Below are 40,721 nucleotides of genomic sequence, written 5' to 3'. Positions count from 1 at the left end.
GGTCCGGGGCCCCGCAGGTCGGCGCGGTCAGACCAGGCCGAGCTTGCGCACGGCGTCCCGCTCCTCCGCCAGCTCGTTGACCGAGGCGTCGATGCGGGCCCGCGAGAAGTCGTCGATCTCCAGCCCCTGGACGATCTCCCAGCGGCCGTCCTTGCAGGTCACCGGGAACGAGGAGATCAGGCCCTCGGGCACCCCGTAGGAGCCGTCCGACGGCACGGCCATGGACGTCCAGTCGCCCTCCGGCGTTCCGTTCACCCACGTGTACACGTGGTCGATGGCCGCACCGGCGGCGGACGCGGCGCTGGACGCCCCGCGCGCCTCGATGATCGCCGCGCCGCGCTTGGCGACCGTCGGGATGAAGTCGTTCTCCAGCCACTCGCGGTCGTTGACCGTCTCGGCCGCGTTCTTGCCGCCGATCTCGGCGTGGAAGATGTCCGGGTACTGGGTGGCCGAGTGGTTGCCCCAGATCGTCATCTTCTTGATGTCGGCGACGGACACGCCCGCCTTCTTCGACAGCTGCGCCAGGGCGCGGTTGTGGTCCAGGCGGGTCATCGCGGTGAACCGCTCGGCGGGCACGTCCGGGGCGTTCCGCTGGGCGATCAGCGCGTTGGTGTTGGCCGGGTTGCCGACGACCAGCACCTTGATGTCGTCGGCGGCGCCGGCGTTGATGGCCTGCCCCTGCGGCTTGAAGATCCCGCCGTTGGCCTCCAGCAGGTCGCCGCGCTCCATGCCCTTGGTCCGCGGCCGCGCCCCGACCAGCAGCGCGACGTTGGCGCCCTCGAACGCGGGCGTCGGGTCGTCGAAGATGTCGATCCCGGCCAGCAGCGGGAAGGCGCAGTCGTCCAGCTCCATGGCGGTGCCCTCGGCCGCCTTGACCGCCTGCGGGATCTCCAGCAGCCGCAGGCGTACCGGGACGTCCGCGCCGAGCAGCTGCCCCGACGCGATGCGGAACAGCAGCGCGTAGCCGATCTGGCCCGCGGCGCCGGTGACGGTGACGTTGACTGGGGTGCGAGTCATGCGCTCATCTCCTGCTGTGACCTGACGGGGCCGGTCGGCCGCCGGTGGATCTCCGGCGCGGACGCCCGGGGGCGGGCCGCCGCGCGGTTTGTCTCGTTGTCGAGATACCGCCCGCCAGGCTATCGCGCGCCGACGCGACGGCTTCCGCCAGGTGTCGCTGCTCGCGTACCCCGAAGAAGCACACATACGCCCGAACACGCCGAAGGCCGCCCCGGGATCACCGAGACGGCCTTCAGATGCCCATCCCCGCGTGCGCGGGGAGCACGTTGTGTCGCCCCCGACGAGCAGGGCCAGGTCGGGACCATCCCCGCATCCGCAGGGCAGATGCGGAGAATCTATGTCACCTCACGTAGCGTTGCCCGCGAAGGCGGACCACGAATCAGGAGGGGTTACCTCACCTGGCGACCTTCTTCTGGAGGTTGACGTCGAGCGCCTCCAGGAACTCCTGCGTGGTCAGCCAGCTCTCGTTGCCGACCAGCAGGGCGAGGTCCTTGGTCATCTGGCCGTTCTCGACGGTCTCGATGCAGACCTGCTCCAGCGTGTGGGCGAACTGCGCGACCTCTGGCGTGTTGTCCAGCTTGCCGCGGTGGGCCAGACCGCGCGTCCAGGCGAAGATGGACGCGATCGGGTTGGTGGAGGTCGGCTTGCCCTGCTGGTGCTGCCGGTAGTGCCGGGTGACGGTGCCGTGCGCGGCCTCGGCCTCGACGGTGCGGCCGTCGGGGGTCATCAGCACGGAGGTCATCAGGCCGAGCGAGCCGAAGCCCTGCGCCACCACGTCGGACTGGACGTCGCCGTCGTAGTTCTTGCAGGCCCAGACGAAGCCGCCGTCCCACTTGAGGGCCTGGGCGACCATGTCGTCGATCAGCCGGTGCTCGTAGGTGAGGCCCGCGGCCTCGAAGTCGGCCTTGAACTCGGTCTCGTAGACCTCGGCGAACAGGTCCTTGAACCGGCCGTCGTAGGCCTTGAGGATCGTGTTCTTGGTCGACATGTACAGCGGGAAGCCGCGGTCGAGCGCGTAGCGCATGGTCGCGCGGGCGAAGTCCCGGATCGAGTCGTCGAAGTTGTACATGCCCAGCGCGACGCCGCCGCCGGTGAACTTGGCGATCTCCATCTCGATGGGCTCGCCGCCGTCCTCGGGGACGTAGGAGATCGTCACCGTGCCGGGGCCGGGGACGACGAAGTCGGAGGCGCGGTACTGGTCGCCGTGGGCGTGACGGCCGATGATGATCGGCTTGGTCCAGCCGGGCACCAGGCGCGGGATGTTCGACACCACGATCGGCTCACGGAAGACCACGCCGCCCAGGATGTTGCGGATCGTTCCATTGGGCGACCGCCACATCTTCTTGAGGCCGAACTCCTCGACGCGGGCCTCGTCCGGGGTGATCGTCGCACACTTGACGCCGACGCCGTGCTCCTTGATGGCGTTGGCGGCGTCGATCGTCACCTGGTCGTCGGTGGCGTCCCGGTGCTCGATACCCAGGTCGTAGTACTTCAGGTCCACGTCCAGGTAGGGCAGGATCAGCTGGTCCTTGATGAATTGCCAGATGATCCTCGTCATCTCGTCGCCGTCGAGTTCGACGACCGGGCCCGCTACTTTGATCTTGGGCATGCTGTTGCTGTCCCTCTTCCTACACCGGCCGGCAGTCCTTGTAAGGCTCAACTGTGTAGGCTAGCCGACCGCCCGTACCGGTCTAGACCTGCCCCTTACCTCACAATTCCCATCACAAGGGGTGAACCGGCACACCCCCGGCATCGTCGGCCCCGCGCCGGTGCGCGCCGCGCCGTTCGAAGAGCACGTACCGCAGGACGCGCAGCAGCCCGGCCAGCCCGACCAGCACGCCGAAGGCGGCGGCCACGGCCAGGCCCGCCTTGTTCATCGGGGGGATGCTGAGGGCGGCGAAGGCGGTCAGCTCGCCGAGGACGACCAGCGTCCAGCAGTCCAGCGAACGGCTGCGCACCGCCAGCAGCCCGAGCTGGGACTCCGGCAGCAGCGCCCGGGCCAGCGCGCCGAACAGCAGCGCGGCGGCGATCAGCATCGAACCCTTGCGGAAGTAGGCCATCGAGCACAGCACCAGCCCGCCGGCCACGCCGCACAGCACCAGCAGATAGGGCAGCCGGCTCAGCCGGTTGGCCCGCGCGCCGCCCGCTCCCGGGGCCCGCCTCCGCCGCCGACCCAGCTCCGCGCTCATGTGTGTTTCCCTCACCGACCTCACCGAAAGGTCTGACACACCAACCGTAGCGGTTGGAATTTCCGCCCGGGGCCCGCAGCGGACCCTCCGGACGCCTTCCGGATGTAACGTCGACTACGAAGGCATTTTCCACCGCTTTGCAGGACCGAGGTTGAAAATTGACGGCCGTCTGGGCGGGACACCTGGGGTTTCGCGAACGCACTGGGACGCCGGACGCCTTGTGTCACGGGTCCTACTCACCAGTAGGAGGGTGTGGCGCTACCGGGTCCGGGTAACCCGGCAGACAGGGGTCGCTAACTAGCTGGGAGGACTGCCGTGGAGGGGCCGTTCATGCGGATCGAGGACAGCGGCCTGGTGATGCCGCTGCGCCCCGACGTCACGACGGTCGGGCGAGGGCGCGGAGTCGACATCCGCCTCGACGACCCGAGTGTGTCCCGATTGCACGCAGAGATCGTTCGGCGCGGCCCGTACGTCTATGTCGTCGACATGGGCCTGTCCCGTAACGGGACCCGGGTCAACGGCCGCCCGATCGCCCGCCGCGTACTGGAGGACGGCGACGTCGTGAGCTTCGGCACGGCGCGCTGCCGGATGGGGGGCATCCCCCGGGAGGAGGTCGATCCGGACGTCGAGCTGCGGCGCGCCGTGGCCCCCGAGCTCACCCGCCGGGAGGTCGACGTGCTGACCTCGCTGTGCCGGCCCGCCCTGTCGGACGAGGCGTTCGTCGCGCCCGCCACCGCCCGTGAGATCGCCGCCGACCTGGTCGTCACCGAGGCCGCGGTCAAGCAGCACCTGCTGCGGCTCTACCAGAAGTTCCGGATCCCCGAGGGCGCCAACCGGCGCACCCGTCTCGCCAACGAGGTCATCGCGATGGGGCTCGTCCGCCCTCTGCCGCCGGTGCACGTGCCGCAGCAGCAGAACCGGACGCCGATGGACGCCCGCACCACGGAGGTCCGCCGTCCCGGTCACGCCCCGAGCCATCCACCGGGCCGCATCGGCGCGCCCGGCCGTCCCCCGGCGGGCACGGCGGGACGGAGGGCGAGCTGACCTGACGCACTGAGCTTGCGGCCGCTCCCACGGCAGCGCAAACGGGGAGCGGTGCGCAAGGTTCGCCCGTACGGGGCCATGCGCCGAGGGCCACGGTCCCGTACGGGTGAACCCCCTGTCGGCTCAGCCGCATCGACCGAGGGTCACGCGGTCACGACCACGCTCAGGCGCCGGCCGCGGCCTCGGCGGCCTCGACGACGTTGGCCAGCAGCATGGCGCGCGTCATGGGGCCGACACCGCCGGGGTTGGGGGCGACCCAGCCCGCCACCTCGCGGACGTCCGGGGCGACGTCGCCGGTGAGCTTGCCGTCCACCCGGGACACGCCCACGTCCAGCACGGCGGCGCCGGGCTTCACCATGTCCGCGGTGATCAGGCCGGGGACGCCGGCGGCGGCCACGACGATGTCGGCCTGGCGGGTGTGCGCGGCCAGGTCGCGGGTGGCGGTGTGGCAGGACGTCACGGTGGCGTTCTCGGAGCGGCGGGTGAGCAGCAGGCCGAGCGAGCGGCCGACGGTGAGGCCGCGGCCGACGACGGTGACCTCGGCGCCGCGCAGCGGCACGTCGTAGCGGCGCAGCAGCTCCAGGATGCCCTTGGGGGTGCACGGCAGCGGGGCGGGCTGCATGAGGACCAGCCGTCCCAGGTTGACCGGGTGCAGCCCGTCGGCGTCCTTGGCCGGGTCGATCAGCTCCAGCACGCGGTGCTCGTCGAGGCCCTTGGGCAGGGGGAGCTGGACGATGTAGCCGGTGCAGGCGGGGTCGGCGTTCAGCTCGGCGACGGCGCGTTCGACGTCCTCCTGGGAGGCGTCGGCGGGCAGGTCGCGGCGGATGCTCTCGATGCCCACCTCGGCGCAGTCGCGGTGCTTCATGTTGACGTAGGCGTGGCTGCCGGGGTCGTCGCCGACCAGCACGGTGCCGAGGCCCACGCCGACACCGCGTTCGCGCAGCGCGTCGACCCGCTTCTTCAGGTCGGCCCTGATCTCCGCGGCCGTGGCCTTGCCGTCCAGGATCCGTGCAGTCATACGCACCTCCGCGCTGTCGTGGCCGGGGTCCTGTGTGGACGGGCTCGTCGCGGGTTCCCCGGCTGCCGTCCCGTACACCCAGGCGCGCGGTGTCCGGATGTCCTTCGCTCCCCGGTGGTGAATCCACCTTGTCCGCGCCAGTCGCGTCCCCGCCATGCTATCGGCCGGGGCCGGGCGGCGGCGCGGCCGGCCGGATCACTCCTCGTCGGGGCGTCCGCGCCAGGCGATCAGGCGGTCGGTGCCGTGCCAGCCGAGCTGGGCGGCCAGGATCGCGGCCAGGACGGCGGCGGCCAGGCCGATCAGCTGCCGCGACTCCAGGAGCAGGGAGGTGGTCTGCATGACCATTCCCACCAGCAGGGACACAACGAAGTCCATCGCGCCTCCAAAGGCTCAACGGTGGTCGCCTGCCGCGAGCACGGGCCAGGCTTCGGGCGCGCCGGACGTCACGGGGGGTGTGCGGACGCGACCGACGGCGAGGCTACCAAGCCCACGGGAATGAAATCGCCCAAACGACCACAGGCGGCGCGAACGCCACCGGCCCGGTGCGACGCACCGGGCCGGTGGAACGTCGGCGGCCGAACGTCGGCGGCGTCAGTGGAAGAAGTGGCGCACGCCGGTGAAGTAGAGCGTGATGCCCGCGTCCTTGGCGGCGGCGATCACTTCCTCGTCGCGGATGGACCCGCCCGGCTCGACGATCGCCCGCACGCCCGCCTCGGTGAGCACCTGCAGGCCGTCGGGGAACGGGAAGTAGGCGTCGGACGCGCCGACCGCCGAGGCGGCCCGGTCGCCCGCCCGCGACACCGCCAGCCGCGCCGAGTCGACCCGGTTGACCTGGCCCATGCCGACGCCGACGGTGGCGCCGTCGGCGGCCAGCAGGATCGCGTTGGACTTGACCGAGCGGCACGCCTTCCACGCGAACGCCAGGTCGCGCAGCGTGGCCTCGTCGGCGGGGGCGCCGGTCTTCAGCTCCCAGTTCGCCGGGTCGTCGCCGGGGGCGTCCACCTTGTCGACGCTCTGCAGCAGCACGCCGCCGTCGATGCGCCGGTACTCCTCGGCGCTCGCCGGCCCCTCGGGGCAGCGCAGCAGCCGGATGTTCTTCTTGCGGGTGAGGATCTCCAGGGCGTCGTCGTCGAAGCCGGGCGCCACGATGACCTCGGTGAACACGTCGGCGACCTGCTCGGCCATCGCCGCGGTCACCGGACGGTTGACCGCGATGACGCCGCCGTAGGCCGACACCGGGTCGCAGGCGTGCGCCTTGCGGTGCGCCTCGGCCACGTCCGCGCCGACCGCGATGCCGCACGGGTTGGCGTGCTTGATGATCGCCACGGCGGCCTCGGCGAAGTCGTAGGCGGCGCGGCGGGCGGCGTCGGCGTCGACGTAGTTGTTGTACGACATCTCCTTGCCGTGCAGCTGCTCGGCGCCCGCCAGCCCCGCCGGGCCGTCCTGCGCGGTGTAGAGCGCGGCGCGCTGGTGCGGGTTCTCGCCGTACCGCAGGACGGCCTTGCGCTCCCAGGCGGCGCCGAGGAAGTCCGGCCAGCCCGACTCCTCGGCGTCGGCGTCGGCCGCGTACGGACCGGCGAACCACGACGCGACCGCCACGTCGTAGGCGGCGGTGTGCGCGAACGCGCGCGCGGCCAGGCGGCGCCGCTCCTCCAGCGTGAAGCCGCCCGCCGCCACGGCCTCCAGCACCTGGCCGTAGGCCGACGGGTCGACGACGACGGCGAGGCTGGCGTGGTTCTTGGCGGCGGCGCGCACCATCGTGGGGCCGCCGATGTCGATCTGCTCGACGCACTCGTCCGGCTTGGCGCCCGACGCGACGGTGGCGGCGAACGGGTACAGGTTCACCACGGCCAGGTCGAACGGCTCGACGCCCAGGTCCTCGAGCTGCTGGACGTGGTCGTCCTTGCGGCGGTCGGCCAGCAGCCCGGCGTGCACCTTGGGGTGCAGGGTCTTGACCCGCCCGTCCAGGCACTCGGGGAACCCGGTGAGCTTCTCGACCTTCATGACGGGCACCCCGGCGGCGGCGATCCGCGCCGCCGTGGAGCCGGTGGAGACGATCTCCACCCCGGCCTCGTGCAGGCCGCGGGCCAGTTCCTCCAGCCCCGTCTTGTCGTACACGCTGATCAGCGCGCGCTTAATCGTCACCCGACTCACCGGCCGAGCTCCCCTCATCGTCTCCGTCTACGGACGTGTTGCAGGTCCCGCACTTCATGGAGACCCGTCTGCCCTTCTGGGTCCAGCCGTCGCGGGCCAGGCGGCCCACGACCTCGACCAGCAGCCGGCGCTCCACCTGCTTGATGCGCTCGTGCAGGGAGTCCTCGTCGTCATGCCAGCCGACCCGGACGGTCTCCTGGGCGATGACGGGTCCGGTGTCCACGCCTTCGTCGACGAAGTGAACGGTACAGCCCGTCACCTTCACCCCGTAGGCCAGGGCTTGGCGGACGGCGTGCGCCCCGGGGAAGGAGGGCAGCAGCGCGGGATGGGTGTTGATGGTGCGGCCGCCGAACCGCTCCAGGAACCGCGGGCCGAAGATCTTCATGAACCCGGCGGAGACGACGAGGTCCGGCTTGTGCTCGGCGACGGCGTCGGCGAGGGCGGCGTCCCATCGCGCGCGGTCGGGGAAGTCGGGCACGCGGACGGTGAACGTCGGCAGTCCGGCGCGTTCGGCGCGCTCCACGCCGCCGGTGCCGTCGCGGTCGGCGCCCACGGCCACCACCTGCGCACCGTAGGCTGGATCCGCGCACGCGTCGAGCAGCGCCTGTAGGTTGGTCCCCGCGCCGGAGACGAGGACGACGAGCCGGGCGGACACCATGACTCCCTGGTGGACGTTGGGGTTAACGGACCTGCGCGGCAGTGTCCGGGGCACTGACCGCCCAGCACGAAGCCTATCGGCCGTGCTCGGCGCGCCCCAAAGCGCATCCGACCCCAGCGGCCAGGAGGAATGAACGTGAGTGAGCAGCCGGGCCAGGGCGACGGCGGCACCGCCCCTCGCCAGGACACCGGCCGGACCCCCGGCGACGACACCGCCCCCGGCGGTCCAGCGGGGCCGCCGCCCGCGGGGCGCCCCCCGACGAACGGCCCCGAGGACCGCACCGGCTGGCGGGCCCTGTGGCTGGGCGTCGGCGCGCTGGCGCTGGCGTGGCCCCTTTTCCCGCTGGCGCTGGTGCTGGGCGTGGCCTCGCTCGTCGTGGGCGTCAAGGCCCAGCGGCGCGCGCGCCGGCACAACGTGCTCGCGCCCGGCGCCGGCCCCGGCATGGTGCTCGGCGCGGTGGGGCTGGCCATGGCCGTGGCGGCGGCCGCGGTGTCGGTGCTGATCGGGCCGGAGATGAACGGCTACACCAAGTGCATGGACACGGCCAACACCAAGATCGACGAGGACGCGTGCCGTGACAAGTACATCCCGAGGATCGAGGAGAAGCTGAACCTGCCCAAGGGCAGCATGTCCGGCACCGTTCTCCCCTAGCGGTCCCCTTCGTCCTTCAGGACGTAGATGGCGCCACCGCGGTTCTCGGTGCGTTCGCGCGGTTCGGGTCCGGCCGCGTCGTCGTGGGACGGCCGCCGCTCGGCCTCCTCGGGCTCCGGGGCTCTCGGCTCGGGCGCGTAGGGCTCGGCGGCGTGCCCGTCCTTGTGCCCGTCTACCAGCCCGTCGTCGTGCCCGTCGTCGTGCCGGGCGCGGGCGGCGGACGGCGGCGCGCCGGCGCCGGGCCGGTCGGGCCCGTCGGCCAGGTCGGGCAGCGGATCGGTGGTGCGCGGCCTGTTCCGCGCGGTGCGGCGCGGCGCGAGGACGGGTTCGGCCTCCTCGAATTCGAGGGGGTCGGCGGCGTACGGCGACTGCGGAGGCTCAGGCGCGGCGACGGGCCGCGGCGCCTCCGCGGACGGCACCGGCACGGGGTGCGCCTCCGGTGTCTCCGGCGTCGCGGGGCCGGCGGCGGGCTCGGGCTGGTGCCGCTTCGCCCGCTTGGGCCGCCGGGGCCGCTTGGTGCCGCGGATCTTGCGGCGCCGCTCGGCGCGTTCGGACGACGCCTCGCCGGGACGGCGCAGGATCAGCCAGTTCGCCGTCCACGCCGCGATGGCCGCCGAGATGCCGATCTCCAGGGCCGCCAGCAGGCCGACCTGCCAGGGCGACGGCCCGACGGTGGCCATCCGGCCGCCGCCGATCGGGCCGCCCGACAGCGCCGCCAGCAGCGCCGCGACCAGGCCCGCCAGCGCCCCGGTCAGGAACCCCCACAGCGGCGCCGCCTCGTAGGACCGGCTCGGCATGGACCGCACCGTGAGCACCCCGCCGACGGCGCCCGCGGCGAACGGGGCGGCCAGCGCCACCAGGGACACCAGCGGCGCCGGCCCGGGCTCGGGCAGCGCGGCCAGCGGCGGGAAGGCGGGCATGACGTCCAGGAACACCCCGGTCGGCGACACGCTGGTGCCCGCCCCGACGGAGAAGCCCGGGCCGACGGCGTAGGACATGCCCCAGATCACCGCGTTCGGCAGGAACGCCAGCTCGATCAGCAGCAGCAGGGCCCCGCCGACGATGCCCGGGGCGAGCATGTCATACAGCTGGGTCGCCTCGTTCAGGTGCACGGCGAGGGACGCGCCGACCAGCACGGCCCCGGCGGCCAGCAGGACGGCGAGGGCGCCGGCGATGCCGACCACCAGCGAGCGGGGCCGTTCCGGCAGCAGCCGCAGCAACGCGCCGAGCCCGGAGCGCACCCGGCGGCCGGCGGCGACGTGGGCGACGACGGCCCGCGCCGCGCCCAGCCCGCCCGCGATCACGGCGACGACGAAGCAGGCGACCAGCGCCTGCCAGGCGGACGGGCGGGTCACCGGCGAGCTGGCGGCCAGGGCGAGCAGTCCCGCCAGCAGGGCGTAGGGAACGGCCAGCGCCACCGCGACGTGCGCCACGGCGACGCGCGGTCGGCGGCGCACGCCGCCGACCCGGATCATCCAGCCGCCGCTGCGGTACAGCAGCGCGCCCGGGATGACGAGCAGGCCGAGCGGCAGCAGCCCGACGCGGCCGTGCTCGACGGTGAATCCGGCGTGGTGGGACACCAGCCAGAACGTGACCGCCGTCCGGAACACCCCGGGCATGCCCGCGCCCAGCGCCGTGCGCGGTGCGGCGATCCAGCCGACGAGGGTGATGGTGGTGAGCACGGCGAGCCCGATGCCGATGCACCACAGCGCCCCGACCAGCCCCGTCACGTACAGGGGACGCGACACCGCGGCGGCGGCCTGCGGGGCCGCCCTGCCGGACGCCGACGCCGCCCTCGGCTGCTCGGGGGGCGGTGAGGTCACGCTGGTCTCCGGGCTCACATCGCTCACGGCGTCCATGCTGGCACCCGGGGCCCGCGCAGCCGGGGCCTCTCACCCGCCCGGCGTGTCGCCTTGCTGCGGATTGGTGACGGGCGGACGTCAGGCGTAGTGGTGTTCGTACAGGGCCCAGACGCGGGGCAGGCGGCGCCGGGTCTCGGCCTTGTCCTCCTCGAAGTCCCACATGGGTTCGAAGATGAGCCGCCAGAAGTCGTCTCGGTTCACGGCACGCACCCTGCCAGCCGCCACCGACAGAACCGCCGCGAGGCCGCCGGAGAGTGGACCGGAGAACGAAAGACGCCCGGGCCGCCGGGACGGGCGGCTCGGGCGTCTTTCCGGAACTGCGACGCGCCTCGTCAGAGGTTCCTCGTCAGACGTTCCCCGTCACAGGGTCCGCGTCAGAGGTTCTGCATGATCTCGCGCATGAGGCGGGCGGTCTCGCTGGGGGTCTTGCCGACGCGGACGCCGACCTTCTCCAGCGCCTCCTTCTTGGCCTGCGCGGTGCCCGCCGAGCCGGACACGATCGCACCGGCGTGGCCCATCGTCTTGCCCTCGGGCGCGGTGAACCCGGCGACGTAGCCGACGACCGGCTTGGTGATGTGCTGCTCGATGTAGGCGGCGGCGCGCTCCTCGGCGTCCCCGCCGATCTCGCCGATCATCACGATGGCGGCGGTGTCGGGGTCGTCCTGGAACGCCTGCAGCGCGTCGATGTGGGTGGTGCCGATGACCGGGTCACCGCCGATGCCGACGCAGGTGGAGAAGCCGATGTCGCGCAGCTCGTACATCATCTGGTACGTCAGCGTGCCCGACTTGGACACCAGCCCGATCCGGCCGGGCGAGGTGATGTCGGCGGGGATGATGCCCGCGTTGGACTTGCCGGGGGAGGCGATGCCCGGGCAGTTGGGGCCGATGATCCGGGTCTTGTTGCCCTTGGCCTCGGCGTGGCCCCAGAAGTAGGCGGTGTCGTGCACCGGGATGCCCTCGGTGATCACCACGCACAGCGGGATCTCGGCGTCGATCGCCTCGACCACGGCGTCCTTGGTGAACTTCGGCGGGACGAACACCACCGACACATCGGCGCCGGTCTCGGCCATGGCCTCGCGCACGGTGCCGAACACCGGCAGCGTGGTGCCGTCGAAGTCGACGCTCTGCCCGGCCTTGCGGGCGTTGACGCCGCCGACGACCTGGGCGCCCGCGGCGAGCATGCGGCGGGAGTGCTTCATGCCCTCCGAGCCGGTCATGCCCTGCACGATGATCTTGCTGTTCTCGGTCAACCAGATGGCCATGCTCATGCACCTGCCGCAGCGAGTTCCGCGGCGCGCCGGGCCGCGTCGTCCATGGTCTCGACCTGCTCGACGCCGGGCAGCGCCGCGTCGCTCAGGATCTTGCGGCCGAGCTCGGCGTTGTTGCCGTCGAGCCGGACCACCAGCGGCCGGTCGACGTTCTCGCCCCGCTCGGACAGCAGCTTGTAGGCGGACACGATGCCGTTGGCGACGGCGTCGCACGCGGTGATGCCGCCGAACACGTTCACGAAGACGGCCTTGACGTCGGCGTCCGACAGCACGATCTCCAGGCCGTTGGCCATGACCTCGGCGGAGGCGCCGCCGCCGATGTCCAGGAAGTTGGCCGGCTTCTGCCCGCCGAACTCCTCGCCCGCGTAGGCGACGACGTCCAGCGTGGACATGACCAGGCCGGCGCCGTTGCCGATGATGCCGACGGTGCCGTCCAGCTTGACGTAGTTGAGGTCCTTGGCCTTGGCGCGCGCCTCCAGCGGGTCGGCGGCGGCCTTGTCCTCCAGGGCCTCGTGCTCGGCCTGCCGGAACCCGGCGTTGTCGTCCAGGGTGACCTTGCCGTCGAGCGCCTTCACCTGGCCGTCGGTGGTGAGGATCATCGGGTTGACCTCGACCAGGGTGGCGTCCTCGTCGGTGAACACCGCCCACAGCCGCTCGATGAGGGTGGCGGCGCCCTCCTGGGCCTCGGCCGGCAGCTTGCCCGCCTGGGCGATCTCCAGCGCCTTGGCGCGGTCGACGCCGTCCAGCGCCGACACCGGCACCTTGGCCACGGCGTCGGGGTTGGTCGCGGCGACCTCCTCGATCTCCATGCCGCCCTCGGCGGAGCAGATCGACAGGAAGGTGCGGTTGGCCCGGTCGAGCAGGAAGGAGAAGTAGTACTCCTGCGCGATCGCGCTGCCCTCCTCGACCAGGACCTTGTGGACCGTGTGGCCCTTGATGTCCATGCCGAGGATCTGGCCGGCCAGGGCTTCGGCCTCGTCGGCGTTGTCGGCGAGCTTCACGCCGCCGGCCTTGCCGCGGCCGCCGGTCTTGACCTGGGCCTTGACGACGACCTTCGAGCTTCCCGCGGCGAACAGCTCCTCCGCGGCGGCCCGGGCTTCCTGGGGAGTATGGGCGACCTTGCCGGTAGGCACCGGTACCCCGTACTCGGCGAAGAGTTCCTTCGCCTGATGTTCGAACAGGTCCACGAGGCGTCCCTTGTAACGGATCGACAGCTGATGACCGCGCGAGTGGGGGGTGTGCAACACGGGGGTCCGTGGGGCCGCCACACCCTGCGGTCCGCTCCGTCGATGCAGCCTAGCCCCTTACCAGGAGTGACCGGACGCCAGGGGGAAGGCTCGGCGCGGGGTTCTCGGCCCCGGTGTGACGTCAGGGAAGGATGTCCGGTCTCACCGGCCCCGGGATGTGACCGGCGTCGCCGACGGTACCGATATGGCACCTGAGAAGGATGTCGTGTTTGACCTGCAGGAGGAGAAACCGCGGCACACCCTTTGATGTACTTGTCTTCGCCTTGCGGTAATGCGGGGTGAAGAAGGGGAGAAGGGCCGGTGGCCGAGGACCGGGTGGGGGCCGCGCGCGACGGCGGTCCGCGCAGGGTGCGGCGCGCTGTGGCGTTGCTGCTCGTCGCCGGTCTGGCGGCCACGTGCGGGGCGCGCATGCCCAGCGGAGGCGGGCCCGGGTGGGACAGCCCGGGGCTGGTGGGCGGCGGTGGCTGGCCGTTCGCCGGGGTGCCGCTGGACGCCGAGGAGGAGGACGGCGCCGCGTATCTGCCGGGCAGCTCGGTGGTGCGGCTGCGCGACGGGCGGGTGCGGCTGGTGCCGTTCGGCGCCGAGACGGCGATCACAGTTCCGGCGTCCGATCCGCGGGTGCGGCAGGCGGTGCGGTCCGACAGCCTGTGGCTGACGCGGGGCACGGTTCCGGGACAGACCGCGACCGAACGGGAGATGGCCGAAAGGGCCCTGCTCGACCTGCGTCTGCTGACCCGTCCCAACGGGGCGTCGCTGGCGTCGTGGTACGGGGCCTGGCGGTACGCCTGGCCTCGGGACGCGGCGTTCGCGGCGGCGGCGTTCGCCGTCACCGGGCACACGCCGGAGGCACGGCGGGTGCTGCGGTTCCTGGAGCGGGTGCAGACGGACGAGGGCCGGTGGGCGGCCCGGTACCACCCCGACGGCAGCGCGGTGATCGACGGCCGCGACCCGCAGCTCGACTCGCTGGGCTGGGTGGTGTGGGCGAGCTGGCTCGTCCACACGCACGATCCGGCGGGAGCGGGACGGCTGCCGGAGCTGTGGCCGATGGTGGTGCGCGCCGCGGACCAGCTGGCCTCCTCGCTCGACTCCGAGGGGCTGCCGCCGCCGTCGTCGGACTACTTCGAGCGTTCACCCGGCACCGAGCAGGACCCGGACCGTCCCACCCTGGGCGTCGTGGGGCCGGTGCTGGCGGGCCTGCGCGCGGCGGCCGCCCTGGCGCGCGACCGCGGCGACCTGGCGCGGTCGTCGCACTGGCAGAACGCCTCGCTGCGGCTGTCGAACGCGGTGGCGCGGCATTTCGCCCCTTACGGCTACCCGCGTTCTCCGGTACGGGGCGGCCGCATGGACACCTCTGTGACGTTCGTCGCTCCCCCGTTCGCCCCGCAGGACTGGGGGGTGAGCGCGGCGGTGCTGAACGCGGCCGAACGGCTCACGCTGCCGAACGGCGGGGTGCTGCCCGGCGAGAAGTGGGCGGGCAACCGGACCGTGGCGTGGACCCCGGAGATGGCGATGTTCGCGTTGACCGCCGCCTCGTCGGGCCGAGTTCAGGAGGCGCGGGCACGCCTGGACTGGCTGGCCCGGCACCGCACGTCCCTGGGCGCCCTGCCGGAGAAGGTGGACGCCAAGGGCCGCCCCGCCGGTGTGGCGCCCCTGGGCTGGACGGCGTCCCTGGTGCTACTGACCCTCACGGCCCTGGAGCACCCCCTGCCCGTGCCGCCCGTTCCCTGACGAAGCCTCGCGGTCAGCGCCACTCGTCGGCCAGCAGCGACCAGATCTGCTCGTCCCGGCGCTCGCCGTGGAACACGTAGGACTGCCGCAGCGTCCCGTCGAGCCGCATGCCGAGCCGCTTGGCGACGGCCTGGCTGCGCAGGTTGTCCGGCGCGCACCGCCACTCCACGCGCACCATGCCGCGTTCGCCGACCGCCCAGTCGATCATGTGGCGGACCGCACGGGTGACCAGCCCGCGCCCCTCCGCCTCAGCCTCCAGCCAGACTCCGACCTCGCAGACGCCCACCGCGGTGTCGAACGTCCGGAACACGGTGCCGCCCCGGAGCACACCGTCCACCCAGATCCCGTAGATGCGGCCGGTGTCGGCGGCCTGCCGGTCGGCGTAGTCGCGCAGGAGCGTCCGGGCCTTTTCTACGTCCGTCACCGTCGTGGCCCAAGGGATCCAGTTGGCGATGTGCGGGCGCGCACGCTCGCCGTGGGCCAGGAACTCCTCCGCCTGCCACGGCTCCAGCGGACGCAGCCGCGCCCCGTCCCCCAGGTCGACACCGAACACGCTGACCTCCAGAGTGCGTACCCAACGTTTGTTACGTACTCTATGGCGCATGCCCGCACGAGGTGACCATGACGCCCGGCGACGTGACGTGTCCGAGGCGGTGTGGCGCGTCCTGTCCGAACGCGGCTTCGCGGGGCTGACGCTGCGCGCGGTGGCGGCGGAGATGGGCGCCTCGACGGGCCTGCTCACCCACTACTTCCCGAACAAGAAGGCGCTGATCGCGCACGCCCTGGACGTGGCCGACGAGCGCACCGAAGGCCGCGCCCGCCGCGTCCCGTCCGACGAGGGCCTGGCCGCCCTGCGCGCCGCCCTGCTGGACGTCCTCCCCCTCACGCCCGGCGCCGCCGTGATGAACCGCGTGTGGGTGGGGTCCTGGGACGGCTCCCTCGGCGACCCCGACCTGGCCGACCGCGAACGCCGCCGCTACGACCGCTGGCGCGCCCGCCTGTGCGTCCACGTGGCCGCCGCCCGCGACCGCGGCGAACTGCCGGCCTCGGCCGACGTGGACGACACCGTCGCCACGGTCGCCGCCTTCACCCACGGCCTGGTCGTCCAGGCCCTCTTCGACCCGGACCGCTTCCCACCCGATCGTCAGCGCACCCTCCTGGACGACTTCCTGAACGCCCTGCGCACGCGCTGACGCCGTCAGGCCGGCTTGACGTCAAGCTGCCTTGACGGCAGGCTCGGATCATGTCCACACCCGAGGCGCTCGAACGAGAATTCACCCTCCGCACCGCCGTCGCCCGCTACGACGAACTCGCCACTCGGCACGCACTGGCCGTCACCGGCCCGGAGGCCGCCGAGGCCGCGACGCCCGCCCTCACCCGCGAGGAGTCCCTGGAACTCCTCGCCCTGGGAGAAGTGATCGCCCGCAAGGCCGCCTACGGCCGCCAGCTGGTGGTCCGGTCGGCGCGCGCGGCCGGTGCGTCCTGGTCGCAGATCGGCGCTGCCCTTGGCTCCAGCAAGCAGGCCGCCTGGGAGGCGCACCACCGCTGGATCGACGAGCAGGCCCGCCGCGACCCCGACGGCGGCCACTGGGGCCTCACCCCCGAGGAGGAGTCCGCCGCCCGCACCCTGGCCGGCCCCTCCGACGACGCCTAGCGCCGCCGACCATCGGGGGTTCACGACGCCGCGCGCACGTCAAGCCGCAGATGCGCGATCACGGGGAAATGGTCCGACGGGTAGACGCCGCCGACCTGCCATGGATCGATCTCGCTCCACAGCGTCTCCACGGCCCCACGTGACAGGATCCAGTCGACCCTTCTCCCGCCCGGCACCGGCGCCTGCCAGCGAGCGTCGGTCTTGTACTGGGCGCCACGCCGCCGAGCCGTCACCCAGGTGTCCTGGAACGCGTCCGTCCCGGTCAGCATCGAGTACGGCCGCGAATTCCCCGCAGCGGCATTGAAATCGCCGGCGGCGAGCACCGGAACGCCGGCCTCGAATTCACGCACCTTCTTGAGCACAAGCTCGGCACTCTTCACCCGCGAATTCTCCGACTCGTGATCGAAGTGGGTATTGAGCTGGTAGAAGACGACACCGGTCCGCCGGTCGCGCAGTTTCACCCACGTCACCATCCGGACGTACCTGTTTCCCCAGGTCGCCGAGCCGATGACGTCAGGCGTGCCCGACAGCCAGAAGTGGCCGGAATCCAGAACATCGAACCGCTCGGCACGGTAGAAAATGGCCAGAAACTGATCCCGAGTGTCACCCCGTAACCCCATGCCGACCCACCGGTGACCGGGCAGCGCTCGTTCCAGATCCCGCATCTGCGGCCACTTGGCCTCCTGCACGCCGAGCAGATCCGGATCGTGCTTGCGCAGCAACCGCTTCACCAGCGGCAACCGCGTCCGCCAGTCCCGAGGCGGCGGATCGGCCACACCCCGCACGTTGTAGGTCATCACCCGCAACGTCGGATCGCGCCCCGCCCCAGGCCACGCCGCCATGAATCCCGACAGTCCGAGCACCGCCAAGCCCGCCGCCAGCACCCCGGCCCACCGCCGCCCCACCGACCACCCGGAACGGCCCATCAAGCCCCCTCCCACAGAGGCACCCCACCCACCCAACCGTAACCCGGCCGCCTTCGGCTCCCAGGAGAGGCGTGCGTCACCTCCCGTGGAAATGCCTTTCGTTCGAGCCCTTCCCTTCCGCAGGCCCGCACTCCGCGACAACTAACCTTCAGGTAACCACGCACTTCAAAGTGCGTTCTTGTGGCACGAACCGCTGCCGGTGAAAAGTGTTCCGCATGAGCGAGCAGCATGAACGAATCAGCATCCTCGGTCTGGGCGCCATGGGGCGCGCGCTCGCGGGCGCGCTCCTCGCAGCCGGTCGCGAGGTGACGGTCTGGAACCGCACTCCCGGAAAGGCGGGCGACCTTGTCGCACGCGGCGCGCGGGAGGTGTCGAGTGTGGAAGGGGCGATCGATGCGAGCGACCTGACGGTCGCGTGCCTGCTGGATGACGCCAGCGTCCGCGAGACGCTCGCCCCGGTGGTGCAGAAGCTGGCCGACAGGACGCTCGTCAACCTCACCAGCGGCTCCGTGCGGCAGGCGCGGGAGCTCGACCGGTGGCTCAAGGAGTACGGGGTGCGTTTCCTCGCGGGCGGGATCATGGCCGTACCGCCGACGGTGGGGACGGAGGGAGCGTTCATCCTCTACAGCGGTGCGCGTGACCTGTTCGACCGTGTCGCTCCCGCGCTCAGCCCTCTGGGCCGTCCTCACTGGGTGGGCGAGGACCCGGGGTTCGCGGCGCTGTACGACATGGCAGCACTGAGCGGTATGTACGGCATAGGGGCCGGGGTGGACCACGCCGTGAGGATGCTCCACGCGGAAGGCGGCGACGTGGAGACGTTCAAGCGCGAGGTGCTGCGGCCCTGGCTGGAGCAGATGCTCCCGATCTTCGTCGCCGGCGCCGACGTGAGTGACACCGTTCCGGACGAGTACAACCCCGAGATGCAGGCGGTCGGCCTGGAGAACATCCTCGCCGCGTCCGGGGAAGCGGGCGTGCCCGCGGACCTGGCCGGACACCTGCGCGCCTCACTGTGGCGGATGCGACGGGCCGTCGCCACCGCCGGCTGAGTCCGTCCGCGAGTAGGGCGGGCCGTCCCGGCTACCATGAGGCAGGTGCGCAACCCGCCCTACATCTGCGCCCTCGACGCCGCGATGGATGTCGTCGGGGGCAAGTGGAAAGCGCTGATCCTGTGGGCGCTGGACGAGCGGATCCATCGATTCGGCGAGTTGCGCCGGAGCCTCCCAGGCATCAGCGAGAAGGTGCTCACCCAGCAACTCCGCGAACTTGAGGCGGACGGCATCGTCAGGCGAACCGTGTTCAACGAGACGCCGCCCCGGGTCCAGTACGAACTGACCGACGAAGGCGTCGCCCTCTACGCGGCGCTCAGCGCCCTGGGCGAATGGGGCACCCGCCGAATGCGCGAACTCGACATCGTCCCCACCCACGGCCAGCAGTAGGCCGCGGCGCCGGGGCGTGCGCCAGGCGCCTCCTATCCAAGGGAACCTTGTGCATAGCGACGGTAGTGCTCGCTGAGGGCGCCCGTGGGGAGGTCGGGCCACTGAGTGAGTGCACCGGTACGGCGATCGACGACCACCACCGTCTCCCCAGGTGCGGATCGGACGATGAATCCCGCGTCGAACTCTTCGACTGCCACCGCCACCGCACGTCCCGCCTGATGGGCGAACCAGCCTTCGGCCCGGCGCCACGCCTCGGCACGGTCGACACCACTGAATCGCACCCTGTACGCGGACAGCGCCTCGGCCACGCCGCGCACCGTGCGGCATTTCGCCGTGCCGCACGACATGCACACGTCCCGGTCGTGGGGGTCCCGACCGTGACGGTGGATGCCGAGGACGGTGTTGAGCGCCGCCGCCAGGCCCAGCGCCAGTGACCGCGCCTCGCGGAGGAAGGCCGCGGTGAAGTCGTCCAGCCCGGCCGACTCCACGAGCGAGGCGATGGCGTCCGGGTCGGCGCGCATGGCCGTTCCCAGCGCGGAGCACACCTGGTCGACGGTCTGCTCGCGCACCACCCGCCCGTTCATGCGGCCGCCACCCAGGACACGCCGGACGACGCGAACACGGCCGTGACCGTCCGGGCCTGCTCGTTGCCGAACCAGCCCCATCCCGCCGCCATCGCCGAGATCGTCCGCAGCCCGCGCCCGCACTCCGCGAGCTCACCGGCGTCCACGACGGCCGGCTCGTTCGGCCCGCCCTGGTCGCTGACCGCGACGGCGACGAGCGCGTCCCAGCGGCCGACGTCGACCGCGAACGTCCCGCCGGGCCCGCCCGACCTGGTGTGCCTCAGCGCGTTCACCACCAGTTCGTCGGCGGCCAGCGTCACCTCGTCAAGGAAGGGACAGTCGTCCAGCAGCGCCGCCACGAACCGCCGCGCGGCCGCCGCGTACCGCGCCTGCCCCGGAAAGGACCGCCGCCAGCGCATCCCGCCCGCCGGCTCGCTCGCGAAGAAGATCGAAACGCACATCGCACACCTCGGGAATGGACGAAGTCGGATCAAGCGGCCCCCCGGCCCGCTCACCACCACATCGTCACCCCCCGTGGCCACCCGCACACGATGAACCCACCAGCAAAGTCATCGAGCTACATGATCAGCACTGATCACGGTCTGCACGTCCAACTGTCGAACGTGCAACTCCCGAACGTGCACGACTCGCATGTGCGGAACTCGCACAGACCAGATTCCGCTGCCCCACCTCTCCTACCTTCGGGATCGCCACCTACCTCCACCGAAAACAGGCAACCCGATTGCGCGCGACCGGATGATTGCGCATCGTTAGTGCTCCGTACTCTGTGTGACCAAGCTGAGGGAGGAAGGCCATGCCGAGTCCCTACGTTCGCCGCCTACTTCTCGCCGCAGAGATCCGCAAACTGCGCGAGAGTCGTGACCTGACGACTGACGAGTTCGCCCGACTCGTCTACCAGTCCCGCTCCAAGATCATCCGGTTGGAGAACGGGACACTCCGCGTCGACCTCTACGACCTGATGAACATGCTCGACCGGCTGGAGGTCACCGGAACCCAGCAAGAAAAGATCATCCGACTTGCCCGCGACGCTGGCGAGAAGCACTGGTGGGACCGCTATGGCAATGCCATGGGGCCCCGGCAACGCCTCTACGCAGACCTCGAATCCGGTGCCGACACGATCCGCGAGTACAACCAGACGGCGATACCTGCCGTTCTCCAGACCCCCGAGTTCGTCGACGCACTGGTGGAACTCGATCGCTGCCAAGGCTCGCTCGACTACCGCCCCGAACGGATGGCCGAGGCCCGCAAGCAGCGCCAGAACCACCTACTGAAGGAGGACGGCCCCACCTACGAGGCCATCGTGGACGAGTACGTCATGCACCGCTTGGCCGTCCCGCGCCCGGTCATGGCCGCCCAACTGCGCCACATGGTGGACGTGGTCACAGCCGAGGAACGCATCATCGTCCGCATACTCCCCAACAACGTTCTGATCCCCGGCGGTCTCCTGCCCCTAGCCTCGTTCTCGCTCTACACGTTCCCTGACCCAGGGGACCCGCCGATGGCGGTGGTCGAAACCGTCACCACAGATCTCGTTCTCACCCAACGTCGGGAGGTAGCACGGTATACCGGGATGTACAACCGACTTCGAGATGCCGCACTATCCAGGGAGCGCAGCCTCGCGCATCTAAACGAGGTGGCCGACCGGCTAACCGACGAGAGGAAACTCACAGCATGAGCAGGCACTACACCAACTGGCGCAAGTCACGCCACAGCCAGCCCAACGGCAACTGCGTTGAGATCGGACGGGCCGACGACGGCACCATCGGCATCCGCGACACCAAACAACACGGCACCGGCCCCATCCTGGAGTTCACCCAGGCCGAGTGGGCCACCCTCGTCCACAGGATCCGCACTCACCAACTCAACACATGACCAGGCAATACACCCACTGGCGCAAGTCACGTCACAGCGAGCCCAACGGCGAATGTGTCGAGCTGGGACGAGCCGACGACGGCACCATCGGCATCCGCGACACCAAGCAGCACGGCACCGGCCCCACCCTCGAACTCACCCCCACTGAGTGGGCCGCCTTCGTCCGCAAAATCCGAAAGCACGACATCAACGCCTGACCAGGCACTGCATCCGGTGACGCAAGCCAGCCTCAACGAGCCCCTCTCAGCGCGTGCGTCCAGGTCGGACGAGCCGATGACGGAACCATCGGTGAACGCGACACCTGGCAGCACGTCCCGGACTCGTGCAGAGGCCCACCCAGCCGGTGCGGGGCACTTCCGCCCAGAGACGAACACATGGCAGGTCAGAGCATGGCCGAGAGATATACCAACTGGCGTAAGTCTCCCCACAGCGATCCGGACAGCCACTGCGTGGAGGTTGGACGAGCCGACGACGGCACCATCGGCATCCGCGACACCAAGCAGCACGGCACCGGTCCCGTACTTGAGTTCAACCCCGCCGAGTGGGCCGCCTTCGTCCGCAAGATCCGAAAGGCGGGAATCAACGGCTGACCAGGCATTACCGGTGATGCAAGCCAGTGTCACCAATCCCGACGGTGCGTGCATAAAGGTTGGGCGGGTGACGGACCACACCATCGGCATCTGCGAGCCGCAGAGTACGGCATGGGGCCGCGAGGTTGAAGGGCTTGGCCAGGAAGGAAAAGAGCACCTTCCCGGCCTTAAAGCTTCGGGCGCGCGAGCCTACGCTAAAGCCCATGGCGAGTGACGGGCGCGTGCTGTGGGTGAAGCCCTTCGATCCTGGCCATCACCAGGCGGACACGGCCGGGCGCCGTGGCGAGTGTGGTTGGCATGGTCAAACACAGCAGCGCGGGACATGCCCCAACCCCCCATTCGCCAGCGTCAAGCTTCAGTACGCCGACTACGCGCCGGTTCAGTCCGCGTGCGAGCGCGCGTTGGTGGAGATCTCAGAACGTTACGGGTTCCCGATCCCGCGTTCGGCAATCCCGCCCCGTGGCTGACGGTCCTGCGCTCACAAGCTGCCCTCACCCCAACGGTTCACAACGGCGGTACGTATGACCAGGCGATATATCGGCTGGCGCAAGTCACGCCACAGCGCCCCAGACGCGGGCTGTGTCGAGGTCGGACGAGCCGACAACGGCACCATCGGCGTCCGCGACACCAAACAACACGGCACCGGCCACACCCTCGAACTCACCCCCACCCAGTGGGCCACCCTCGTCCACAAGATCCGCACCCAACAACTCGACACATGACCAGGCAATACACCCACTGGCGCAAGTCACGCCACAGCGAGCCCAACGGCCACTGCGTCGAGGTCGGACGGGCCGACGACGGCACCATCGGCATCCGCGACACCAAGCAGCACGGCACCGGCCCCACCCTCGAATTCACCCCCGCTGAGTGGGCCGCCTTCGTCCGCAGGATCCGTCAGCACGAAATCGACGCGTGACCAGGGACAACTTGTAGGTGGCGCACAGCGCCTCACGGAGGCCCTTTAGGGGTCCTAACAGATTCAGCGGACGAGGCGTCGCCGGCAGATGATGGCTGCGGCGAGGGTCATGAACGCCTCGTGGATGTCGTCGCGGATCTCCCAGCGGATGCGTAGGCGGCGGAACCAGTGCAGCAGGCCGATGGTGCGTTCGACGACGTAGCGGTGACCGCCGAGGCCTATCCGTGCGGGGCGCCACGGCGGGCTATGACCGGTCTGATGCCCTTGGCCCGTACCAGCCGCCGGTATTTGTCGTGGTCGTAGGCGCGGTCGGCCAGCAGGCGCCTGGGCCGGCGGCGGAGGCGTCCGACCCGGCCTCGGACGGGCGGCACCGCTTCCAGCAGCGGCATCAACCGGGTGGGCGATGTTGCGTTTGAGGCAGCGCATGGCCTCGCGTTTGGTCTTGCCTTCGAAATGCGTCGGTCGAGGTATTCGCGGGTGCGTGTAGCGCACCTTAGGCGTGTGACGACGACGCGGTAGAGGGCTGCGTTGGCTTGGCGGTCGCCGCCACGGTCCGGTCTTCGGATCGGTGCCGTACGCCTCCACCAGCAGCCGGGAGGTCACGTACCCGGCACCGGTGGTCAGCTCGTACTCCAGCCGCTAGGGCAGCGGATCACCGCAATGGCGGCCCCCGAGTCCGTCAGGCTGCCTTACTCCGCGTCTGCGATCTCGGCGCCTTCCGGCTGCACCAACACGACCGATCTCGTCATGCGTCCTGCATATCCCGGAACAGGCCAGGGTGAGCTCTGGCCCGATCTTCAGGCACGGGCCAGCGTGGTGACGACCACGTCCCAGTCCCGGGGTGGCAGTTCATGGCCCGTGCCCGGGAGCCGGATCAGTTCGGCCCCGCGGATCTCGCGGGCCAGCGCCTCGCCGTTGCCGATCGGGAAGAACGGGTCGTCCTCCCCGTGGACGACCACCGTCGGCACGCCGATCTCGCCCAGCCGCTCGCGCCACCGGGGGCGGGAGTCCAGCGCCGCGAACACGGACCCGGTCTGGTTCGATCGGTGCACCTTCGCGGCGTCCGCGTTCTCCGGCACCACCGCGCGGTCGAAGATCCGGCCCGCCAGATCGCGTGCCGCGGCCTCGTCGAACCCCGCCGAGCCGGCCTTGTGCCGCGCGAGTTCCACCATGGCCGCCTGCACCGACGCACGGTCGGACCAGTCGGGCTTCGGGGCCGACATGAGGAACTTCATCAGCTCCGCGTCGTGCTCGGGCAGGTCGGAGTCCACCGGCCCCGGAGCGTTAGGCCTGGTCGCGATCAGGGTGAGCGCGGCCACCCGGTCGGCGTGGTCGAGGGCCAGGAGCTGCGCGATCCAGCCGCCGACGCCGAAACCCGCCACGTGTGCGGGCGGCAGGCCGAACGCGTCCAGCAGACCGGCCGCGTCGGCGACCAGGTCGCGAAGGGTGTACTCGGGGGCATCCGGGTCGACCGTGGTGGACCGGCCCGTATCACGCAGGTCGTACCGGATCACATGTCGCGGCGTCCCGGCCAGTTGCTCGCACAGCGCGTCCGGCCAGGAGAGCATCGAGTTGCCGATCAGCAGCACGGGTGGCGCGTCCGGCTCCCCGAACGTCTCCGTGCACAGCTCCACTCCGTTCACCGTCACCAGGCGCTCGTCACCCACGCTCGCTGCCCCCTCGTTCAGTCCGCCCCATGGCTTGCTCCATGGGGGTGTGATCTCTTGACCCTGGGGACGAGGAAAACTCATCGGGCCCGGGACCGCGGGCGGGGGCGTGGATGTCCTGGGACGGGCACCGACCCGCCGCCGTGGCAGGCCGGATTCGTATCCAAGCCGCCCAGCGCCGGCATGTCGAGCGGACCACCGCCTGACACAACGCCTTCGCCCGGCTCGCCCGCTGTTACGAACGCCGCGAGATCGTCGTCGAAGCCTTCTTCGATCTCGCCGACACCATCATCACCGTCCGTAGCCTGATCCGCTGTGCCTGGACCACCCACCGCTGGGACGCTCGCCCCCCACGCCGCCGATGATGACCACCCATCTGCGTGGGCCCTGAGAGGTTCTAACAGAATCAGCGGACGAGGCGCCGCCAGCAGATAATCGCTGCAGCGAGGGTCATGAACGCCTCGTGGATGTCGTCGCTGATCTTCCAGCGGATACACAGGCGGCTGAACCAGTCCCTACGTCGTCGAGCGCACCATCGGCCTGCTGCAGTCACGTCACAACGAACCCAACGGCGAATGTGTCGAGGTCGGACGGGCCGACGACGGCATCGTCGGCGTCCGGGACACCAAGCAGCACGGCACCGGTCCTGTGCTTGAGTTCAGCCGCGGCGAGTGGGCCGTCTTCGTTCGGAAGGTTCGCAAGCACGAAATCGACGCGTGGCCAGGGACAACTAGTCCCTCAGCGCGTGCGTCGATATTGGACGAGCCGAGGACAGCACCCTGGGGCGTTGAACCGGCGGGTTGTCATTGGGGCTTGGTTCGGAAGGCTCGGCGGTAGGCGCCTGGGGTTGTGCCGAGGGTGTTGAGGAAGCGCCTGCGGAGGTTGGTGGCCGAGGAGAGACCGACGCGGCGGGCGATGGCGTCCAAGGGGAGGTCGGTGGACTCCAGCAGGTCCTGGGCGGCGGCGATCCGCTGGGCGAGCAGCCACTGCCCGGGGCTGGTGCCGAGCTGGTCGGCGAACCGGCGGGCGAGGGTACGCGCCGACACGCCCGCCTGCGCGGCCATGCTCTCGATGGTGATCGGTTCGCTGAGTCTCCGGGTGATCCACTCCAGCAAAGGCGCGAGGGTGCCGTCGATCTGGGCGGGGTGTGGCGGCGCCGAGTACTGGAGCTGACCGCCCTCGCGGTGGGGCGGCATGACCATCGTCCGGGCGATATGCGCGGCGTACCGGGCGCCCTGGTCGCTGCGGACCAGGTGCATGCACAGGTCGATGCCGGCCCCGGCTCCGGCGCTGGTGGCCACGTCACCGTGGTCCACGTACAACACGTCCGGGTCGACCTGGATGTGCGGGAAGCACGTGGCAAGCTCGTCCGCCAGTGCCCAGTGGGTGGTCGCCCGCCGTCCGTCCAGCAGACCGGCGTGCGCCAGCGCGAAGGCGCCGGAGCAGATGCTGACCAACCGCGCTCCGCGAGCGTGCGCGCGGCGCAGGGCCTGCATGACCGCAGGTGAGGGGGGCTCCTCGGGCGGCAGCCAACCCGGGATGACCACGGTGTCCGCCCGGTCGAGTGCGTCCAGCCCGTCGGTCACGAGCATGTCGTACCCGGCGCGCGTCGCGACCGGGCCAGGGCGCTCCGTGCACACGTTGAAGGCGTACCGCACGGGAAGTCCTGGCCGCTCGATGCCGAACACCTGGGCCGCGCAGGCGAGTTCGAAGGTCGATTGCGAGGGGCGGACGAGCGCCGTCACCCGATGCATGGCAGAAAAGTACCGGATGATGTCTTTCCTGACACTCGGCGGCGCGACGGCCGGCCGCCAGGCTGGCCCCATGGCGACAGAACAGAACACGTCTGGCTATGTGTGGTCCACCGTCGAGGACGCGCCGGTCCGCGAACTGTTCCCAGGCATCCGTCTGCGGCCGCTGTGGCAGGGGGACAACGGCGCGAAGGCCTTCGTGCTCCAGATGGACGCGAATACGTGCTGGCAGGGAGTCGACGTCCATGAGCCGGGTCCCGAGGAGGTCTTCGTGGTCTCCGGCGTCTTCAACGACGGGGAGCGGGACTACCCGGCCGGGTCCTTCATCCACGCCCCCGCGGGTTCTTCACATGTCCCGCAGACGACGACGGGCTGCACGCTGTTCCTCTTCTTCCCGGAAGGCTAGACACCCATCGTCACTCCGCGACACTCGTCAGATCGGTCACCGGTTGAGACGGCCACCGCGGTGTCGCTGAGAGCATGATCGGCGGCAGGGCGCGACGAACGTCGGCTTCGCGGCCTGCCGCCGAACCGGTCGCCTCGGCGGTCACGTCGTCGGGCCGCGGCTCCAGCAGGATGGGACCCGGCACAGGCTTCCCGAGGGCGGCGGTGTTGCTCCCGAGCGAAGATCTGCGGCGGCCGCCGTGCCGCCATGCGCAGGCAGGCGGGTTTGTACAGCCGAGGGCGGAGGCCGGTCGGTGAACCGCGCGTCGGCCTCGGGCCGTCGGGGTTTCTCATGCGGGGTTGAGGACGGATTCAGGGCCTTCCCCCCTCGGCCAGCAGTTCCAGGAACCGGCCGCGCGCCCTCCGGCGGAGCCGAAATCCGATCATCGGGCGCCGCACGCGGTGGCATCGATGTCTGTCGGGCCAGCCCTTCAGCGGTGGCTCCCGCTGGCATCACGGCATGGGCTCGTCCTCGAACTGACCCCGCGGAGTGGGCCGCCTGCATCCACGGGAACAACAGGCGTCTGGCAGGTCACGGATCTTCGATGGGCCTGTCGCCGGGCCACCGAACTCGGCGAAAGGGGGCGGCGTGCCAGATCCGGATGACGGCCGGAGCGGGGATCGCGACGGGGGGCCCGCTGAAGAGTTCGCGGCACCAGACGGTGCCGTTCGTCATTCGCCGGGGGGCAGCCGGGCAGGGACGGTCTTTGTTCGTTCTGGAGTTCAGAGCCGGCTCTACGCTCGGGTGCATGGTGTTCGACTCCGTTCATTTCGACTTCCAGCCGTATGCCGGTATCGACATGGATCGCTATGTGCGGCGGACGCGTTGCAGCTGGGACGTCGGCTGGCGGTCGTTGCTCGTTCAGCGGTTCGACCACGCTCCCGTGGTCGAGGACTTGGAATTGCCGGGCACGGCGGACCTGCACCTGGTATTGGCCGAAGCAGGCCACGCGGAGATGGAGACGCGGACCGGCGGCCGTTGGAGTCGTCACACCTGGTCCCCGGGGCGGCTTGAGCTGAGCGTTCCCGGCCGGCCCGCGCTTCGCCGCTATCGGGCGGACGGGCCGATGCGAAGTGTGCAGGTCCATATCCCGTGGGGCACCGTCGAACGGACCGCGGCGCAACTGGGCGGGCATGCGGTGGACTACGAGAGCATGGCCGCGTCCGTGGCGGCGGGTGACCCGCTCATCGACGAGATCATGCGCGCTCTGGGCACGGCGGACGAGGTCGGGGATCTCTACGCGGAGTCCGCGGCTGCCTTTCTGGCCGTCCGCCTTCTCACGCATCATCGCGGGCGGTCCGATCCGCGCGTGCCGGTACGGGACGACACGCGGGTCCGGGCGGTCATCGCGCTCATGCGCGACCGGCTGGCCGAGCCGCTCACCCTGGCCGACCTCGCCGGCGAGGTCTACCTCAGCGTTTACCACCTCGTGCGTGTCTTCAAAGCGGCGACGGGCGAGACACCGCACCGATATCTGACCCGGCTGCGCATCGAGGAGGCGCAGCGCCTGCTGCGGAACAGCGACCTGCCGATCGCCGAGATCGCGCCACGCTGCGGCTTCGCCAGTCCCGGGGCCCTCTCGGCGGCGTTCCTGCGTGAAACCGGCATGCGGCCGTCGGCGTACCGCAATTCCTGACCGCTGTCTCCGCAATCTCGCACATGGGCTTCGCGGTCACGACGTCCCTAGGCTCGGGGCCGTGCCGTACACGCGAATCATTTCCGCCGATCGGGCGGTGTTCCACATCGCACATCTCCATTCCGCACGTGACGGGAGGAGGTCATCGCGATGACTGAAATCGAGCCGTTCACGATCCACGTTCCCGACGAGGATTTGGCCGACCTGCGTGCTCGCCTGGAGCGCATCCGGCTCCCGGAGCCGGAGACGGTGCCGGACCCGTCGCAAGGCATCGAACTGCACCGGATGAGCGCGTTGCTGGACGCCTGGCGTCATTACGACTGGCGGAAAAGAGAAGAACAGTGGAACGCGATTCCGCAGTACCGTGCCCACATCGACGGGCTGCGCATCGCGTTCTGGCACGTGCGTTCACCGGAGCCCACAGCGCTCCCCCTGCTGCTGACGCACGGCTGGCCGGGGTCGGTATTCGAGTTCGAGGATGTGCTCGGGCCGCTCAGTGACCCCGTCGCTCACGGCGGTTCCGCGGACGACGCCTTCCACGTGGTGGTGCCGGCGCTGCCGGGCTTCGGGTTCAGCGACCGTCCACGTGAACAGGGCTGGAATCCCGGCCGTACCGCACGGGCGTGGGCCGAACTGATGAGCGCCCTCGGCTACGAACGGTTCGCCGCCCACGGCGGAGACTGGGGCGCGTATGTGAGCACCGAACTGGCGCGCCTGGTTCCTGAGCGCATCGCGGGCCTGCACCTGACGATGCCGCTGGCCTCTCCCCTGCCGGAGGACCGGACTTCGCCGACCGAGGCGGAACAACGCGTCCTGGACCGGCGCGACCTGCACCTGGCGGACGGATACGGCTTCGGGATGCTGATGAGCACCCGCCCGCAGACCCTGGGCTACTCCCTGCTCGACTCGCCCTCCGGCCTGGCCGCGTGGCTCGGTGAGAAGTTCGCCGCTTACGCGGACACCCGGCCCGAGGCCGGAGGCGGGCTGAGCTTGCGGCAACAGGTGGACGGCATCGCCCTGTACTGGCTGACCGGGACCGGTGCCTCCAGCGCTCGCTGGTACTGGGAGGCGATGCGGTGGGTACCGCTCAGCGCGGAGGAAGAGAACGCGCAGCCGGTGACCGTACCGACGGCGTGCTCGCTGTTCCCGGCCGAGCCGTGGCCGACGACGCGCCGGTGGGCCGAACGCCGGTACCGCGATCTCCGATCGTGGAACGAGCTGGACCGCGGCGGGCACTTCCCGGGTCTGGAGCAGCCGGACCTCCTGGTCTCCGAGCTCAGAGAAGCCTTCCGTGAGTTGCGGGGCACCGGCGGGAGCAACCGGCCGTAACCGGCGGCCCAGGCCCCCGTGACCCGAGCGAGGGCAGCGCCACGGGGACCACCAGGGCACGATCTGGCGTTCGTGGTCACGTCGGCGACGGCCCGTGTGTGGCGGGGCCACACCTTTCCGCCGTCAGGGGTGCGGGCGGAGGCCATCGAGGGCGATCTCGATGAAGCGGCGCCAGTCGCCCACCGTGTTGCGGCTGATCGCCGCCACCGCACCCGCGATCATGTAAAGGTCGGCGACCGTGGCGTCGGCGCGGATCGTGCCGTCCGAGCGGCCGCGTTCCAGCAGGTCCGCGCCGATGGCGAGGAGATCGGCGCCGACCTGGCCGCGCGGCTCGGTGTCGCCGAGGGCGGCCTCGATGGCGCTGGACACCCCCTGCCCCTCCTCGTGCACCCTCCCGATGCGCGCCAGGAAGCACGACAGTGCCCGGCGCGCGTCGGGCTGGGTCAGGCACTCCTCCCTCGCGTACCGCAGGATCTCGGCGAAGCGCTGCTCGGCCACCGCCTCCACCAACGCCCGACGGTTGGGGAAATGCCGGTAGACGGTGCCCACGCCGACGCCCGCCGCCCTGGCGACATCCGCCATCTGCACCTGGTCGCCGTGCTCGGCGAAAAGCTCACCGGCCACCTGGAGCACCCGGCCGCGGTTGCGTTCGGCGTCGACACGGGGCCTGCGGGCCGCGTTCTTTGACATGTGGGACGTTCCCCTGCCTAGACTCTGAGCGGAATCGGATTCCGCTTCCGATTCGTGGAAGGATACGCATGTCCGAAGACCGCTTCATCCTGCTCGACGCCGGCGCGTCCCGTTCCACCCACGCCCCCCTGCCGCCGTGGACGACGCTCAAAGTGGACGCCGCCGACACCGAAGGCCGCTTCACCCTGATGGAGAACCGCGGCCACATCGACATCCCGCCGCACGTCCACGACGCCTCCGACGAGATCGTGTACGTGCTCGACGGCGAACTGGGCGTCGACTTCGACGGCACGACGCACCGGCTCACCGAGGGCATGTGCGTGTTCCTGCCTCGCGGCGTCGCCCATGCCATGCGCGGCCTGTCCGACACACCTGTGCACGCGCTGCAGCTCTTCACACCGGGCGGCTGGGACCACTTCGAGGAGGTGACCGAGGCCGGGAACGGTCTGGTGACCGCCGACGGCGCCCGCGACCGGGCGATCAACGCGCTTGGCGTCCCCCACGGCACGCGCCATCTCATGGACGGCGAGATCACGGAGGCCGGCGACAAGAGCCGCTTCTACGTCCTGGAGAAAGGCGAGGTACGGCCTGGGCGCCTGCGCGTGCCACCCGCCTTCGCGTGCAAGGCCCGCGGCGCCGACACCGAGAACCGGCTGTCGCTGATGGAGATGGTGGTCGCCCAGGAGATCCCGCGCCACGTCCACCACAAGGCCGACGAGAGCGTCTACGTGCTCGCCGGTGAACTCGTCGTGGAGTTCCTGGACCGCGTCCATCGGGCCACCGCCGGGCAGTTCGTGCTGCTGCCCCATGGAGTGCCGCACGCGTTGCGCCCTGGGTCCACCCCGCCCCCACGGGTGATCCAGATCTCCTCCCCCGGCGGCTGGGATCGCTTCATCGAGGACCTCATCGAGGCCAGGCCGCACATCACCACCGGCGGGAAGCTCGACGCGCGCAAACTCAACCCCATCGCCGCCAAACACGACATCACCTACGAAGAGCCGTCCTGATCCCGGACGGTCCACCGGCCATGCCGAGGACGCCATCGGCACGGATGGGCAGCCTCCGCCCGTACCGCCATGACGCGGCGGGTCACGGTGGCACGACCGGGCCGCCGCCGCGTGAGGCCGTCAGGCGGGGCCGAGCAGGTCCCAGAGGTTGCCGGCGACGTCGCGGAAGACGGCGACCCGGCCGTAGGGCTCGGTGCGGGGCGGGCTGACGAACTCGACGCCGGCGGCCGTCATGCGTGCGTAGGCGGCGTCGAAGTCGTCCACACGGAGGAAGAAACCGACGCGGCCGCCGGTCTGGTTACCGACGGCGGCCGCCTGGCGGTCGCCGTCGGCTCGGGCGAGCAGGACGGCGGTCTCAGCACCCGGCGGCCGGACGACGACCCACCGTTTGGGACGGCCGTCATTGGTCAGGGACGGCGAGTCCTCGACCAGGTCGAATCCCAGTGCGCGGGTGAAGAACTCGATGGCCCGGTCGTAGTCGTCCACCACGATCGTGATGAGGTCGAGTCGCATCTCCACGAGCGTAGGGGCGGCCGATCATCGGTCAGGTTCGGCGTCCAGGAGCCGGGCCATCGCGGCGCTCGCCTTGAGTCCCGAGCCGGTCAGGACGACGACGATGTCGTCGTCGCGGGTGAGGTGGCCGTCGCGCGCGAACTGCTCGACGCCGGGCACCACCTGGGCGCTGGTGGGTTCGGCGTAGAGGCCGGTCCTGGCCAGGGCGAGCGTCGCCGGGCGCAGGCGTTCCTCGGCCACCGCCGTCATCGCGCCCGCCGTGTCGCGGATCGCGCGCAGTACCTCCCGGTCCCGGACGGGGCGGGCGATCGCGGTCCCTTCGGCGAGCGTCGGGGCCCACTCGGCCGGTTCGACGCCGTCCGCACCGGAGGCGAACGCCCGGACCAGCGGGCTGCACCGTTCCGGCTGCGTGACGAGCAGACGCGGCATCCGCGCGATCTCACCGGACCGGTAGAGCTCGCCGAAGCCCGCCGCGCACCCCAGCACGAGGCTCCCGGCACCGGCCGGGACGACCACGGCGGACGGGGCGGTGAACCCCATGTCCTCCCAGATCTCGTAGGCGATGAGCTTGATGCCCTCGATGAAGTGGGGATGCCAGTTGTGGCTGGCGTAGAAGCGTTCGGCGGACCGGCGCAGCGCCTCGTCCGCGGTGTCCTGCCGGCTGCCCGGCACGAGCTCGACCGACGCGCCGTGGATCCTGCTCTGCAGGATCTTGGCCGGCGACGTCGCCTCCGGGGCGAGGATCCGCGCGTCGATCCCGGCCGCCGCGCAGTAGGCGGCGACGGAGGAGCCGCCGTTGCCGCTGGAGTCCTCCAGGACGGCGCGGACGCCCTGGCTGCGCAGGGTGCTGATCATCACCGAGGTGCCTCGGTCCTTGAAGCTGGCGGTGGGGTTGGCGGTCTCCACCTTGACGGCGACGTCGAGTCCCCCCAGGCGGCGGGGCAGCAGCGGGGTCCGCCCCTCGCCCAGGCTCACGGCGGGAGTGTCGGGCAGCGCGAGTGCGGCGGCGTAGCGCCACTGCGAGGGGATCCCGGGATCGATCCGCTCGCGGGTGATGCCGGGCAGGGGTTCCACCAGCAGCGGCGATCCGTCGTCACCGCACCAGCGCGGCTCGTCGATCGGGTAGCGGCGGCCGACGCGATCGATCAGGGCGGGCCTGTCGGTGGTCATGATGCTCCTGACGTGTCGTTTCGGGACGGCTCGGGGCTCACCGGCCTTCGGGGACGGCTCGGGCTCACCAGCCTCCGACGCGCTCCCAGACCGCCCGCACCGCCGGTGCGGACCGGCCGGCGTCCGGTTCGCCGCTGTCGACGACGTGGTATCCGCGGTGCTGGGCGGCGGTGGCGCACGCGTGGTTGGGCAGGACGCGCAGCCTGGTCCCGATGGGCAGGTCCGGCAGGGCGTGCCCGTCGCGGGCGCTGAGGATGCCGTGTTCCTGGCTCGCGCCGGACATGACCAGGCCGGGCAGCAGGTTCCCCCGCACGTCGGTGACGAGGCCGTACCCCTGGTCCTGGGCCTGGTCGGCGGTCCCGCGGTCCCGCGACATGGCCATCCAGCCGCCGTCGGTGAGGATCCAGCCGTGCTCGGGCCGGTGCCCGATGACGGTGACGACCACCGACAGCGCGAGGTCGTCGAGTCGGCAGACGCCGAGACCGGCCATGACGAGGTCGAAGAAGACGTAGTTGCCCGCGCGGACCTCGGTGACGCCGGTGAGATCCTCGGCGGCGTGCGCCGTGGGGGTGGAGCCCACGCTCACCGTGTCGACGTGGAACCCTTCGGCGCGCAGACGTTCCGCGGCGGCCACCGCCGCGTCGCGTTCGTTCGCCGCGGCCTTCCGCCGGTCGGACGGGGTCGTGGCGAAGTAGGACTCTCCGGCGTGGACCAGCACCCCCGACAGGCAACCGGCGTCGTGCAACGTCCGCCCGATGCCGACCAGGGACGGGTCGTCGACAGTGACGCCCCCTCGGTGCCCGTCGCAGTCCACCTCGATCAGGGCCGGGATCGGCGTCCCGGCCTCGTGCGCGGTTCGGGCGATGGCGGCGGCCTGTTCGGGGCTGTCCAGCAGCACCCGCAGCGTGACACCCCGGCGCAGGAGCGCCAGAACGCGCGGCAGCTTGTGCGGGTCGATGCCGACGGCGTAGGTGATGTCGGTGTAACCGCCGTCGGCGAACGCCTCGGCCTCGGCGAGGGTGGAGACGGTGATCGGGCCGGGGCCGCCGGGCTGCATCAGGGCGGCCACGGGAAGGGACTTCGCGGTCTTCACGTGGGGCCGCAGCCGGACTCCGAGCCGGTCGAGCCTGGATTCGAGCCGCCGCGCGTTCCGGCGTGCCCGGTGGACGTCGACCACCGCGAACGGGGTGTCGGGGTCGTTCAGCGTGAGGAGGGCGGCGGAGGTGGTCACAGTGTGATGCCCGTTCGTTCCAGGAGGGCTCGTTCCAGGAGGGCCGGGCCCCGGGTGAAAGCGCTGTGAGAGGTCATACGGCACATGGCTCCCGACCTCACTTCGCGTAGTTGTAGACGGTGGCTCGTGATATCCCGAGCAGGTCGGCGATGGTCTGCGCGGCGTCGCGGGACTCGAAGTAGCCGTCCTCCCGCAGCTTCCTGACCACTTCTTTCTTCGCTTCCCTGGACAGGGCCCTGGGGGTGGCGGCGCGCTCCGCGGAGAGGCTCTCGACGGCGCGGCGGAGCTCTCGCGCGTTGCGGTCGCGCAGCGTTTCCAGCGGCTCGTCACGATGGCCGGTCTCCGTCGCGACGAGGTTGGACAGGGTCAGCGTCAGCGGCGAGAGCACGGAGATGTCGAGGTTGAGGCACAACGCCGCGATGTACCGCCCGGAGGAGTTCTTGATGCCGATCGACGTGCTCTTCGCGGGACGTCCGTCCGGAAACCGGTTGGCGTAGTTCTGGACGACGCTCGGGTACCCGGGGTCGCTGATACGCCGCAGCCCCAGTTCGGTGGCCGAGTCGCCGACCTGACGACCGGACAGGTTGTTCTCGATCACCCTGATGGCGTTCGCGGGATCACGCAGGTCGTGCAGGACGACCTCGCACAGGCCGGGGAACATCCTGCCCAACGCGACAGCGATCTTCTCCGCCTCGCGGATCAGGTGCTCGTCGGCGTCCCGCTCATCGGTGACGTCCTCGCCGGACTCTTGGCGGCGCTCATCGTCTTCCGTTGCCTCGCTCACAAGTCCCTCCCCGGGACGGCCGACGCCGGGCCGCATCCCCGTGGAGGGGTGCGGCGAGTGCCGCCGCCTGGGTCGTCGGTGTCCCGCGGACTCGCGATCCGAGCGCGAACGTGCGGGCACCTCAGCGGCGATCAGCATATTTAGACTATCACGTCTATATCTGGATCAAGAGTCTAGGAATAGAGCAACGCCCCGCCAGGATGACGTGGTGGGAACGGCCGAGCCGTTCCCACCACCGCTGCGGGTCAAGGGAAGGCGATGACGTGGCGGCCCCGGGCGGTGCCGTCGGCCATCGCGGCGAGGGTGGCGGGGGCCTCTTCCAAGGGGATCGGTGTGCTCTCCGGGACGATGCCGTGGGCGGCGGCGAAGGCGAGGGTGTCGCGCAGGTCGTGCGGGGAGCCTGACGGCATGCCCATGACCCGGATCCGGTTCACCACCAGCACCACCGGCGGGATGCTCAGCGGCGCCTGGCCGTAGCCCAGCATGAGGAGGGTGCCGTCGGGGGCGATGCCGCCGAGGGCGGCCTCGGCCGCGGCGTTGGCGGGTGTGGTGTTGAGGACGAGGTCGGCGCCGCCGTCCCAGGCGCGCAGGGCTTCGGCCGGGTCCTGCTCGTCGGTGGCCACGAACAGTTCGGCGCCGAGGCGCTTGGCCTCGTCCTCGCTGTGCCGGCCACGGGAGACGACCGCGACGCGGGCGCCCATCGCCGTGGCGAAGCGGATCGCCATGGTGCCGACGCCGCCGGTGCCCAGCACGGCCACCTTCGAGCCGGGCCGGACGCCGCCCTGGCGCAGGCCGTTGAAGCCGGTGATGCCCGCGCACATCAGCGGGGCGGCGGCGACCGGGTCCAGCCCGTCGGGGATCGGGGTCGCGTACCCCGCCTTGACGATCACGTATTCGGCGTAGCCGCCGTCCACGCTCAGCCCGGTGGCCCGCTTGTCGCGGCACAGAATCTGGTCACCGCGCACGCACATGTCGCAGTGGCCGCACGAGTCGTACAGGAACGGCACGCCCACCCGCGTACCGACGGCCGGGAAGTCGACGTCCCGGCCGAGGGCCTCCACGACGCCGCTGATCTCGTGGCCCGGCACCACCGGGAAGCGGCCGAACACGTGGTGGCCGTGCCACTGGACGACCTCCGAGTGGCACATCCCGCAGGCGACCACCCTGATCAGCAGTTCGCCGGGGCCCGGCTCGGGGACTGGCCGGTCCTCGATCGTCAGCGGCGTGTCCGGCGCGGTCATGACGGCTGCACGCATCAGTGACTCCTTCGAATGAACACGTTGTTCTGAAACGACGATACACCCGCTCGTGTAGTAGCGCTACATGAGGAACGGTAGAGCGCTGCTCTAGACTGGCGTCCGTGAAGGACGGCAAGGACGGCGATACCCGGGAGCGGATCCTGCACGCGGCCGCCGCGCTGCTGGCCGAGTCGGGAAGCGAACCGGTCTCTACCAGGGCGATCTGCCAGGCCGCGGGGGTCGGCGCGCCCACGCTCTACCACCACTTCGGCGACAAGCGCGGGCTGCTGGAGGCGGTCGCGGCCCACGGCTTCGAGACGTACGTGGCCGAGAAGCGGGCCATGCTCATTCCCGCCGACCCCCTCAAGCGGCTGCGCGACGGCTGGGACCTGCACGTGGAGTTCGGCCTGAAGAACCCCGCCCTCTACGTGGTGATGTACGGGTCCGCCCCGTCCGGTCACCGTTCCGCCGCCGCGCGGGAGAGCGAGCGGCTTCTGCTGGAGATCGTCACCGGCATCGCCAGGGCCGGACGCCTGACCGTCCCGCCCGAGGTCGCGGCCCGGATGGTGCACGCGGCGGGCGTCGGCGTCGTGCTCACGCTGATCAACGATCCGGACGCGGCGGGCGGCGACCTGTCCAGCCGCACCCGCGAGGCGATGATCGCCGCCATCACGACCGCCGAGGAGAGCACCGGGTCCAGGCCCCTGGCCGCGCAGGCGATGGCGTTGCGCGCCGAACTCGCCGCCGCGTCGGCGGACGACCCGCTCAGCCCGGCCGAACGGGCACTGCTGGCCGAGTGGCTGGAGCGCCTCGCCGCGCCCGGCCGGTGAACGGCATTCTTGTGCCCATGACAAAGCCGCTGAACGGGGACTTCTCCACTCCGATCGACGACCGCTACTTCGAGGACTACGTGCCGGGCGCGGTGTACGAGTACGGCACCGTGACGGTCGGCGAGGCGGAGATCCTGGAGTTCGCCGAACGCTTCGACCCGCAGCCGATCCACGTGGACCCCGCGTACGCGGCCGGCGGGCCGTTCGGCGGGCTGATCGCCAGCGGCTGGCACACCGGCGGCATCTTCATGCGGATCTTCGCCGACCACTACCTGTCCCGGGTGGCGAGCCTCGCCTCTCCCGGCCTGGACGAGCTGCGCTGGCCCGCGCCGCTGCGTCCCGGTGACACGGTGCGGCTGCGCGCCACCGTCCTGGACACCCGGCCGTCGCGGTCCAAGCCCGACCGCGGGATCGTCCGCACCCGAGGCGAACTCCTCACCGAGGACGACCGGACCGTGCTCGACCTGGTCGCCGTGAACCTGCTGCTCCGCCGCCCCACCACCACCTGACCAGCCCCAGCCACCCGTCCCGGCGTTCAACGGCCGGCACGTGGCTGTGTTCGATCACCACGACCCGATCCGCCCCCGATCCACCCCACCGCGCCCCTCATAAATCTGCCGGTCTGGAAAGATTGCCGATGCGGCAAAGTTTTGGTTAGGGTCGGGGTGTGAGTCATGAGCGATTCGTGGGCGAGGACGCGGCCTTGGGGTTGCGGGAGCGCAAGCGGCGTGAGACGCGGAGCGCGCTGAGCATGGCGGCCATCCGGCTGTGCGTGGAACGCGGCTGGGACAAGGTCACGGTGGACGACATCGCCGCCGCCGCGAACGTCTCGCCGCGCACCTTCCGCAACTACTTCTCCGGCAAGGCCGAGGCGGTGGCGTCCCGCCATGTCGACCGGGTGCTGCGGATCGCCGACGAGCTGCGTGCGCGTCCGGCCGGTGAGCCGCTGTGGGACTCGATCACGGGCGCGGTGCTCGCCGAGTTCGCGCCCGCCGACTCCGCCCCGCGCGGCGGCCTGGCCCACGACCGCCGCTGGCAGGACGCGGTGCGGCTCATGCTGGCCGACCCGGCGCTGCACGGCGAGATCGTCAAGGCAAACGCCGCCGCCCAGGACGAACTGGCCGCGGCGATCGCCGAGCGCACCGGCCTGGACCCCGACCGCGACCTGTACCCCAAGCTCGCCGCCGCCGCGGTCTGCGCGGCCATCGGCGTGGCGACCGAGCACTGCCTGCGCGCCGACGAGCCGACACCGCTCGGCCCCGTGCTGCGCGAGGCGTTCGACCGGCTGACCGCGGGCCTGCCCGCCCCAGGAGGAGACCGATGAACACCGATGTCGTCATCGTCGGAGGCGGCCCGACCGGGCTGATGCTGGCCTGCGAGCTGCGCCTGGCCGGGGTGCGGCCGCTGGTGCTGGAGCGCCTGCCCGAGCCGAGCGGCGTGCCCAAGGCCAACGGGCTGCTCGGGCAGGTCGTACGGATGGTCGACCGGCGGGGCCTGTACGAGCGGCTCGCCGGAGCACCCGGGCCGCCGCAGCCGAACTCGGCGTACTTCATGTTCGCCGCGATGCCGCTGAACCTGAGCCTGCTGGACGAGAGCCCGCTCTACGCGCTGCCCGCCACGCAGCGGCACATCGAGCAGGTGCTGCAGGAACGCGCCGCCGACCTCGGCGCCGAGATACGGCGCGGGCACCGGCTCGTCGCGTTCACTCAGGACGACGACGCGGTCACCGCCGAGGTCGAGGGCCCCGACGGCCCGTACCGCGTCCGCGCCCGCTACCTGGTCGGCGCGGACGGGGCGCACAGCGTCACCCGCAAGCGGTCCGGCATCGGCTTCCCCGGGATCACCTATGACCGGACGACCAGCCGGACGGCGCACGTCACCGTCCCCGCGGACTGGATCGACCCGGCGACGGGCGCGCTGGACGTGCCCGGATACGGGCCCGTCCCGCCGTTCCTGCCGCGCCGCACCGAGCGCGGCACCTTCTCCTACGCGCCGTTCCCCGGGCGCCCGCCGCTGGTCAGCACCACCGAATGGGACCAGCCCGAGCCCGAGGGCCCGATGACCCTGGACGAGCTGCGCGCCAGCGTCCGCCGCGTCCTCGGCGCCGACGTGCCGTTCGGCCCGCCCGCCGGGGACGGGCCGCACGTGCTGCGCCGGCTGAGCGGCGGCAACACCCGGCTGGCCGAACGCTTCCGCGCCGGCCGGGTCTTCCTCGTCGGCGACGCCGCGCACGTGAGCGCGTCGGGCGGCTCCGGACTGAACCTGGCCCTGCAGGACGCGGTCAACCTGGGCTGGAAGCTCGCCGCGGCGGTCCGTGACGCCGCCCCGCCCGGGCTGCTGGACAGCTACGACGCCGAACGCCGCCCCGCCGCGCGCCGCATGGCCATGCTGGCGCAGGCGCAGGCCGCGCTGACCGCGCCGGGAAGCGACGTCACCGAGCTGCGCGAGCTGTTCGCCGAGCTGCTGGCCGACCCCGGCACCGTGGCGCGCCTGGCCGCCCTCACCGCGGGCTCCGACGTCCGCTACGACATGGGCGCGGCCGACGCGCATCCGCTGACCGGCCGTTTCGCCCCCGACCTCGATCTACGCACGCCGGCCGGTGCCGTCCGGCTCGCGGAGCTGACCGCGACCGCGCGGCCCCTGCTCATCGACCTGACCGAGGACGCGTCGGTGGCGCGGGAGACCTCCGGCTGGGACGGCCGCGTACAAGTGGTCGCCGCGCGCCCCGAAGATCCCGACGCCGTGTCCGTCACGGCGCTGCTGCTGCGGCCCGACTGCCATGTGGCGTGGGCGTCGTCGTCCCCCCGGCCGGACGCCGCGGAACTGGACGCCCTGCACGCCGCGGCGGCACGCTGGCTCGGGCTGCCCGAGCCGGCCCGCCACGCCGAACGCTAGAGCTTCTCGACGGGGGCGTAGCGCAGGACGAGGCGCTTGACCCCGTACTCGCCGCCGAAGTCGATGCTGGCCGCGGCCCGCTCGCCCGCGCCGTCCACCGAGACGACCGTGCCGAGCCCGAACGAGTCGTGGGTGACCTTGTCGCCCGGGGACAGCGACGGGACGGCGCGGTTGCCCGGCGACCGCGTGCCAGGACGGGCCGCCAGCGACGCCATGGCCGGTGACGAGGTGGACGACGCCGCACGCTCCCACCGCAGCAGGTTGCCGGGCACCTCGGCCAGGAACCGGGACGCCGGGTTGACCTGCGGCGCGCCCCACGAGCTGCGCATCGCCGCACGCGTCAGGTAGAGCCGCTGGCGGGCGCGCGTGATGCCGACGTAGGCGAGGCGGCGCTCCTCCTCGAGCTCCTTGGGGTTGCTCATGGCGCGCAGGTGCGGGAAGACGCCGTCCTCCATGCCGGTGAGGAACACCACCGGGAACTCCAGGCCCTTGGCGGTGTGCAGGGTCATCAGGGTGACGACGCCGTGGTCGGTCTCCTCGGGCTGCTCACCGGGCGGCAGCGGGGCGCTCTTGGCGCCGCCGGGGATGGAGTCGGCGTCGGCGACGAGGGCCACCTGCTCCAGGAAGTCGACCAGGCGGCCCTGGGCGGGTTCCTCGTCCAAACGGTCCTCGAACTCGCGGGCGACGGCCTCCATCTCGTGCAGGTTCTCCACCCGGG

General features: G+C 71.2%; 47 protein-coding genes, 1 pseudogene and 1 riboswitch (1 of these 49 running past the window's edge). Of the genes and pseudogenes, 24 read left to right on the top strand and 24 right to left on the bottom strand.

Going from position 1 to position 40,721, the window contains the following annotated elements; genetic code table 11:
- Nucleotides 1-27: 27 nt before the first annotated feature.
- The 3 genes from ABD811_RS16910 to ABD811_RS16900 all read right to left on the bottom strand — a co-directional run bounded on the left by ABD811_RS16910 (nucleotide 28) and on the right by ABD811_RS16900 (nucleotide 3,206).
- Entirely contained in the window at nucleotides 28-1,017 is a 990-nt protein-coding gene (locus ABD811_RS16910; protein WP_344947995.1) for a malate dehydrogenase, read from the bottom strand.
- Between the two features lie 394 nt (nucleotides 1,018-1,411).
- Nucleotides 1,412-2,626 carry an NADP-dependent isocitrate dehydrogenase gene (locus tag ABD811_RS16905; protein ID WP_344947992.1) on the bottom strand — a complete coding sequence of 405 codons (1,215 nt, stop codon included), beginning with the start codon at nucleotides 2,624-2,626 and terminating at the stop codon, nucleotides 1,412-1,414.
- 112 nt (nucleotides 2,627-2,738) lie between these two features.
- Complete coding sequence (locus ABD811_RS16900; RefSeq protein ID WP_344947989.1) at nucleotides 2,739-3,206, bottom strand: DUF3017 domain-containing protein; 468 nt, start codon at nucleotides 3,204-3,206, stop codon at nucleotides 2,739-2,741.
- A gap of 315 nt (nucleotides 3,207-3,521) precedes the next feature.
- On the opposite strand from ABD811_RS16900, the gene ABD811_RS16895 reads away from it, so the two are divergent.
- Nucleotides 3,522-4,250 carry an FHA domain-containing protein gene (locus ABD811_RS16895; protein ID WP_344947986.1) on the top strand — a complete coding sequence of 243 codons (729 nt, stop codon included), beginning with the start codon at nucleotides 3,522-3,524 and terminating at the stop codon, nucleotides 4,248-4,250.
- A 163-nt stretch (nucleotides 4,251-4,413) separates the two neighbouring features.
- Here ABD811_RS16895 and ABD811_RS16890 read toward each other — a convergent pair whose 3' ends face one another.
- The 4 genes from ABD811_RS16890 to purN all read right to left on the bottom strand — a co-directional run bounded on the left by ABD811_RS16890 (nucleotide 4,414) and on the right by purN (nucleotide 8,080).
- Nucleotides 4,414-5,268 (bottom strand): bifunctional methylenetetrahydrofolate dehydrogenase/methenyltetrahydrofolate cyclohydrolase, encoded by an 855-nt coding sequence (locus tag ABD811_RS16890; RefSeq protein WP_344947983.1) that lies wholly within the window; start codon nucleotides 5,266-5,268, stop codon nucleotides 4,414-4,416.
- A gap of 69 nt (nucleotides 5,269-5,337) precedes the next feature.
- Nucleotides 5,338-5,423, bottom strand: a riboswitch (ZMP/ZTP riboswitch).
- Nucleotides 5,424-5,463: 40 nt separating this feature from the next.
- Nucleotides 5,464-5,643 (bottom strand): hypothetical protein, encoded by a 180-nt coding sequence (locus ABD811_RS16885; protein WP_344947980.1) that lies wholly within the window; start codon nucleotides 5,641-5,643, stop codon nucleotides 5,464-5,466.
- Nucleotides 5,644-5,859: 216 nt separating this feature from the next.
- A complete protein-coding gene (gene purH, locus ABD811_RS16880) occupies nucleotides 5,860-7,440 on the bottom strand; it encodes a bifunctional phosphoribosylaminoimidazolecarboxamide formyltransferase/IMP cyclohydrolase (protein ID WP_425549417.1) in 1,581 nt (526 codons plus the stop codon).
- Entirely contained in the window at nucleotides 7,403-8,080 is a 678-nt protein-coding gene (gene purN, locus ABD811_RS16875; RefSeq protein ID WP_344947974.1) for a phosphoribosylglycinamide formyltransferase, read from the bottom strand. Before purN ends, purH begins: the two co-directional genes overlap by 38 nt.
- A gap of 135 nt (nucleotides 8,081-8,215) precedes the next feature.
- On the opposite strand from purN, the gene ABD811_RS16870 reads away from it, so the two are divergent.
- Nucleotides 8,216-8,731, top strand: a complete 516-nt coding sequence (locus ABD811_RS16870) for a hypothetical protein (protein WP_344947971.1) — start codon at nucleotides 8,216-8,218, stop codon at nucleotides 8,729-8,731.
- Here ABD811_RS16870 and ABD811_RS16865 read toward each other — a convergent pair.
- The 4 genes from ABD811_RS16865 to sucC form a co-directional block, all read right to left on the bottom strand.
- Nucleotides 8,728-10,581 carry a cell division protein PerM gene (locus tag ABD811_RS16865; RefSeq protein WP_344947968.1) on the bottom strand — a complete coding sequence of 618 codons (1,854 nt, stop codon included), beginning with the start codon at nucleotides 10,579-10,581 and terminating at the stop codon, nucleotides 8,728-8,730. The genes ABD811_RS16870 and ABD811_RS16865 overlap by 4 nt on opposite strands.
- A gap of 90 nt (nucleotides 10,582-10,671) precedes the next feature.
- Nucleotides 10,672-10,794, bottom strand: coding sequence for a hypothetical protein (locus tag ABD811_RS16860; RefSeq protein ID WP_344947965.1), 123 nt, complete (start codon nucleotides 10,792-10,794; stop codon nucleotides 10,672-10,674).
- 173 nt (nucleotides 10,795-10,967) lie between these two features.
- The gene (gene sucD, locus ABD811_RS16855) at nucleotides 10,968-11,855 is read right to left on the bottom strand and encodes a succinate--CoA ligase subunit alpha (protein WP_344947962.1); all 888 of its coding nucleotides are present in this window, start codon (nucleotides 11,853-11,855) and stop codon (nucleotides 10,968-10,970) included.
- Nucleotides 11,856-11,857: 2 nt separating this feature from the next.
- Entirely contained in the window at nucleotides 11,858-13,048 is a 1,191-nt protein-coding gene (gene sucC, locus ABD811_RS16850) for an ADP-forming succinate--CoA ligase subunit beta (protein ID WP_344947959.1), read from the bottom strand.
- A 360-nt stretch (nucleotides 13,049-13,408) separates the two neighbouring features.
- On the opposite strand from sucC, the gene ABD811_RS16845 reads away from it, so the two are divergent.
- The gene (locus ABD811_RS16845; RefSeq protein ID WP_344947956.1) at nucleotides 13,409-14,836 is read left to right on the top strand and encodes a glycoside hydrolase family 15 protein; all 1,428 of its coding nucleotides are present in this window, start codon (nucleotides 13,409-13,411) and stop codon (nucleotides 14,834-14,836) included.
- A 13-nt stretch (nucleotides 14,837-14,849) separates the two neighbouring features.
- Here ABD811_RS16845 and ABD811_RS16840 read toward each other — a convergent pair whose 3' ends face one another.
- Nucleotides 14,850-15,389, bottom strand: coding sequence for a GNAT family N-acetyltransferase (locus ABD811_RS16840; RefSeq protein WP_344947953.1), 540 nt, complete (start codon nucleotides 15,387-15,389; stop codon nucleotides 14,850-14,852).
- A 49-nt stretch (nucleotides 15,390-15,438) separates the two neighbouring features.
- Between ABD811_RS16840 and ABD811_RS16835 the strand changes: the two genes are divergently transcribed.
- Together ABD811_RS16835 and ABD811_RS16830 are read left to right on the top strand one after the other, a co-directional pair.
- Nucleotides 15,439-16,029, top strand: a complete 591-nt coding sequence (locus ABD811_RS16835; RefSeq protein ID WP_344947950.1) for a TetR/AcrR family transcriptional regulator — start codon at nucleotides 15,439-15,441, stop codon at nucleotides 16,027-16,029.
- Between the two features lie 50 nt (nucleotides 16,030-16,079).
- The gene (locus ABD811_RS16830) at nucleotides 16,080-16,490 is read left to right on the top strand and encodes a hypothetical protein (RefSeq protein WP_344947948.1); all 411 of its coding nucleotides are present in this window, start codon (nucleotides 16,080-16,082) and stop codon (nucleotides 16,488-16,490) included.
- Nucleotides 16,491-16,510: 20 nt separating this feature from the next.
- Here the strand turns inward: ABD811_RS16830 and ABD811_RS16825 are convergent, their stop codons facing one another.
- On the bottom strand, nucleotides 16,511-17,287 hold the full coding sequence (locus ABD811_RS16825) for an endonuclease/exonuclease/phosphatase family protein (RefSeq protein WP_344947945.1): 777 nt from the start codon (nucleotides 17,285-17,287) through the stop codon (nucleotides 16,511-16,513).
- Between the two features lie 344 nt (nucleotides 17,288-17,631).
- Between ABD811_RS16825 and ABD811_RS16820 the strand changes: the two genes are divergently transcribed.
- On the top strand, nucleotides 17,632-18,462 hold the full coding sequence (locus tag ABD811_RS16820) for an NAD(P)-dependent oxidoreductase (protein ID WP_344947943.1): 831 nt from the start codon (nucleotides 17,632-17,634) through the stop codon (nucleotides 18,460-18,462).
- A gap of 36 nt (nucleotides 18,463-18,498) precedes the next feature.
- Nucleotides 18,499-18,852, top strand: coding sequence for a winged helix-turn-helix transcriptional regulator (locus tag ABD811_RS16815; protein WP_344947941.1), 354 nt, complete (start codon nucleotides 18,499-18,501; stop codon nucleotides 18,850-18,852).
- 32 nt (nucleotides 18,853-18,884) lie between these two features.
- Here the strand turns inward: ABD811_RS16815 and ABD811_RS16810 are convergent, their stop codons facing one another.
- Nucleotides 18,885-19,424: a hypothetical protein gene (locus tag ABD811_RS16810; protein ID WP_344947939.1), complete on the bottom strand. Its 540-nt coding sequence runs from the start codon at nucleotides 19,422-19,424 to the stop codon at nucleotides 18,885-18,887.
- An 8-nt stretch (nucleotides 19,425-19,432) separates the two neighbouring features.
- Complete coding sequence (locus ABD811_RS16805; protein WP_344947936.1) at nucleotides 19,433-19,876, bottom strand: ATP-binding protein; 444 nt, start codon at nucleotides 19,874-19,876, stop codon at nucleotides 19,433-19,435.
- Nucleotides 19,877-20,229: 353 nt separating this feature from the next.
- Here ABD811_RS16805 and ABD811_RS16800 point away from each other — a divergent pair, with 353 nt between their 5' ends.
- The 7 genes from ABD811_RS16800 to ABD811_RS16770 all read left to right on the top strand — a co-directional run bounded on the left by ABD811_RS16800 (nucleotide 20,230) and on the right by ABD811_RS16770 (nucleotide 22,817).
- Entirely contained in the window at nucleotides 20,230-21,111 is an 882-nt protein-coding gene (locus tag ABD811_RS16800) for a helix-turn-helix domain-containing protein (RefSeq protein WP_344947934.1), read from the top strand.
- The gene (locus ABD811_RS16795) at nucleotides 21,108-21,308 is read left to right on the top strand and encodes a DUF397 domain-containing protein (RefSeq protein ID WP_344947931.1); all 201 of its coding nucleotides are present in this window, start codon (nucleotides 21,108-21,110) and stop codon (nucleotides 21,306-21,308) included. Before ABD811_RS16800 ends, ABD811_RS16795 begins: the two co-directional genes overlap by 4 nt.
- The gene (locus ABD811_RS16790; RefSeq protein WP_344947928.1) at nucleotides 21,305-21,505 is read left to right on the top strand and encodes a DUF397 domain-containing protein; all 201 of its coding nucleotides are present in this window, start codon (nucleotides 21,305-21,307) and stop codon (nucleotides 21,503-21,505) included. The genes ABD811_RS16795 and ABD811_RS16790 overlap by 4 nt, the downstream gene beginning before the upstream one ends.
- Nucleotides 21,506-21,757: 252 nt before the next feature.
- Complete coding sequence (locus tag ABD811_RS16785) at nucleotides 21,758-21,898, top strand: DUF397 domain-containing protein (RefSeq protein WP_425549416.1); 141 nt, start codon at nucleotides 21,758-21,760, stop codon at nucleotides 21,896-21,898.
- Between the two features lie 67 nt (nucleotides 21,899-21,965).
- Nucleotides 21,966-22,112, top strand: a complete 147-nt coding sequence (locus tag ABD811_RS16780; RefSeq protein WP_344947923.1) for a hypothetical protein — start codon at nucleotides 21,966-21,968, stop codon at nucleotides 22,110-22,112.
- A gap of 307 nt (nucleotides 22,113-22,419) precedes the next feature.
- Nucleotides 22,420-22,620 carry a DUF397 domain-containing protein gene (locus ABD811_RS16775; RefSeq protein ID WP_344947920.1) on the top strand — a complete coding sequence of 67 codons (201 nt, stop codon included), beginning with the start codon at nucleotides 22,420-22,422 and terminating at the stop codon, nucleotides 22,618-22,620.
- Nucleotides 22,617-22,817, top strand: a complete 201-nt coding sequence (locus ABD811_RS16770) for a DUF397 domain-containing protein (RefSeq protein ID WP_344947916.1) — start codon at nucleotides 22,617-22,619, stop codon at nucleotides 22,815-22,817. Before ABD811_RS16775 ends, ABD811_RS16770 begins: the two co-directional genes overlap by 4 nt.
- Nucleotides 22,818-23,614: 797 nt before the next feature.
- Here ABD811_RS16770 and ABD811_RS16760 read toward each other — a convergent pair.
- Nucleotides 23,615-24,484, bottom strand: a complete 870-nt coding sequence (locus ABD811_RS16760; protein WP_344947914.1) for an alpha/beta fold hydrolase — start codon at nucleotides 24,482-24,484, stop codon at nucleotides 23,615-23,617.
- 161 nt (nucleotides 24,485-24,645) lie between these two features.
- Between ABD811_RS16760 and ABD811_RS16755 the strand changes: the two are divergent.
- Together ABD811_RS16755 and ABD811_RS16750 are read left to right on the top strand one after the other, a co-directional pair.
- A pseudogene (locus tag ABD811_RS16755) lies at nucleotides 24,646-24,849 on the top strand (IS5/IS1182 family transposase); the annotation flags it as partial.
- 169 nt (nucleotides 24,850-25,018) lie between these two features.
- A complete protein-coding gene (locus ABD811_RS16750; protein WP_344948047.1) occupies nucleotides 25,019-25,321 on the top strand; it encodes a DUF397 domain-containing protein in 303 nt (100 codons plus the stop codon).
- Here the strand turns inward: ABD811_RS16750 and ABD811_RS16745 are convergent.
- The gene (locus tag ABD811_RS16745) at nucleotides 25,288-26,238 is read right to left on the bottom strand and encodes a helix-turn-helix domain-containing protein (protein ID WP_344947911.1); all 951 of its coding nucleotides are present in this window, start codon (nucleotides 26,236-26,238) and stop codon (nucleotides 25,288-25,290) included. The two genes, ABD811_RS16750 and ABD811_RS16745, sit on opposite strands and share 34 nt — an antisense overlap.
- Between ABD811_RS16745 and ABD811_RS16740 the strand changes: the two genes are divergently transcribed.
- The 3 genes from ABD811_RS16740 to ABD811_RS16730 all read left to right on the top strand — a co-directional run bounded on the left by ABD811_RS16740 (nucleotide 26,237) and on the right by ABD811_RS16730 (nucleotide 29,645).
- The gene (locus ABD811_RS16740; protein ID WP_344947908.1) at nucleotides 26,237-26,641 is read left to right on the top strand and encodes a cupin domain-containing protein; all 405 of its coding nucleotides are present in this window, start codon (nucleotides 26,237-26,239) and stop codon (nucleotides 26,639-26,641) included. The two genes, ABD811_RS16745 and ABD811_RS16740, sit on opposite strands and share 2 nt — an antisense overlap.
- A gap of 787 nt (nucleotides 26,642-27,428) precedes the next feature.
- A complete protein-coding gene (locus ABD811_RS16735; protein ID WP_344947906.1) occupies nucleotides 27,429-28,316 on the top strand; it encodes an AraC family transcriptional regulator in 888 nt (295 codons plus the stop codon).
- A 150-nt stretch (nucleotides 28,317-28,466) separates the two neighbouring features.
- Entirely contained in the window at nucleotides 28,467-29,645 is a 1,179-nt protein-coding gene (locus ABD811_RS16730; protein ID WP_344947904.1) for an epoxide hydrolase family protein, read from the top strand.
- Nucleotides 29,646-29,768: 123 nt separating this feature from the next.
- Here ABD811_RS16730 and ABD811_RS16725 read toward each other — a convergent pair whose 3' ends face one another.
- Nucleotides 29,769-30,335, bottom strand: a complete 567-nt coding sequence (locus tag ABD811_RS16725) for a TetR/AcrR family transcriptional regulator (protein ID WP_344947901.1) — start codon at nucleotides 30,333-30,335, stop codon at nucleotides 29,769-29,771.
- A gap of 68 nt (nucleotides 30,336-30,403) precedes the next feature.
- Between ABD811_RS16725 and ABD811_RS16720 the strand changes: the two genes are divergently transcribed.
- A complete protein-coding gene (locus ABD811_RS16720; RefSeq protein ID WP_344947898.1) occupies nucleotides 30,404-31,342 on the top strand; it encodes a cupin domain-containing protein in 939 nt (312 codons plus the stop codon).
- Between the two features lie 120 nt (nucleotides 31,343-31,462).
- Here the strand turns inward: ABD811_RS16720 and ABD811_RS16715 are convergent, their stop codons facing one another.
- From ABD811_RS16715 to ABD811_RS16695, 5 genes are all read right to left on the bottom strand, one after another.
- Nucleotides 31,463-31,855: a VOC family protein gene (locus ABD811_RS16715; RefSeq protein ID WP_344947895.1), complete on the bottom strand. Its 393-nt coding sequence runs from the start codon at nucleotides 31,853-31,855 to the stop codon at nucleotides 31,463-31,465.
- 24 nt (nucleotides 31,856-31,879) lie between these two features.
- Nucleotides 31,880-33,025, bottom strand: a complete 1,146-nt coding sequence (locus ABD811_RS16710) for a threonine synthase (protein ID WP_344947892.1) — start codon at nucleotides 33,023-33,025, stop codon at nucleotides 31,880-31,882.
- 64 nt (nucleotides 33,026-33,089) lie between these two features.
- Entirely contained in the window at nucleotides 33,090-34,256 is a 1,167-nt protein-coding gene (locus tag ABD811_RS16705) for a DSD1 family PLP-dependent enzyme (RefSeq protein WP_344947889.1), read from the bottom strand.
- Between the two features lie 97 nt (nucleotides 34,257-34,353).
- Nucleotides 34,354-35,040 carry a helix-turn-helix transcriptional regulator gene (locus ABD811_RS16700; protein ID WP_344947887.1) on the bottom strand — a complete coding sequence of 229 codons (687 nt, stop codon included), beginning with the start codon at nucleotides 35,038-35,040 and terminating at the stop codon, nucleotides 34,354-34,356.
- Between the two features lie 245 nt (nucleotides 35,041-35,285).
- Nucleotides 35,286-36,296, bottom strand: coding sequence for an alcohol dehydrogenase catalytic domain-containing protein (locus tag ABD811_RS16695; protein WP_344947885.1), 1,011 nt, complete (start codon nucleotides 36,294-36,296; stop codon nucleotides 35,286-35,288).
- 104 nt (nucleotides 36,297-36,400) lie between these two features.
- On the opposite strand from ABD811_RS16695, the gene ABD811_RS16690 reads away from it, so the two are divergent.
- The 4 genes from ABD811_RS16690 to ABD811_RS16675 all read left to right on the top strand — a co-directional run bounded on the left by ABD811_RS16690 (nucleotide 36,401) and on the right by ABD811_RS16675 (nucleotide 40,003).
- Nucleotides 36,401-37,108 carry a TetR/AcrR family transcriptional regulator gene (locus ABD811_RS16690; protein ID WP_344947882.1) on the top strand — a complete coding sequence of 236 codons (708 nt, stop codon included), beginning with the start codon at nucleotides 36,401-36,403 and terminating at the stop codon, nucleotides 37,106-37,108.
- 17 nt (nucleotides 37,109-37,125) lie between these two features.
- Nucleotides 37,126-37,617 carry a MaoC family dehydratase gene (locus tag ABD811_RS16685; RefSeq protein ID WP_344947879.1) on the top strand — a complete coding sequence of 164 codons (492 nt, stop codon included), beginning with the start codon at nucleotides 37,126-37,128 and terminating at the stop codon, nucleotides 37,615-37,617.
- Between the two features lie 158 nt (nucleotides 37,618-37,775).
- The gene (locus ABD811_RS16680) at nucleotides 37,776-38,432 is read left to right on the top strand and encodes a TetR/AcrR family transcriptional regulator (RefSeq protein ID WP_344947876.1); all 657 of its coding nucleotides are present in this window, start codon (nucleotides 37,776-37,778) and stop codon (nucleotides 38,430-38,432) included.
- The gene (locus ABD811_RS16675) at nucleotides 38,429-40,003 is read left to right on the top strand and encodes an FAD-dependent monooxygenase (RefSeq protein WP_344947873.1); all 1,575 of its coding nucleotides are present in this window, start codon (nucleotides 38,429-38,431) and stop codon (nucleotides 40,001-40,003) included. Before ABD811_RS16680 ends, ABD811_RS16675 begins: the two co-directional genes overlap by 4 nt.
- On the opposite strand, the gene pcrA is transcribed toward ABD811_RS16675, so the two are convergent.
- A protein-coding gene (pcrA, locus tag ABD811_RS16670) for a DNA helicase PcrA (RefSeq protein ID WP_344947870.1) crosses the window boundary here: on the bottom strand, nucleotides 40,000-40,721 show its end. 1,540 nt of this gene lie beyond the right edge of the window; 722 of the gene's 2,262 nt are visible here — the last part of the coding sequence; its start codon lies beyond the right edge, outside the window; it ends in the stop codon at nucleotides 40,000-40,002. The genes ABD811_RS16675 and pcrA overlap by 4 nt on opposite strands.

Origin of the sequence: Actinomadura miaoliensis (genome assembly GCF_039536785.1) — a bacterium.
In the GTDB taxonomy this organism is placed as follows: Bacteria; Actinomycetota; Actinomycetes; order Streptosporangiales; family Streptosporangiaceae; genus Spirillospora; species Spirillospora miaoliensis.
Note: the sequence above shows the minus strand (reverse complement) of the source record. Positions and strands in the feature narration are given on the sequence as shown.

Excerpts from the sequence above, each read along its gene's own strand:
- ABD811_RS16820 (WP_344947943.1), top strand. The coding sequence starts at position 17,632 with ATGAGCGAGCAGCATGAACGAATCAGCATCCTCGGTCTGGGCGCCATG.
- ABD811_RS16715 (WP_344947895.1), bottom strand. The coding sequence starts at position 31,855 with ATGCGACTCGACCTCATCACGATCGTGGTGGACGACTACGACCGGGCC.
- ABD811_RS16720 (WP_344947898.1), top strand. The coding sequence starts at position 30,404 with ATGTCCGAAGACCGCTTCATCCTGCTCGACGCCGGCGCGTCCCGTTCC.
- ABD811_RS16790 (WP_344947928.1), top strand. The coding sequence starts at position 21,305 with ATGACCAGGCAATACACCCACTGGCGCAAGTCACGTCACAGCGAGCCC.
- ABD811_RS16795 (WP_344947931.1), top strand. The coding sequence starts at position 21,108 with ATGAGCAGGCACTACACCAACTGGCGCAAGTCACGCCACAGCCAGCCC.
- ABD811_RS16805 (WP_344947936.1), bottom strand. The coding sequence starts at position 19,876 with ATGTGCGTTTCGATCTTCTTCGCGAGCGAGCCGGCGGGCGGGATGCGC.
- ABD811_RS16775 (WP_344947920.1), top strand. The coding sequence starts at position 22,420 with ATGACCAGGCGATATATCGGCTGGCGCAAGTCACGCCACAGCGCCCCA.
- ABD811_RS16710 (WP_344947892.1), bottom strand. The coding sequence starts at position 33,025 with ATGACCACCGACAGGCCCGCCCTGATCGATCGCGTCGGCCGCCGCTAC.
- ABD811_RS16740 (WP_344947908.1), top strand. The coding sequence starts at position 26,237 with ATGGCAGAAAAGTACCGGATGATGTCTTTCCTGACACTCGGCGGCGCG.
- ABD811_RS16685 (WP_344947879.1), top strand. The coding sequence starts at position 37,126 with ATGACAAAGCCGCTGAACGGGGACTTCTCCACTCCGATCGACGACCGC.
- ABD811_RS16910 (WP_344947995.1), bottom strand. The coding sequence starts at position 1,017 with ATGACTCGCACCCCAGTCAACGTCACCGTCACCGGCGCCGCGGGCCAG.
- ABD811_RS16725 (WP_344947901.1), bottom strand. The coding sequence starts at position 30,335 with ATGTCAAAGAACGCGGCCCGCAGGCCCCGTGTCGACGCCGAACGCAAC.
- ABD811_RS16770 (WP_344947916.1), top strand. The coding sequence starts at position 22,617 with ATGACCAGGCAATACACCCACTGGCGCAAGTCACGCCACAGCGAGCCC.
- purH (WP_425549417.1), bottom strand. The coding sequence starts at position 7,440 with ATGAGGGGAGCTCGGCCGGTGAGTCGGGTGACGATTAAGCGCGCGCTG.
- sucD (WP_344947962.1), bottom strand. The coding sequence starts at position 11,855 with ATGGCCATCTGGTTGACCGAGAACAGCAAGATCATCGTGCAGGGCATG.
- ABD811_RS16675 (WP_344947873.1), top strand. The coding sequence starts at position 38,429 with ATGAACACCGATGTCGTCATCGTCGGAGGCGGCCCGACCGGGCTGATG.
- ABD811_RS16905 (WP_344947992.1), bottom strand. The coding sequence starts at position 2,626 with ATGCCCAAGATCAAAGTAGCGGGCCCGGTCGTCGAACTCGACGGCGAC.
- ABD811_RS16885 (WP_344947980.1), bottom strand. The coding sequence starts at position 5,643 with ATGGACTTCGTTGTGTCCCTGCTGGTGGGAATGGTCATGCAGACCACC.
- ABD811_RS16890 (WP_344947983.1), bottom strand. The coding sequence starts at position 5,268 with ATGACTGCACGGATCCTGGACGGCAAGGCCACGGCCGCGGAGATCAGG.
- ABD811_RS16825 (WP_344947945.1), bottom strand. The coding sequence starts at position 17,287 with ATGACCTACAACGTGCGGGGTGTGGCCGATCCGCCGCCTCGGGACTGG.
- ABD811_RS16835 (WP_344947950.1), top strand. The coding sequence starts at position 15,439 with ATGCCCGCACGAGGTGACCATGACGCCCGGCGACGTGACGTGTCCGAG.
- purN (WP_344947974.1), bottom strand. The coding sequence starts at position 8,080 with ATGGTGTCCGCCCGGCTCGTCGTCCTCGTCTCCGGCGCGGGGACCAAC.
- ABD811_RS16800 (WP_344947934.1), top strand. The coding sequence starts at position 20,230 with ATGCCGAGTCCCTACGTTCGCCGCCTACTTCTCGCCGCAGAGATCCGC.
- ABD811_RS16735 (WP_344947906.1), top strand. The coding sequence starts at position 27,429 with ATGGTGTTCGACTCCGTTCATTTCGACTTCCAGCCGTATGCCGGTATC.
- ABD811_RS16730 (WP_344947904.1), top strand. The coding sequence starts at position 28,467 with ATGACTGAAATCGAGCCGTTCACGATCCACGTTCCCGACGAGGATTTG.
- ABD811_RS16815 (WP_344947941.1), top strand. The coding sequence starts at position 18,499 with ATGAGGCAGGTGCGCAACCCGCCCTACATCTGCGCCCTCGACGCCGCG.
- ABD811_RS16695 (WP_344947885.1), bottom strand. The coding sequence starts at position 36,296 with ATGCGTGCAGCCGTCATGACCGCGCCGGACACGCCGCTGACGATCGAG.
- ABD811_RS16745 (WP_344947911.1), bottom strand. The coding sequence starts at position 26,238 with ATGCATCGGGTGACGGCGCTCGTCCGCCCCTCGCAATCGACCTTCGAA.
- ABD811_RS16830 (WP_344947948.1), top strand. The coding sequence starts at position 16,080 with ATGTCCACACCCGAGGCGCTCGAACGAGAATTCACCCTCCGCACCGCC.
- ABD811_RS16900 (WP_344947989.1), bottom strand. The coding sequence starts at position 3,206 with ATGAGCGCGGAGCTGGGTCGGCGGCGGAGGCGGGCCCCGGGAGCGGGC.